The organism is Cloacibacillus sp., from assembly GCF_020860125.1.
Taxonomy (GTDB): domain Bacteria; phylum Synergistota; class Synergistia; order Synergistales; family Synergistaceae; genus Cloacibacillus.
The window spans coordinates 1-54,211 of record NZ_JAJBUX010000024.1; the positions used below are offsets into that span (position 1 = coordinate 1).

Genomic DNA, 54,211 nt, shown 5'->3' on the forward strand with positions numbered 1-54,211 from the left:
ACACGATTGAGGGGCTGGACGACTTTGAACTGGTTTGTTTTATAGCCATAAAGTGAGGTGATTGTGATGCTGGGTTTGCCGAAATCAACGAAAATAAGCAAGCAACTGCCCAAGAAGGCGATATTCGACCGCTTCAAGCCGAAGCCGGACGACCGCAGGCTGTTTGACGAGCAGATAAACCGAATGTCAATAGTCGCGGAAATCTCGCCGCAGATGGTGGCGCTAAAGGCAAGCGAGGATGTGTCGGCAGTCTACGTCGTTCTGGTGACGCTGAAAACGCCGGATTGCGACAAGAAGAACATCGCCCTCTTGTCCAAGCTGATTGACCAACGTATGCTGTTCGTGCTGATGTATGGCGACGCCGCGCGGCTTGCCGCCTACCGCGCCGACAAGGTGCTTGTGTCGGAGAGCAAGCACCTCGCTGAGTGGAAACTGCCCCTGACAGGGCTTGACCTCGAAGCGGTGTGGGAGAACGCCATCGCCCAGATAGGCGGCATCGACATCGAGGGCGGCAAAGACCTCGATGTGACGATACGCGAAGCCGACCGCCAAGAGAAGCTGCAAAAGCAAATAGCGACGCTTGAAAAGAAAGCAATGACTGAACGCCAACCCCGCAAGAAATGGGAACTTGCCGAGGAGATTCGGCGGCTGAAAATAGAATTAGGAGGACACCCCAATGACTAACTCGGAAAAACTCGAAATGCGCACCCCGTCCCTTGCGGACGCGAATTTCGCCGCTCTTGCCGCGCTGTTCCCGAACGCCATTTCTGAGACCATTGACGAAAGCGGAGCGGTCGTCCGTGCCATCGACAAAGACGTGCTGGCGCAGGAAATCAACGCCCACGTCGTCGAGGGCAGAGAGGAACGCTACCAGTTCACATGGCCGGACAAGCGCAAGAGCATCCTACTCGCCAACGCGCCCATCGCCGCCGCCCTGCGCCCCTGCCGCGAGGAAAGCTTGGACTTCGACACCACCGAGAATCTCTACATTGAGGGCGACAACCTCGACGTGCTAAAACTCCTGCGGGAAACCTATCTGAACCGCGTGAAAATGATATACATCGACCCGCCGTATAACACTTCAAACGATTTTATTTACAATGACGATTTCACGGAGGACTCGGCGACTTTCCTGAGCCGCGACGGTCAATACGACGAGCAAGGCAACCGCCTTGTCCTAAACACCGACAGCAACGGTCGATTTCATACGGATTGGCTGAATATGATTTATCCGCATCTGCGGCTTGCTAAAGACCTATTAAGAGATGATGGAGCAGTTTTCATCAGTTGTGATGACAACGAGGTGAACAATCTTCGGAAAATCTGCGATGACATTTTCGGGGCGAGCAATTTCATTTCGCAAGTCATTGTGCAGACGAACCCGAGAGGACGGACTTTTGATAGGTTTATTGCTAAGATGCACGAGTATATTATTGTCTACTCAAAGAACATCGGTTTTGATGCTTTGAGGGAAATTCCTAAAGATGATAAGGCTATGGCAGGGTATCAAAAAGAAGATTCTGTTGGCAAATACCGTCTGCTGGAGTTGAGAAATAGAAACCCCGTATTTAATCGCACCAATCGTCCGCTGATGTTCTATCCTTTTTATGCTGACCCTGACAAGTTGGATGTCTCTTTGAGTCCAACTGAGAGGCATACCGTCGAGATTTACCCCCGCAATTCTGAGGGTGTAGATGGTTGCTGGACATGGGGACTTGAAAAGGCTACCAATGAGATAAATCTACTTGTTGCCAATCTTGCTAATACTGGCAAGTGGAGTGTGTTTAGGAAGGATTATTTGGAAGGTACAAGTCTGTTTACTAAAGCTAAAGGACTATGGCTTGAAAAAGAAATGAACCATGAAAACGGAAAGGAAATGGTCAGAGAATTATTTGGGTTTACTCCGTTCGACTTTCCTAAATCGGTGGATTATATCAAGAAATGTTTGCTATTAGGAACATCTTCATACGGCGACAACATTGTTATGGACTTCTTCTCCGGCTCCGCCACGACCGCCCATGCGGTTATGCAGTTGAACGCCGAGGACGGCGGCAAGCGCAAATTTATTATGGTGCAGTTGCCGGAAGTTTGCGCCGAGGGGACGGAGGCGGGAAAGGCGGGGTACAAGACGATTTGTGAAATCGGCAAGGAGCGTATCCGCCGTGCAGGAGCGAAAATCAAGACCGACAGCCCGCTCACTACACAAGACCTTGATGTTGGCTTCCGCGTCCTCAAACTCGATTCGTCGAACATGAAAGATGTTTACTACACGCCGGAAGAGTTCCTGACAATGGCGGAGAAGCAGCATAACCTCTTCGGCTTTATGGACAACATCAAAGAAGACCGCTCCGACGAGGATTTGCTGTTTCAAGTGATGCTCGACCTCGGCATTCCGCTCTCGGCGAAAATCACGCAGGACGGCGACGTTTTCTATGTGAACGACACCTATCTCATCGCCTGCTTCAAGCGGGTGGACACCGCGCTGATTACGGAGATTGCCCAAAAGAAGCCGTACTACGCAGTGTTCCGCGACGCAAGCTTTGCCTCCGACTCCGCGATGGTTAACTTCGAGCAGGTGTTCAACACTTACAGCCCGAACACGATAAGGAGGGTGCTGTGATGGATGAGAAGCATTTGAGCAAGCCAGAAAACCGACAGTTGTCCTCCGCCGAATTTGACTCGCGAGTTTATGAATCTATCCGTGCCGCCCTCGCGGACGCGCGGACAAAAGTCGTCGTCGCCGTCAATTCGGCGATGGTCGGCGTGTACTGGGAAATCGGGCGTCAAATCGCCGAAGCGGTCGGCGAGCGTGCCGAATACGGGCGCAGTTTGCTTGCGTATCTTTCGGAGCGGCTGACCGCCGAATTTGGCAAAGGCTTTACAGAACGCAATTTGCGCGCGATGCGTCAATTTTACGAGACATTTCCAATTCGGCACACGCTGCGTGCCGAATTGAGCTGGTCGCATTATCGCTTGCTGATGCGCGTCGACGAGCCGAGTCGCCGCGAGTTTTACCTTAATGAAAGCGCGGACTCCTGTTGGACTTCGCGTCAGTTGGAACGCCAGATTAACTCATTCTTCTACGAGCGTCTGCTTGCCACGCAAAAAGAGAGCCGACCCGAAATCGCGGGCGAGATTTTCAAACTCGAACCGAAAACGGATGCGGATTATATCCTGAAAGACCCGTACATTCTGGAGTTTCTCGACCTGAAAGAAAACGCCAAATACAGCGAGAGCGAACTGGAACAAGGCCTGATTGACAAGTTGCAGGAGTTCCTTCTCGAACTTGGCAAAGGCTTCTCGTTCGTGTCGCGCCAGAAGCGGATAACCACGGAACACGGCGAGCATTATTACATCGACCTTGTCTTTTACAATTACATTTTGAAGTGCTTTGTCGTTATCGACCTCAAGGCAGGCAAGTTGACTTATCAGGACGTGGGGCAGATAGATTTCTATGTCCGCCTGTTTGACGAAAAGATAAAGCAAACCGACGATAACCCGACCATCGGAATCGTCCTTGTGACCGACCGTGACGAGAGCATCGTCAAATACTCCGTCCTCGCCGAAAATGAAAACCTTTTCGCCTCAAAATACAGGCTCTATCTGCCGTCAGAAGGAGAACTCCGTGCCGAACTGCAACGGGAGCGTGAACTTGTAGAGCGACAGATTGAAGAATCGCACGGAGGTGACACCGAATGAAATTTCAGTTTAAGATACAGCCATTTCAGACGGAAGCCGCCGAGAGCGTCGTGCGGGTATTCGCAGGGCAGCCGAATGTCGGCGCGTCCAAGTACCGCCGCGACATCGGCAGCGAGAAGCGCCTGAGCGATACCGAAAGAACGGAACGCCGGGGCTATCTCCCGCTTACTTATTCCGCGCTTTCTGAGGAAGAGAGACGTGCGGTCGAAGAAGAATATGAAACCGCCTACCGCAACGTCGGGGTGGAACTTACCAAAGAAGAACTGCTGAAAAACATCCGCTCCGTCCAGACGGCTAACAACATCAAATATTCCAACGACCTTGCCGCAGGGCTTGGCGCGGTGTCGCTTGACGTGGAGATGGAAACCGGCACGGGCAAGACCTATGTCTACATCAAGACCATGTTTGAACTCCACAAGGCTTACGGCTGGAGCAAGTTCATCGTGGTCGTGCCGTCCATCGCCATCCGTGAGGGCGTGAAAAAGTCCTTTGAAATGCTCGAAGACCATTTCATGCAGCTTTACGGGCTGAAAGCAAGGCACTTTGTCTATAACTCCGGCAACCTGCACCAATTGGACGAGTTTTCGCAGAACAGCGGAATCAACGTCATGATAATCAACACGCAAGCGTTCAACACCACGATGAATGAGGACAAGAACGTCGAGGGCAGGAGCGGCAACGAAGCGGCGCGTATTATCTACACCAAGCGCGACGAGTTTGGCTCCCGCCGACCGATTGACGTCATCAAGGCGAACCGCCCGATTATCATTCTGGACGAGCCGCAGAAGATGGGCGGTGCGGCGACGCAGAACGCTCTCAAGAAGAACTTCAACCCGCTGTTCTCCCTGAATTATTCGGCGACCCATAAGACGAGCCACAACCTCGTCTATGTCCTCGACGCTCTCGACACTTTTAAGAAGAAGCTGGTCAAGAAGATTGAGGTAAAGGGCTTTGAACTCAAAAACCTCGGCGGCACAAACCGCTATATGTACCTTGACGCCGTCGTCATTGACCGCAAGAAGCCGCCCCGCGCCCGTTTGGAGTTTGAGGTGAGCCGCGCGGCTGGCTCGCCAAAGCGTGAAACGCACCTGCTCGAAGTGGGCGACAGCCTCTACACCGCCTCCAAAGGCTTGGAGGAGTATCGGGGCATTTCCATTGCCGACATCGACCCCATTCGGGCAACGGTCACATTCAGCAATGGCGACACGCTCACGGCGGGCGAAGCCAGCGGCAATGTGAACGAGGACGATATCCGCCGCATCCAAATCCGCGAGACCATCAACTCCCACTTTGACAAAGAGGAGAAGCTGTTCGAGCAGGGCATCAAGTGCCTGTCGCTGTTCTTCATCGACGAGGTGGCAAAGTACCGTCAATACAGTGAGGACGGCGAGGAACTCCTCGGCGAGTATGGGCGAATCTTCGAAGAGGAATACAATGCCGCCCTAAACGAACGGCTCACGCTGTTCCCGACGGCGTACCGAGCCTATCTGCGCGGTATCGAAACTGCCGAGACCCACAGGGGCTATTTCTCCATAGACAAAAAAGGCCGCGCTGTAAACAGCACGGTGAAGCGCGGCTCAGATGAGTCGGACGACATTTCAGCATACGACCTCATTCTCAAGAAGAAGGAAGTCTTGCTTTCTTTTGAAGAACCTACGCGATTTATCTTCTCCCACTCCGCTCTGCGCGAGGGTTGGGACAACCCGAACGTGTTTCAGATTTGCACCCTGAAGCACTCGGACAACGCCACCGCAAAACGGCAGGAAGTCGGCCGCGGCTTGCGCCTCTGCGTCAACCAGAACGGTGAGCGGCAGGACTTAGAGGTCTGCGGCGAGTCGCTTGTGCAGAGCGTCAATATGCTGACCGTCGTTGCGAGCGAAAGCTACGCAGGCTTTGTCGCCGACTTGCAAAGTGAGATTAAGTCCGACCTCTACGAGCGTCCCACCAAGGCGAGCGTGGAATACTTCAACGGCAGGACGGTTTATCTGACCGACGACAATCCGCATACGCTTACGGTCGCGGAAGCTACGGCGGTTTACAACTACCTCGTCCGTAACGACTACGTGGATGACGACGGCGGCGTGACGGACACCTACAGAGCCGCCGCCGAAACGGGCAGCTTCGCCCCCATGAAGCCGGAAATCGCTCCGCTTGCCGAAAACGTCCACAAATTCGTGCAGGCCATATTTGACCCGACCATCCTCAAGGATATGGCGGGCAATGGCCACGAAACCAAGGTCAAGGACAACCCGCTGAACGAGAACTGGGCGGCGTTCAAAGACCTCTGGGAGCGCATCAACAAACGCTATGCGTACACCGTGGAATTTTCCGGTGACGAACTGATAAAGAACTCTGTTGCCGCTATAAACGCAGAGCTTAAGGTCGCCCGACTTTCCTACACCCTCACAAAGGGGGCGCAGGAAGGCACGGACTTCAATGTGGAGCATACCGAAACAAAGAGGCTTGAACGAGCGAGCGGAGGGCTTGCCACCTACGATATTATCGGCAAAATCGCCGATGGTACAAGCCTCACTCGCCGAACGGTCACCGCCATCCTTGAAGGCATCGGCAAGGATAAACTCTGGCTGTTCCGCGAGAATCCTGAAGAGTTCATCACCAAGGTAATCGGCATCATCAACAAGCAGAAAGCCGCTGTGGTCGTGGAGCATATCACCTATGCCCCAAGCGCCGAGGAGCCGTATTCGCAGGACATTTTCAACATGAGCCGCGCCTCAGATGAATACGCGAGGGCGTTTAAGGCGAAACACGCCATTCAGGACTATGTCTTTACGGACGGTTCGGCGACCGACAGCATTGAACGGCGTTTTGCCGAGGACTTGGATGTTGCGGATGAAGTAATCGTCTATGCAAAGCTGCCGAGAGGTCCGCGCGGCTTCTATATTCCAACACCTGTGGGTAACTACTCCCCGGACTGGGCGATTTCGTTTAAGAAAGGTGCGGTGAAACACATCTTCTTCATCGCCGAGACCAAAGGCACGATGGACAGCCTTGAACTGCGGCCGATTGAGCAGGCAAAAATATCCTGCGCCAAGAAGCTGTTCAACGAGATAAGCACGACCGGGGTAAAGTACCACGACGTGGACAGCTACCAGAGCCTGCTGACGGTGATGGAAACGCTGTAACCGGCGGCGATTTAGAATTGAATGCAGCCATCTAAGGAGTAAAGATATGAACACTACGATTATCTGCCCGCATTGCAAGAAGCCGTTTGAAATATCGGATGCCATACAGCACCAGATTAAGGACGAGCTGCTTCGGGCAAAAACCGAACAGTCGGAAACGCTCCGCAAGGAGTACGACGCAGCCGCCGAAACGAAACTTCGGCAAGCGGTTCAAGCCGCTTTGACAGAGGCAAATCAGGCGGCACAGCTTCAGCTTGACCGCGAGCGGCAAGCCGCCAAACTTGAACTGGATAAAGCCCGCCAGTCTACCGAACTGGAAACCGAGCGTCTGCGCCGCGAAGCCGCCGCGTCAAAGGAAAGCGAGAAGCAGCTCCGAGAGCAGTTAAAGGGACTCCTCGAAGAACTCTCCAAGGCAAACAAGGCGCGCGAGGATGCCGAACTCGCCGCCCGAAAAGAACTGCTCGAAAAGGAAAAGGGCATACGAGCAGAAGCCGCTCAAAAAGCCTCCGAGGATTTCAACACCAAAATCCGTGAGCAGGAGGAAACCATCAACCGTCTGCGCGAGCAGCTAACCACGGCAAAACAGGTCGCAGAGCAAGGGTCGCAGCAATTGCAGGGCGAAATCCTCGAACTGGATATCGAAGAGGCACTCCGCAGCGGGTTCCCGTTCGATACTGTCGATGAAGTCAAAAAGGGCGAGCGCGGTTCCGACATTCGGCAGGTGGTCAACGAGCAGTTTTACATGAACTGCGGTCTTATCCTTTGGGAATGTAAGAACGCCAAGATCTATCAGGCAAGTTGGCTTGGCAAACTGAAAGACGAACTAGCGGCGGAGAAAGCCCAAATCGGCGTGATAGTGTTCAATCCAACCGACGGAGGCGGCGACGACTTCAAGCAGCTTGCGGATAACATCTGGCTTGTGAAACCGCGCTATGTGATTATGCTTGCAACACTTTTGCGTGAGGCTATCGTCAAGGTCTTTGCTGCCAATCGAGCCGCCGAAGGTAAAGACGTAAAGGTCGAGTTGATATACAACTATTTAACCGGCGGCGAATTCAGCAACCGCATCAGGTACATTCTTGAGTCTTATGACGAGATGGCAAAGCAACTCGACACCGAAAAGAAACAAGCCCAGAAACGCTGGGCGGCGCAGGAAAAAATCCTGCAGAAGGTAACCAGCAGCCTCTACGGAATGAGCGGCGACCTCCAAGGCATAGCGGGCAGGGAGATAATCGCGCTGCCAGCCCTCGGAGATGGCGACGACACAAAGGCGGTGAAGCCACGCGGCATTGCCCCACCAAAGCAAATAGGAGCCGACGAAGATGAATACTAAAATGACCTCCGCAATTGAAAAAATCACACTTGACACCGCGACCTTCCACGGCGTCACGGTTGAGCCTACGCTAATAAACTTCTTCTATGGAAACAACGGCACGGGCAAGACTACAATAGCGACCGAAATCCAAACCAACAGCGGTCTTACTTGGCAACATGGCAAGTCGGCTGCCGACTACAGCGTCTTGGTTTACAATCAGGCGTTTGTCGCCGCCAACTTTCAGGACTACGACAAGCTAAAAGGCGTGTTCACCGTTGGCAAGGAAAACATCACGATTCAAAATGAGGTAGCGGAAAAGAGCGCCCAAAGAGCCGAGCAGGAAAAATTGAATACGGACAACACTACGGACAAAGAACGCAAAGAGGCGTCTCGCAATGCTCTGCTCACCTCGTTCCAAGATGACTGTTGGAGCAAGAGCAAATCGCTTCGAGATACTTTTAACTCTGCTATCGCCGGGTTTAAGACAAAGGCTAAATTTGCAGAAAAAGCCCTTCAGGTTACAAACCCGGTACAACACGATGCCGGGGAGTTGCGAACCCTGTATGAGACGGCATTTGACCCGAATGCCACTACATATCGTGAGTTTCAGCCCACCGGCGCGACCACGAGATTAAAGGGAACGCGCGGCAACGAACTACTCAGCAAGCCTATCACGAGCAGCGGTGATTCACCTTTTGCGGACTTCATCAAAGCGATTAACGCTACCGACTGGGTGCGCCAAGGGCATGAATACTACGCCGAAGCCGCCGAAGGCGTATGCCCTTATTGCCAGCGCAAACTGCCCGACGGTTTCGAAGATGACATAGCCGCTTGTTTTGACGGGCAGTACCAAGCCGACATTAATGACCTGCTTCAGTTTCAGGAAGCCTATGCAAGCGATATGCGCGGTTTCCTTGAGGTGCTTAACGGAAACCTCCAGACCGCTTTCCCGAAACTCGACCTGACAGAGTACAAAGCTAAACTCGCGCTCTTGGAGAAAACGATAGAAGTCAACATCCAGCGGATTGCGGACAAGCTGAAAGAGCCGTCAACGGTCGTAACACTTGAAAACGTGAAGACGCTGCGTGATGAGATAAATGCCTTGATTGACAGGTTTAATCAGCAAATCCAAGCCAACAATGCCATCGTCGGCTCGAAGCGGCAAAAGCAAACCGAATGCACCACGAAAGTCTGGGAGCTCATTGCTTTTACGCTGCAGAACGAGGTTTCAGCTTACAAGACCAAACGAAAAGCAGTTGACGACGAGATAACCGCCTTGATGAAGCTAATCACCGACGGAGGCAAAGCGTCGCGGGCGTTGGAACAGGATATCGCCGACCTCAATAAAAAAATCGTCAGCACCCTCCCGACCATCACGAGCATTAATATCTTGCTGCGCGATTCGGGCTTTCAGGGCTTTTCCCTGCGTGAAAAACGAGGGCATCAGAATGTTTATGAAGTGGTTCGCCACAATGGGCAAGTGGCTGAGGGGTTGAGTGAGGGCGAGCGGAATTTCATAGCCTTTCTGTACTTCTACCACCTCGTGCGCGGCGGTCACGCCGATACGGAAGTGACCAAGGACAAAATCGTGGTCATCGACGACCCGGTGTCCAGTATGGACAGCAGCGTCCTCTTTATCGTCAGCACCCTTGTGAGGGAGATGGTCGGGGTCTGCTTCAATAACGTCGAGTACCGCGAACACGAACTTGAGGTGCAGGGCGACTACATCAAGCAGATATTCATCCTAACGCACAACGTCTACTTTCATCGGGAGATAACCTACAACCAGACGAGCCGCTACCGCTGCGTGTCGTTCTTTGTGGTCAACAAGGCGAGCAACCAGTCCTCGGTCAGACTCTGCATTCGGCAAAGCCAGAAAGTGCCGACCGAGCAGGAGAACTTCAACCCCGTCCAGAATTCCTACGCCGCCCTCTGGAGCGAATACCGCAAGGTAGATACGGCGATTCCCATTCTGAACGTCGTCCGGCGCATTCTGGAATACTACTTCATGCAGCTTTGCGGGTACGACGGCGTGAACATCCGCAAGCGTGTTCTGGACGACCATAGGGATAAGTTCATCGAGCTGGTGGATGGCGGGCAGCCAGATTACACGAAATACCACCTCGCCTCGGCGATGCTGTCCTATATCAGCGCCAACTCCGTAGGCTTCTCGGACGGCTTGAACTACGTCGACGACTGTGCCGATATCAGCCTATACAAGACGGTCTTCAAGCTGATATTCGAGGCTCTGGAGCAGGAGCAGCACTACAAGATGATGATGGGCGAGGAAGAAGAAACCGCCCAATCAGTGTAAACATAAAGCAGGAGGAATATTATGGCAAACAGAACTGGAACGTACGTCGCTTTTGACGGCTTAGGCATGACTGACCCCACGAAGTCGGATTTTAGGTACTACGCAACCATCAAAGCGTGGTGCGCAAATAGCAACATCGAGTTCAACATCACGAACAGCCACGAGAAGACTTATGCTGTGAGGGATACAAGTTCAAAGGCTACGCTTTATTCGCGGATTCAAGAGAGGCTGCGGGCATCGAAGAATATGTTGGTTATTCTCACCAGTGACACGCGCTACACGGGGAGCGTACTCTCGTATGAAATTGAGCAGGCAATAGACAACTACAAGTTGCCGCTCATTATTGCGTATCCTGGATACACGTCTATCCTGGACGTCGATTCTCATAAGGACGTGTGGCCGAAGGCACTAGCAGAGCGTATCGGTAAGGCAGGAACAGAGGCGATACATATCGCATTCAACAAGGACTGCATTTTAGCCGCCGTTAAGCAGTTCTCGGTAAACGGAGAGCATTTGAGGCGGTAAGCAATATTACAGCAGAGATACATACGTGTCTTGGGGCTTGATAAAATAAGGAGGGCAGCATGGCTTACAGAAACAAGACTTATATCGCCTTTGATGGTGATACAGATATGTTCTACTATCGGACTTTGCAGATGTGGAAGTCAAATGACAATATCGACTTCGATTTTTACGATGCCCACGACTTGAGTACGGCAAAGGACACAAGCCTTACCGAATCTATAAAGAACCAACTTCGGGTTAGGTTTGACAATTCAAAAGTGTTTATGATTCTTGTGGGCGATAACACCAAGTGGAATAGAAAATTCATTCCTTGGGAGATTGAGCAGGCATTGAATCGTGATTTACCAATTATCGTTGTTTACATCAACGGTTCGCGGCAGAAAGACGACAGCAAATGCCCTACATCCCTGAGAGATGCGTTGGCAGTGCATATTCCTTTCAAGGCCAGCATTATGCAGTACGCTTTTGAACATTGTCCTGCTTCGCATGATACCTATAAAACAAAGGGTGATACAGGAGCGTACTATTATAAGGATGAACGCTATAAAAGCCTTGGGTTGTGAGGTGTATAATGAAAGTGCCGTTTTTTGACAAGAGAATTTTGCATCAGTTCTATAGAGTGCTGAGTGCGATAAGTGTTTTGACATCAATAGTATTTCTTTTCGTTGACATTGATGCGAGATACAAACTGGGTATTGGCATTGCAGTTCTGGCTTTGCTTGTCGCCCTCTATATTGGCATGTGGATTTTCGCGAATAAACGACGAGTCATTACTCTGAAAATCAACACATCAGAAGTAGAGGTGAAATTTGGCGATATTTTTGAAGAGCAGGCAGACCTTAAAGCCATCGGCTTCAATGAGTATTTTGATACGCAAGTTGATAACAACATCATTTCAGCGACTTCCTTGCATGGGCAATACATTGAGAAGTTTTACAAGGATAAGGTTAGCGAGCTGGATTCCATGATTTCAGCCGACACCCATCTGCCCGACGCATATATTGGCGAGAATAGCGGTCGAATCCAAGAAAAAAAAGGAAAATACAAACTCGGTACTATCTGTGTTGCAAATGACTACTTGCTCACGGCTCTGAGCCGTTTCGATGAGAATAATAAAGCCTATCTTGAAATAAACGACTACATCAATTGCCTTCTAAATTTTTGGAACGAAGTTGACAGGGTCTATGCAGGGAGAACAGTTGCCTTGCCCATATTAGGCTCTGGTATCACTCGTTTTAAAGGGTATGAAAGTATCACCGACCAAGAATTGCTCGAACTCATTATTTGGACTTTTAAGGTTAGCCGTATCAAGTTCACTTATCCATCCAAAGCAAAAATAGTTGTGTACGAAAAGAAAAGCGAACGCATTAACCTGTTGCGGCTGAAAGATTTGGAAACATGAAGATAACAAAAAAAGCCCGTGGACACCGATAAAATCGGCATCCACGGGCTTTGGATAAAAAATCCCTATCTCACCCCGCCTTTCGCAGCGGGGGTGTTTTTCTCTTGAAGATAGCAAACCGCGATTTAGCTTCTAGCCCTGATAGCCTCCCTCTCCGAGGGAGGTGGATCGCCGTCGCTTTTGCGGCGAGACGGAAGGAGTGTTGCTCTGTATGGCGCGGTTTCCGCGCCATACAGAGCCCGCGGCGGGAGCCGCGGGAGAACCTAAGGTCAACTCTCCCTCAGTCTCGGCGAAAAACATCGCCGAGCCAGCTCCCTCACAGAGGGCGCCAAAAACCTGTGCTAAACCGCAATTTATCTTTTTCCCAACCAAAGGTAAATCGGCGTTTAGAAGTGCGAGTTGCTAAATAAAATGGTGGTTCCGATACCGGAGCCGTATCTTCATACGGCGAGGATTCGGAGCCACCGTTTTATGACGCAAATCGTGCTTATAAACGCCGATTTACGGTGAGTTACATGGAGATACCCAGTACTTTCTGAGCTCCCCATCCTATCAGGAACGATAGAGCCGCGACCCCGAAGCTGATGCAGATCATCTCCCTGAATGCGGGGGTAAACGGCTCTTTGCGCACCACCGATACATAGAAGGTAAAGAGCATGATGACGATGGCCGCGTTGACGAGACAGCCGGCGAGCGCGGCGAGCGGCGAGCTGATAAAGGCATAGGGCACAAGCAGCATGCAGACCGCGAACATATAGGCGATGCCCGTATAGACGGCGGCCTTCAGCGGATGATGCTCGCCGGGATCGTTCTTTTTCGCGAGATACTCGGAGGCCGCCATCGACAGCGTCGCGGCGCTGCCGGTGATGAAACCTGCCATACAGATAACCGTGGAGTTGCCGAGCGCGAAGGTGAACCCCGCAAGCGCCCCCGTCAGTTCGACAAGCGCGTCGTTGATCCCGAGCACCATCGAGCTGATATACTTGAGCCGCTCGTCGTCGACCATCGCGATGAGCTCGCGCTCGTGTTCCTCTTCCTCCGCATATATCTTGAGCGCTTCCGGCACATCCTCGGCAATCCGCGCGTATTCGACCTGCGCCTTCTCCTCCCCCGTCTCCATGAGGTTGATTACGAAGGTAAGGCCAAAGAGCAGGCCGCAGATACGGTAAAAGAGGATCTTGATCCCGTTGGGTTTCGGCATACAGCCGGTGTAACGGCTCCAGATCTCGGCGTGCCTTCCCTCCTCCGCGGAGATCTTTGCTAACACCTGAGCGTTCTCCTTCCCCGCGTGACGCGCCATGTGCGCGTATATGACATGTTCCGTAACTTCGTTCAGCTGCATAGTTTTGATCGTTTCAAGCACATCTTTGTTCATCATAAAGGCACCGCCGTATCCTATTTTTAACAGAAATTTTAACAAGCAGCTATTGACCTCATAATAAAAACCTCCCTATAATGCGGCAATTACACCTTAAGGAGGCCAATTAATGAATAAAATAGCCCTTTTCATCTGCCTTGTCTATTATATAGCGATATCGTCCCTTTCTCCAGCGGAGGCGGCGACGGCTAAAGAATTCGCCGCCGCGCACGGATGCCGCATAGACGCGGACGCCCTCGCGCTGATGGAGTCGCTCGGGGAGCTGACCTACCTTGACTCGGCCTTTATCCTGCGTATCGCGCCTCTGCCGTCGGAGAGACAGCGCACACTAACGCTGCTGCTCGCCTCCGACGGACACATGACCGTCGAGAAGCTCAAGCGCACGCCTCTTGCCGTCGTCGTGCCGGAAGACCCCGGCGACATCATTCCTCTGTTATATGAACTATTGAGGGAGGATTACTGGCGCGGCTGGCTGAGGCGCCATTCCTTTATGGCTGAGGTAAAGATGAAGGAATGGCGCGGCACCGCGAAGAGGCGCTTTACCGACCCGGAGCTCGCGGTAAGACTGATAGATATCTTTTTTCAGAAGAAAGAGGGGCAATATGACGGCGCCTCCGTAATTTATACGAGTGAAATAAAAAAATAACAGTTTGTTAGAAATTATCAATAGCAAATTATTAAAAATTATTGACAGATAGTTATAAAAATGCGAGAATACCCTCAATGTTAGCTGGTTGTTAATATCAATATTGGGAAAAAACTTAGGGAGGAATTTCCAGATGAAAAAGTTATTAGTTCTCGTCTATGTATGTGCAGTGCTTGTATTGTCGTCGTCAGCCGCAATGGCGGAAGACGCGGGACACGGCGGCCATGTAGCGCCGGAGCCGCCGGACGCCTCAAAGTTCGTCGATGTAAAGATAGCTTCGTCTGATATTAAAATCGCCACCCCTGATACAGGGTCGATAGAGGTGCAGAGTGTAACTCCGATTCTGGAGACAGGTATCACCACGATAACGACATCCGGTAAATTCTACGTCAGCGATGCCGGCAAAAAGCCTTCGCTGCTGGGCGGTTTCACCCTCGATATAAAGCACAAGGAAGAAGATAAAAATGCTGCGATCGATATAGCGCTTCCTTCAGTACAAGAAATGGGACTGAAAGAGGTCCCCGCTTTCGCCTGGATACAGGATAAGGATCAGACCACCGGCGAAGCAACCGACAGCTATTCAAGATATTCTATTGAGAGCACTACCGGCGGCCTTACTGTAAAAGGCGTAGTGCTGAGCAAACACTTCTCGGAGGCGAACGTGCTCGTCGGCAATGAGACCAACACCAGTACACACGGCGGCGGTTCCAGCGGCTGCAACGCGGCGGCCCTTCCGATCGTTGTCCTCCTAACGGCTCTTCCGCTTCTCTGCTTCCGCAGGAAGTAACGCGCCAGGAGCACTGATCAAAACATATAGAAATATGCCCCTTCGCGGTGAAGGGGCATATTTTTCAGCCGTTCGCGGTCATCCCTATAAGGCGGAGAGTAGAAAAATTTGCGAAAACTTTTATATAGTCTTTTTATCATATTTATCAGCGCGGCGGCGGCAGCGGCCGCCAGCCCCTCTAATACCGGCTTCACCGGGCTATGGGAATATCCTACGGCGGAGGTCCCCGGAGACGGCGCCGGATGGATACATTACAGCCGTTACTCCCCATACCGAACGTACGCGGCGGATCTCGGCCTCTTTCCCTGGCTGGAATTCAATCTGCGCCTTACGGAATACGAGAACGATGCCGCGAAGGTTTCCGACGCCTTCGGATATTACAAGGACAAGGGACTTGATCTAAAGCTGCTGCTGGCGGAGCAGGAGGGCTTTCGTCCAGCGCTGGCCGCCGGAGTTATCGACATTATGGGTACGGAGCTCCGCAAGGGATATTTCGGGGCGGCTACTTGGAGATACAAAAACGCCGCCGTCACGGTGGGATACGGCAGCGATATGTACAACGGCTTTTACGGCGGCCTCTCCTGGAGTCCGCTGGAATGGCTTGAGTTCAAAGCGGAATACAGCCCTATGGACTACACAAGGGAGCGCGTGAGCGGCGTATTGATACACCCGAAGGAGGCAAACTCAAAATTTAACTACGGCGTCGTGCTGAAGGCAAAATGCGGGCTGATGGGAAGCCTCAGCTATCAGCGCGGCGAGGAGCTCTGTTTCGGCGTCAGCTACGCCTACGACCTCAGCCGTCCCATTTTCGGCGGGAAGCACCCGCCAAAACCGGGCGAGGCCAACAGCAAAGACTGGGACAGCTGCGATATCAGGAAATTGACCGCCGATCTCCAGGAGACGCTGGGGGCACGTGGCTTTGGACTGCGTAACGTCGTCGTCTTAGCCGGCGACAAGACGATACACGCAGCCTTCGAAAATATCGGTTACGCCTCGCAGACGCAGGCCGTCGCGCGCGCGATAATCACCGCCTCACGCAATATCCCGTGGGACACGGAGTCATTCACCTGCGCGGTCATGGTGCGCGGAGCGCCGGTCTCCTGCGTAAGTCTGAATCAGGAACAAATGTCCCTGATAAGAATGGATAAATTCCGCGCGTTCGACATAGAACGACGCTCCTTCAGCTGGGCAGAGAAGACAAAATACGGAACGCCTCCCGGAACGAAGTGGGATGTGATGGCCGGCCCCGGCGAGAGCCGCAGAAACGGCTGGGGTGAGATCCGCGCCGCGCTTGCCTTTGAACCGCGCATAGACAAACAGCTCGACAAAATGCCCTTTATGGCGCGCACTGACATCGACTGGATCGCGCAGCTGCGTTCATCGCAGGGCTGGTCCGCATACTTAAAGGTACGCCAGCCGCTGCACAATAATGTGGAGATCTGGTGGGAACCGGAGATGAACGACACGACGCGCATCTGGAAGGGAGTCCTGAGTTATCTCTATAAATTCGATAAAAACATCTGGGCGCTCGGGGAATTCGGATACCTTGATGAAAACTATTTCGGCGGAAACCTCTGGGGCCGGTATTACATTCCGCAGACAAACCTCTGGGCTGGAGGCCGCCTCTCCGCGACCAAAGAACGCGAATATGACTCCTTCGGCGGCATCCCAGAATATAAGAGAAATTATTACTATGATTATTCAAAGAGGGAATATGTAACGCTCTACCTGCCGCAGAACGGCGATAACGGCTGGAACCTCTCATGGTGGATCGAGGGCGGCTATCACGACTCAACCTATAACGCCGACCTTACGGCCCGCTACGGGAAATTCGTCGACGGAGACAAAGGATACCGGCTTGACGCCGTGAGAAACTGGGACTCGGCGCGCGTCGGATTTTATTACACCGATACGGACAGAAAGACGACAGGCAAAAGCTTTACAGACGCCGGAATGATACTGCATCTGCCGCTGTCGGCCTGGTATGACGGCCACGCGAGCAATACCTACTGGGATGAGGAATTTACCATGCTGTCGACATTCAGGCTATTCGCCGGCAAGATGCCGGGAGCCTGGCAGACGCCGGAGGCACTCGTCGGAGAGCTTCAGCCGGAGAGGCTGTATCAGGAGGTCGGCGATCAGATTGAAAGGCTTTGCCTCCAGATGAAGGGAGACGAGGCTTTGCAGGAAGAACCGGCTAAGGCATACGGCTTCGTTGATTACCTCACCGGGAAATGGCGCAGGGATATAGCTATAACTGACGAGTGATTTTTTAATCGCCGGCATCAATATTACGCCGAATTTTAACACACAGTTAAAACATTTATAACAAAACCGTGTCGATTTTATATATAGAAATACGAATTATACGCTCTGGAGGAATGACATGTTGAAAAAACGTACAATAGCAGCTTTGGTTCTCATCTTTTACCTCTTCACCCTCGCCGCCCCGGCGGCTTCCGTTGCTGCGGATGCCGGCGCAGTCGCAGCTGCGGCTGCCGCCCTGACAGGACATGGTTTGGGAGGAGCGGCGGACAGCCCAGGAGACACAACCGCCTCCGAAGGAGCTTCGGATAGCGGGATATTTAACGGCGATACAGGTGCGAAAACCTCCGCAACTCCCCAAACGACAGATTTCCCCGCCACAATAGACCCTTCTGCATCGGAACCGCAGACAACCGTCGTCAATGAAAAACTGGAGGAGGAAAGGCTGCATAATCCCGCTACAACGTCAGCACCGGCCGCCACTACGTCAATCTCCTCGCCCATCGATCCGAGAGAGGCCAGTGGCAGCACCATGTACGACAACCTGCGTGGCAGGCTCGCCCGCTTCGGCACGGACTTCTTCGCCTCACGCCGGGCCAATACGCTGACATACGCCCCCGTTGGCCCAAACTACGTTGTCGCGCCGGGAGACGAGGTGCGGATAACCCTATGGGGATACGACGATATCAGGGCTAACCTGGTCGTCGACAGGGACGGCGTTTTGACGCTTCCCAAGGCCGGGCCGCTCAACGCGGCGGGGATGACCTTCGCGGAGCTCGAAAAGGCGGTCAATAACGCCTACGGGAGAATATTCAACGACTTTGAAATCAACGTCTCTATGGGTAAGCTGCATACGATCAACATATATGTAACGGGACACGCGCTGCGCCCTGGGGCCTATGCCGTATCCTCAATGGCTACGCTTATCGATATCCTATCGCAGGCAGGAGGCCCGGCGCCTTCCGGCTCTATGCGCGCGATAGAGGTAAAACGCGGCAATAAGAAAATCGCCACGCTCGATATTTACGAGCTTCTGCTGCATGGCAGCCGTAAGGGCGACGCGCGGCTGTGCGACGGCGACGTGATCTTTATACCGACCGTAGGCAATCTCGTTTCGGTTGCGGGAAACGTCAAGCGTCCGGCGGTCTACGAGCTGACGAAAAATGAAAAACATCTTGCCGATATAATCAAGCTCGCGGGCGGCCTCACATCCGGCGCATACAAAGGGCGGGTACAGATCGTACGCGTCAAGGATAATACGATACGGACCGCCTTTGAATCGGAGCTCACGCAGAAAAACGCCGCGTCACAGAAACTGCAGGACGGAGACCTCGTGAAGATCTTCACCGTGCCGGGCGGCTCGATCAACATACGCATCGCGGGAGCCGTCATCCAGCCCGGCGTATACGCGATAGAGCCTGGAACGACGACGCTGGGTGACGTCCTTAAACGCGCGGGCGGTCTGCTCTACACCGCCGCTACCGAAGGCGAATTGACGCGCATTCAGGTCAGCGAACAGGGTCCCGTGACGACGCGCACGATGGTCAACCTGAGAGAGGCCATCGACGGCAAAGGGTGTTTTCTGCTCCAGCGCGACGACTACATCTTCGTCCGCACCGTGCCGGACTGGAACCTATACCGCAGCGCGCGGATAACGGGGCGCATCCTCTACCCAGGCAGCTATGCCGTCAAACAGGGGGAGCGGCTGTCGTCGCTCATCGAGCGTGCCGGCGGCTTCACCGAAGACGCCTTCCCGCGCGGCGCGGTCTTCATCCGTGACAGCGTAAGGGTCCAGCAGCAGAAAAGTATCGACGACATGATCCTGCGTCTGGAACGTGAAATGGCCGCCGCCGCAAACCAGGCCGTATCCACCGCGACAACAACCAAAGACGTGACCTTCGCCCAGGCGGAGGTTACGCAAAAGGACCGGCTGATGACGGCGCTTCGCAACCTGAAAGCGACCGGGCGCGTCATTATGCAGATACCGCCTGACTACAAGCTGATAAAGGGCAGCCCCTACGATATTGTCCTGCAGGACGGCGACCGTCTCCATATACCGGTCACGCCAGGCACCGTACAGGTCATCGGTTCCGTTACCACACAGTCCACCTTCGTATTCCGCACCGGACAGCCGATCAGCGAATACATCAGAATGGCGGGCGGCTATTCAGCCTCGGCCAACGCCAAACGTACCTACATAATGAAGGTGGACGGCTCTACCGTCAGGGCCTTCGCCGGGAAACGTGCGCAAAAGGTCGAGGACGGAGACTTTATCGTCGTTCCGGAAAAACTGATGTTCCAGCCGGCGATGCGCAATACCACGGACATCATCGACATCGTCTACAAGCTGGTGCTCGGCGTGGCGGCGGTAGACTATATCTTTAAATAAAGGAGGAAAGACGATGACGGACAGCCAAAAGACTTTAAACGACGATTATGAATACGAACTGTCCCTGCTAGATCTGCTGGTGATACTTGTACAGCAAAGATGGCTCATTATAAAAATAACCGCGGCCTTCGCCATTATCGCGGTGATATACGCGCTTACGGGCACGCCGATCTATCGAAGTACCATGCAGATCATCTCGCCAAACAGCGGAGCGAAATCAGGAGCGGCGGCGATGCTCGCGGCTACAGGCATGGGCGACATGCTCGGCGCCCAGCTGACGACGCAGAGCGACACCGTCGTCGGCGTCATCAAAAGTCCGCTGGTGCTGGACAGGGTCATCGATAAAAACAGCCTCCTTACAAGGGAAAGTGAAAATTTCAGCATAACTCGCCTGATCGGCGCATTGTTCTCCAAAGGCAAACCTAAACCTAAGATGAGGACGATGGTAAGAAAATCGCTTTCTGAAAGCGTACAGGCAATTTCAGACAAGAAGAGTGGAATTATCACTCTCTCGGTGAAAGACACCTCTCCCGATATGGCTGTAAAGCTTGTAAAATCCATATTCGCGGAGACGCTCTGCGTCATGCAGGATGTAGCCATCTCTCCGTCGGCGCAGCAAAGGGTATTTCTGGAATCTCAGCTGAAAGAGAACAACGGGGAACTTTCAAAGGCGGAGGGCGCTCTTATATCATTCCAAAAGAGAACGGGGATGATCGGTACGGGAGGCGCGCCCAGCGACATCTCCGCGCTGGCGGTATTGCAGGCACAGATGGTGGCCAAAGAGATAGAGCTGCGATCCGCGCGCTCTTTCGCAAAAGAGGCCAATCCGCAGATAAAAAAGCTTGAGGCGGAATATGCGGCGATAAAAAAGCAGTTCGAAGCGGACAACGCTAAGGTAGGAACTTTTCCTCTTTCCGGTGTCGGCCTGAAGAACCTGCCGGTCGCCTCGCTGGAATACGCCGCGCTGGTACGGGAATACAAGTTCAGGGAAAATCTCGGGCAAATATTGCTGCGCCAATACGAAACGGCCAGAATGAATGAACTTAACGATCCGCTGGTCTTTCAGGCCCTTGGCGAACCAACCTACCCTGAGCTCAAGGAATCCCCTAAGAGAGCAAAAATTGTAATTCTCGCGACTTTTCTCGGCGGCTTTCTCGGCGTCTTGGCCGCTTTTATCTGCCACTTTCTCTCAATATCAAGCTCCGATCCAGAAGAGGCACCCAAGATAGAATTTGTTAAGGCAGCCCTGCGCTCAGATCTGAAAAAACTAAAATTTTTAAAGAAAAAAAGCTCATAAGGATAACGCCGGATAAAAGCCCTCTTTTCTTTCCGGAAAAGAGGGCTTTTTCATACTGTTTTTATATGTTTACAGGTCGCGGCCTGCGGCTGTTTCGTCAAGAAGCAGCTTGGCAGATATTTTTTTGCAGGAATTCAGCAGTTCATCAATGATATGTATATCGTCAATGTCGGGCTTTCCACAGAGAGAATCCAACATATATCTGACCTCCGAAAGCTTCAAAATTATCGGAGATGTCTCTTTGAGATGCTGTTCTTCGTTAGACATAGGCATTATCGGACCTTTCACGACTAACGCTCTCCCCGTATCCTCGTTCTCCTCCAGCAGGAAGGCAACTGTCGTATCGAGAACCCGCGCAATGTTTTTCAAGTTCTCGCCTTCGGGGAGGCAGCGCTTACCCTCCCAGGCTATGACCGTCGAACGGGCTACCTTTAAAGATTCCGCCAACATGGCCTGGGTCAGCCTTTTCTCTTTACGCAGCATTTTTATCTTCTCAGAAATATTCATCGGCATCCCCCATGTTGTGTATAGACTACAAATAATAGAGGAATGGGTCAAGATTGATTTGGCCTACATATATGTTGTGTAAACTTGACTATATTCAAAGATATTTTTATAATAAGTCTTATATAGCGGACTTATTTAATTATGGCGGTGACAATCAATGTTTGGGAAAGTAATCAGAAAGAGAAGGGTCGCCCTAAAACTCACCCAGAACGACCTGGCAGTGCTGGTTGGCGTCAACCGCACCACCGTCGTGGCCTGGGAACATGAGAAGTTTCAGCCGACAAAGAAGATCGCGGCTCTCGAAGACGCTTTGAATATTGGGCGCGGAGAGCTCTATTTTATAATCCAGGAAAACCGGCTGCGGTGATGCGTAAAAATGTTTGGTTCAAATCAAACGCGCGGGATATCTATATTTTTATCGCGCTCTGCGTCTTTATATCCTCTGTGGCGCTGATATATCGCCACGAGACCGGACCGGGGCTCTCGTACAGCTCTGTCTTTTATTGTCCCGCTAAGAAAGATGACGTTCTGTCGGTACAGGCACAGCCGCCGCGCCCATCCTATAATGACGCTGACATGCACGTATCCGTGGCGGCGGCAAAGAGAACCGCGGCACAGGCCGTTCACAGGTCTTTGGCGAAGGTATCCGACGTCGCAGTCCTTCTTTATATCGTCTACCTGCTTCTATTTCTGCGCAAAGGCAAAAAGACCTCATCTCTCTTTATGAAGACGGATGGGAAGAACTATTCCAAAGATCCGCTGACAGGGCTGCTTGACAGAAGCGTGCTCTACGGGTCGGTCTCCGAAACTATTCGTCTCTACCCAGAGAGATGCCACGCCGTTTTTATGATGGACCTGGACAATTTCAAAAAAGTAAACGACACCTTCGGACATCTCAAGGGGGATACGGTTCTGCGTTCAGTAGCTGAACACATTTTATCCAGCGTCGAAAAGGGCGATATTGTGGGACGGATCGGCGGCGACGAGTTTATCGTCCTGGCCAGGAACGTCGCCGGCAGGACCGAGGCGGAGAGCAAGGCTAAGACGCTGCAAAAGGCGGTCTCAGGCATGGAGGATGTCACCGTAAGCATCGGCATAGCCCTCTATCCTTACGACGGCGCTGTGTTTGAGGAGCTGTATGATCACGCCGATATTGCGATGTACAGGGCGAAGGATAAAGGCCGCGACCGCTGCGAGTTTTACTGCGGCGGCCGCTGAGAGAACAGCGGGACTGGCGGCGCTAAACGCCGTTTCTTTCTCTTTCTATCCAGCCCAGATATCCCTTCACCGACTGGCCAATGAAGAATTCCTCCCTCTTTCGTACCGCCTCCGGCATCTTTTCAAGGTTTGCGAGCACCGGATCGTTTGCCAGCAGCGCAAGGACCGCATCCTCCGGCGAGGTTCCGGCGGGAAGCGCCGAGAGCACCGCGAGCCAAAGCTTCATCTGCTCCGCGGCCCTGTCGAAAACTTCGCTGGCGTCTTCGAGATATCCCGAGTGAGGGAAGCAGACGACGTCTATATCTTCGAGCGCCCTCAGCCTGTTGAGAGAGGCGACGGCCCTGTCATAGAAAAATTTATGCGGTGTCGCCGGGCGCATGAAGCAGCTGCCGTCGTCACACCTGAACCAGCAGCCGGCAGCTTCGCCGGCAAAGAGTATCCGCCTTCCGGCAAGTTCATAGATGTAGGAGCTGTGATGCGGCGCGTGTCCTGGCGTGTCGATTACGGTAAGGTTAGGTATACCGCCGTCGATAAGGTTCTCCGCCGGGAGCGGTATGGGGGTACCGTACACGTCGCAGAGGCTGCCAAGGCTGGTCCGGCTTCCTGCGATCAGCTTAGAGGGGTCGACAAGGTGCGGACGCCCCTTTTCCGGAGCCAGAACTTTGGTCTCCGAGTGCGCGGCGATAAACTGCCCCGCGCCACCAGAATGGTCGAGATGTATATGCGTATATATCAGATAATCGATCTTATTTTTTCCTTTGGCCTCAAGCAGGCGCAGAAGCTCCGGAACCGCGGAGGCCGGTCCCGTCTCCACAAGTATCCTCCGCCCGCCCGCCTTGTCTTCGATGAGCCAGCCGTCAAGAAATGATTCAAAGCCGCCGCGCGGTATCGGCAGGTTTATCCGGTAAAAATTGGGGAATATCTCCGTCATCGCCATTTGCATACGCTCCTTTTATTCTCCGTCGCCGATGGCCCCGAGAACCTCGTCTATGAGGCCCTGAAAGACAGGCGTGCTTCGTGGCCGCGGATACGGCAGATCGACGGGAAGTTCGCGCGTCACGCGCCCCTCTCCGAGGATTACCACCCGCGTACCGAGGCGCAGCGCCTCACCGACGTCGTGTGTCACCATTATAAAGCTCTTTTTTTCTTCAAGGTATAACCGTATCAGCTCGCGCTGCATCGTGCGGCGGGTGAAATAATCAAGGGCTCCGAGCGGTTCGTCGAGCAATATCACAGGCGGGTTTTTCACGAGCGCGCGCCCGAGGGCGACGCGCTGCGCCATGCCGCCGGAGAGCTGGGCCGGCAGCGCCCTCTCGTAGCCTTTTAGTCCGACCGTCTCTATCATTTTAAGCGCCCTTTCTCTCAGCCCCTCGTCCCGTTCACGCGGCGGATAGGCAAAGAGGATATTGTCGATAGCCGAAAGCCACGGCATAAGCCGCGCCTCCTGAAAGACCATACCCGCGGGCAGCGGCTCTTCCTGCGAACAGGAGCGCCCCCTGAATTTCACGGAACCTGCCGTGGGAGGTTCAAGAGAAGCGAGGATGCGCAGCAGAGTGGTCTTGCCGGAGCCGCTCCTGCCGACGACGGTGACGAACTCGTTCTCTCCGATTTCAAGAGAGACGTCCTGCAGCGCCTCCACACGCCGCCCCTCTATGCTGTAGCACTTTGAGACGTTTTCTACCGAAAGGAAGGACATCAGCGCACCCTCCCCGCGGCCTTAGAAATAATTACGAAGAGATAATCCAGCGCCGCGCCAAGCGCGCCGATCACAAGTATCCCCATCAGCACGACGTCCGAGCGCGAAAGCTGTTCCGCGTCAAGGATCATATATCCCAGCCCGGAAGAGGCGGCGACAAGTTCCGCCGCCACAAGCGAACGCCAGCTGTAGCCGAGCCCCAGCTGCAGACCGGTAAGAATGGCAGGCAGCGCCGACGGCAGGATCACATGGCGGCAGCGCTCCCAGCGACTGTAGCCAAAGACCCGCGCGACCTCGATGAGCCCGGAATCGCAGCCCCTGACGCCCTGCAGCGTATTGAGAAAGACGGGAAAGAAGGTGGCGAGGATGATAAGGATGATCTTGGGGCTCTCCCCGATCCCGAACCAGAGGATGAGCATCGGAATCACCGCCATTGGCGGGATATGGCGCAAAAACTCCAGAGTCGGGTCCAGCTGCGCGAGAAGCGGCGGAAAAGAGCCGCACAAAAACGCAAGCGAGACGGCAAGCGCCGCGGAGAGGCCGAAGCCGACGGCGATACGGCCGAGGCTGGCGCACATATTCTCCGCCAGCGTTCCGTCTGCGGCGGCGGTCGTAAAGGCGCGCCACACCGCTCCCGGCGAGGGCAGCAAAAAGGTGTTCCACCAGCCGGCCGAGGCCCCGTACCACCATAAAAGGAGGACTGACAGCGGGAATAAGGCGCCGCTCATAAGTATTTTCCAGGCAGTATCTTTCATCTCACGCGTAAATTCCCATCAATAAAATTCCGCTAGTATTGTACCTCTAAAAAGGCGAAAGACACTATAATATTAACGGATGAAAAATATTACGCGACAAGGGAGTGTACAGTTTGAGCAAAGTAACATGGAAGGCGGGGACGATGCTCTACCCCCTGCCGCCGGTGATGGTCTCCTGCGGTACGATGGAAAGGGCGAATATCATCACGGTGGCCTGGACGGGCATAGTAAACTCGGAACCGCCGATGACATACATCTCCGTGCGCCCCGAGCGCTTTTCGCACGGCCTGATCAAGGAGACGGGAGAGTTCGTCATCAACCTTACTACCGACAGGCTGGTATGGAACGCCGACTTCTGCGGCGTGAAATCCGGCCGCGACACAAATAAATTCGCCCTGCCGGGACTCACGGCGGTCAAAGCCAGCGCGGTGAGTGCTCCGATGATAGAGGAGAGCCCCGTCAACATCGAATGCCGCGTCGAGAGAAGCATTCTGCTGGGAAGCCACGAAATGTTCATCTCCAAAATAATCGCCGTCAACGTCAATGAAAAGCTGCTGGACGCGAAGGGCGTGCTGCACCTGGAAAAGGCCGGCCTTGCGGCGACGGCGCACGGAAAGTACTTCACGCTTGGCCGCCAGGTAGGAAGTTTCGGATATTCGGTAAGAAAGAGATAAAGGAGAAATCAGCAATGCTTAGATGCGAAATATGCCATAAACCTTTAAAGGAGTGCTGCGACCTCTTCCACGAGGCCGAGGACGAAAACGGAAATAGCGTCGTGATCTGTTACGAATGCGCGGAGGAGCATAAGATCCCCTTCGAAGATGAGAAAGATAATTTATAAACCGGCGCCTTAATTATTTTGCGCGGCGGTAACGGGCGGAGAGGCGAATCATCTATTTCGTGCGGTCCGCCCTGTTTATCCGCCACAGGCGCCGCAAACGTCACGAAGCCGCCCCGGGGCCCAACCTAAGATAGGTTCGGTTGCCGGGGCGGCACAGTTATGTCTATAATCAGCGGAATTTATACGCTGTAAAGCAGCTCTCCGTATGTCGGATAGGGCCAGTATTTTTCTCCGACGAAGCGTTCGATCTCGTCCGCCGCGGAACGCAGCTCACCCATCACCGGCAGGACCTTGTCTCGGTAATAGAGGGCGGCCTCATTCGCGCTCCCGCACGCTTCCGCCTCCGTCAGGATTTCCTCGAGCCTGTTGATATTCACATAGAGCGAATCGGTCAGTGTGCGCAGGTGCTTGAGCATATTGATCTCCATCGCGCAGTCCAGCTCGGGGCAGGCCGTCTTGACCGCCACCGCCGTCTCGCTGAGGCGCTTGAGATAGGTGTAAGCGGCGGGGATGATGTCCTTCCGCACCATCTCGGCCATCGTCAGGGCCTCTATCCTGATCACCTTGCAGTAATTCTCAAGATGTACCTCGCAGCGCGAACGCATCTCTACCTCCGTGAAGACCTTATGCTTGGTAAAGAGCGCAACGTTCTTTGCGTCGACATAATGCGGCATGGCGTCGGGGGTCGTCCGGTAGTTGGAAAGGCCGCGGCGCGCCGCCTCCTCAAGCCAGGCGTCCTCGTAGCCGTTGCCGTTGAAGATGATGCGCTTATGTTCGGATATCGTCTTCCTGATAAGGCCGTTGAGCGTCTCTTTAAAATCACCGCCCCCCTCCAGGGCGTCGGCGAACTGCTCAAGTTCCTCGGCGACGATCGTGTTGAGCACAATGTTCGGCCCCGCGATGGACTGGCTTGAGCCGAGCATACGAAACTCAAACTTATTGCCCGTAAAGGCGAAGGGAGAGGTCCGGTTGCGGTCGGTGGTATCCTTGCGGAAGAGCGGCAGCGTGTCCACGCCGATCTCCATATGGCTCGCGACCCGGTCCTTATAGGCGGTACCCTTCTCTATCGACTCCAGGATATCCATCAATTCCTCGCCGATAAACATCGAGATGACCGCAGGCGGCGCTTCGTTCGCGCCGAGCCGGTGGTCGTTGCCCGCCGTCGCAACGACTGCGCGGAGCATATCCTGATATTCGTCCACGCCCTTTATCACCGCGCAGAGAAAGAGAAGGAACTGGGCGTTCTCCGAAGGTGTCCTGCCGGGATCGAGCAGGTTAAGGCCGTTGTCCGTCGCGAGCGACCAGTTGATATGCTTACCGGAGCCGTTGACCTCGGCAAAGGGCTTTTCATGCAGGAGGCAGACGAGCCCGTGGCGGTCGGCAACCTTTTTCATCAGCTCCATCGTCAGCTGGTTATGGTCACAGCTCATATTGGTGTTGGTAAATATCGGCGCCAGCTCATGCTGCGCGGGAGCAACCTCGTTGTGCTCGGTCTTCGCCAAGATGCCGAGCTTCCAGAGCTCCTCGTCGAGATCGGCCATAAACTCCATCACGCGCGGGCGTATCGCTCCGAAATAGTGGTCGTCCAGCTCCTGTCCCTTCGGCGGCTTGGCGCCGAAGAGCGTGCGCCCCGTAAAGCGCAGGTCCTTGCGTTTTTTATAAAGCTCTTTGTCGACGAGAAAATATTCCTGTTCCGGCCCCACCGTAGTGGTGACGCGGGTGACGTCGTTGTTGCCGAAGAGCCGCAAAATGCGCAGAGCCTGAACGTTGATGACGTCCATCGAGCGCAGGAGCGGAGTCTTCTTGTCAAGCACCTCGCCGCCGTAAGAGCAGAAGACGGTGGGGATGCAGAGGGTGTTCTCCTTTATAAAGGCGTATGACGTTGGGTCCCAGGCGGTATAGCCCCGCGCCTCGAAGGTGGCGCGCAGGCCGCCGGAGGGAAATGAGGAGGCGTCCGGCTCGCCCTTTATCAGCTCCTTGCCGGAAAATTCCATTATCACCCTACCGTTGTCGAGCGGCGAAATGAAGCTGTCGTGCTTCTCCGCCGTTATCCCCGTCATCGGCTGGAACCAGTGGGTGAAATGCGTCGCGCCCTTCTCCACCGCCCAGTCCTTCATCGCGTTGGCGACGACGTTGGCGATATCGCGCGCGACCGGCTTTCCCTCGCTGACAGACTTCTTGAACGCCTTGAAGGTCTCCTTAGGGAGGCGCTGCTTCATCGTAAAGTCGTTAAATACCATCGTGCCGAATATCTCTTCTACCTTTGCCATCATAACCACTCCTTTTCAAAGGACTTTCTCCTTAACGCGGACATAATAGCTTTATTTACAGTAAATGTCAATATTTAAGCAGATATTTAGGTAATTTTTATGCTTAATTTTATATATAATCTGCATATAATATATATTTTCTCAAAATAAGCATAGAGTAGTTAGACCTTAAGCAGCTTTGTTATATCGCTGGGCTTCCTTCCGTTGAAGTATGTATAGGGCGGGAACCGCCGTCAGGTCACGGAAACGGCAAAAGCCCCGCCTGAGCGTCAAATGCTCAGGCGGGGCTTTTGTAAACGCTAGATGCGGGGAAGCTAGCCTATTCCCCCGGCTCGCGTATCTTGGCCGCGTTTAGTGCGAATCCGGGGTAAATTTACTCATATCTACGACCTTTATCTTTATACCGTCAACGGTTTTCTCTTTCACAGGGGCATTTCCCTTCACTGTAGTACCAGTCGCGGTATCGTACTTGGTAATCGAAACCAACGTCCCGTTACTTAAACCGCTGATATTCTGCGTTGTCCAGGAAATAGAATAATTGTAATTACCCTCATTATCCGTCTTTAAGCTCGTCCGCTGCACCTGCCAAGGGTAGCTGCTCAAATCGATGCCTGTGACGCGGCTGAGATATTCCACAAAATACTTTCCGTAGTTAAGTCCGGTAGAATCCAGCGTTGCGTTGATGTCATCCTTAAGGTTCGACACGTAGTTAAAGTATGATTTTAAGTCAGTTACGTACTTATCGCCTATCTTGATTTTTACGATCTCTTCCTTGTTCAGAAGATGGCTTAGCTGCACAAACAGAGTGTCGTCCAGAGTATCGCTGTGCACTGTACAGGCCACCGTAACACGCGAGGTGTCCGTAATATCCGGCAGGGCGAATACCACCACGCCGTGAGAGGGACATACGCCGCTTATCGAATAGAAGGTCGGCGACGAAGATTTTTTTTCGCCCTTCGTCTGGTCCTTTAATACATCATCCATTATGGGCTCAAAATTAGTTAAAGCTCCCTCTGCCCTTCTTATACCGTATTCTTTTTGAAGTATCTTCCTGTTGTTGAGGCAGGCGGTCTCCTCCGCCTTATCGGTGGCGCTGCCGCTTGAAATCATCATCAGTCCGGCAAGTATACCTATCACGATTACCACAATCAGAACCTCCACTAAGGTGAAAGCCCCGCTCTTTCCAGTCGGCATTTTACCCCCTCCTTGTTACCCCAAAAGCAAGTCATTCTCTTACTTTTTATTATACAACTGCCGCGCGGATTTTCCATCGCCGTCTCAATAAAAAACACTCCGCGTCACGCATATCCACTCGCGGCGGCAGCCGGTCCCCGAAAAGAAACGGCGCCCGCCGGAGCGGACGCCGTTTCTTTTCGATAGGGGGGTGAGAAGACAGCTGTTTTATATCTTTCCGACAAGGTCGAGGCCGGGTTTCAGCGTTTCTTTGCCGGGGGTCCACTTCGCCGGGCAGACGCGGTCGCCGTACTGGGCGACGAACTGAAGGGCCAAAATCTTTCTGAAGAGTTCGTCCGCGTTACGGCCGACGTTGCCCGCGTTCACCTCGTAGGCGCATATCCTGCCCTCTGGGTTAACGATAAATGTTCCGCGCTCCGCGATTCCCTTATCCTCGATCATCACGTCAAAGTCGCGCGCGAGTTTCCCGGTGGGGTCCGCAAGCATCGGAAATTTTATCGCCTTGATCGTATCGGAGGCGTCCTGCCATGCTTTGTGGACAAAATGGGTATCACAGGAGACGGAATAGACCTCGCAGCCTACCTCTTTAAGCTCCTCGTATTTGTCGGCAAGGTCTTTAAGCTCCGTAGGGCAGACGAAGGTGAAGTCCGCCGGATAGAAAAAGAAAACCGACCATTTGCCGAGAATGTCGGCCTTTGACACTGTCTTGAATTCAAAATCATGATAGGCGTCTACTGTAAAGTCACTGACTTCTTTTCCGATAAGAGACATCTTTAGATCCTCCTGAATTTTTATTTTATGTTAGCCTTAACTAACTGGACTAAATTTATCATTATTGAGAGGATTTGTCAATAACTTAAAATAGTTATTTTTTATTTCTTTGAATGCTCATCAAAAATTATATACTATGTGCCTCGGCCACTTATCGAATCTTGAACAGGCACAGCCCCGGAGGCCGATAAATTATTGTACTTTTGCCGCCGCTTGCGATAAACTGATATCCGTCTCGTCCATCATATGTGATACGCTATTTAATCGGAGGCTGATAGCGATGCGGCCGTCAGTAAGAAGAGATAAGCTGTTACCTGTTATATTTATAATGCTGCAGAGCGTCATCTACGGCTTCGGAAATCCGCTGACAAAGATTGCCTATTACAGCATCACGCCGCTGTGGTGTCTTACGCTGCGCTTCTCGCTCGCATTCGTGCTCTTCGCCGCCCTCTTCGGCAAAGAGGCCTGCCAACGACTGCGCGGCGTGAGGGCGTCGGACTACCTTCCCGCCGGGATCAGCGCGGCGTTGGTCTTTATCCTCAATAATATCGCCCTCAACATGACCAGCGCTACCAACGTCGGCTTTATCATGTCGCTGCCGGTGGTGATCGCGCCGATAATGGCCGTCCCGATCTTAAAGCGCCGCTATGATATCCGCCACCTGCCGGTACAGCTTGGCGCGCTGGCCGGCATCTATCTGCTATGCTGCCGCGGCGGCGGGCTGCGGTTGAACGCAGGCGACCTGATCGTCCTGCTCTCCACCGTCTGCTGGGCCGCTTCGCTGGCTTACAGCGAACGCTCTCTCACAAATATCGACGCCGCTTCGGTCACGCTGGTCCAGATAACGACTACGGCGCTGCTGAGCTTCGCCTGCGCCGTCATCTTTGAACGGAACGCCTCTCTATCCGCCGTCAAACCGGCGGCGTGGATGGTGGTCGTCTATCTGGCCGTCACCTGCAGCTGCCTCGGCTTCATGCTGCAAAACCTCGCGCTGCGCCGCACCTCCTCCGCCGCCGTCGCCCTGCTGCAGACTATGCAGCCGATAATGACGACCGCCGCCGCCTGGATGCTGCTCGGCGAAAGGCTGGATCTCGTCGGGATGGCCGGCGCCGCCGTCATAATCATCTGCATCGTGGCGGAGGTCTATGTGAGCGGCAAAACCGCGTAAAGTAAAAGATAAGAGAGAAAGAGACCGGGCCTCCAGGGGTACGCTGAGGCCCGGTCTCCGTTTAACTATAAACTAAAACGCCTCTTTATAGAGGGCGAGGATATCTTCCTTCGTCGCCCTGCGCGGGTTGCCGGGGGTGCAGACGTCGGCGAAGGCTGATTCCGTGAGCGCCTCCAGGTCGGCCTCTTTCACGTTAAGCTCGGAAAGCTTTTGCGGAATGTGGACGTCCATTGAGAGCTGGCGCACAGCGTTGACGGCGGCTTTGCGGTACTCGGCGGGGCTCATCTTGTCGACTCCCGCGACGCCGAAAACTCTCGCGATCTCGCGGTATTTCTCGCCGGTATAGTCGGCGTTATATTCCATGATATAGGGCAGCAGCAGGGCGTTCGCTACACCGTGCGGCATGTCATAGAAGGCTCCGAGCGGATGGGCCATGCCGTGGACCAGGCCGAGACCGACATTTGAGTAAGCCATGCCCGTCACATACTGTCCGAGCGCCATGTTCTCCCTGGCCTGACGGCAGCCGTCGTTGACGGCGGCGCGCAGATTGTCTGCTATGAGCTGGATCGACTTAAGGCTGAACATATCCGAAAGTTCCCACGCCCCGGGCGTTATATATCCCTCTATCGCGTGGGTGAGGGCGTCCATACCGGTGGCGGCGGCAAGGCCCTTCGGCATCGAACTCATCATATCGGAGTCCACAACCGCAATCTGCGGGATGTCATGCGGATCGACACAGACAAACTTACGCCGCTTTTCCTCGTCGGTGATGACATAGTTGATCGTCGTCTCCGCGGCGGTACCGGCGGTCGTCGGCACCGCGAAGGTCGGCACCGCGGGGTGTTTCGTCGGGGCTACGCCTTCGAGCGAACGAACGTCGGCATATTCTGGGTTGTTGACGATGATACCCGTCCCCTTCGCGGTATCCATTGAGGAGCCGCCGCCGATGGCGATCATGTAGTCGGCGCCCGCGGCCTTAAAGGCGGCCACGCAGTCCTGCACGTTTTTTATCGTCGGGTTCTGCTTGAGGCTGTCGAATACCGCATAGGCAAGTCCGGCCTCTTCTAGAACGTCAAATACTTTCTTCGCCACGCCAAATTTGATAAGGTCCTTATCCGTTACGATGAGCGCCTTTTTAAATCCGCGGCGCGCCACCTCTTCAGGGATGTTTTTGATCGCGCCCGCGCCAAAATACGCCGTTCCATTCCAGACCATACGGTTTGCCATCTTTTACGTCTCTCCTTTTAACCTTTTATTGTTTTATATCCCCATATTTATCGGAGATTACGGCCCGCGGCCTTTCGGCCTCCTCCTCCGTCTCCCACGGAAGTTTGTCGCCCGGTTCTTTCAGGTAGTTGAGTATCTGCCATATTCCCTCGCCGGTGTAGGAGCTGACGTGGAAGATCGGACGGCATCCCGCCAGATCAAGCCAGTTGTGCGCCCGTTCCACATGGGCCCCCTCGTGATCGGTCTGCGTGACGATCCCGATGACCGGACGGTTGCAGCAGGCCGTCACGCAGGGCGGATAGAGGGAATATTCTTCCGTGGCGCTCAGCAGCAGCCCTACGACGTCGGCCTCGTAGGTATAGAGGGCGAGCGCCTTTGACAGCGTGCTGTTTTCGGCATACTCGCCGGGAGTGTCGATGACGACGTCATAGTGGTTGATATACTGCGTCTTATGATACTTGATAACATTGCCGCGGAGCGCCTGTATTAAGGTAGTTTTACCACATTCGCTGCGCCCCATCAATATCAGTTTTTTCATGTGCGCGTTATTTCGCAGATCGTGAAGCCCAGCTTGTTTTTAAGGTACGTTAATATGCTGTTCACTGCCGACTGCACATTCGATATCTTTCCCGTAAATATGCAGGTCCCGCTGAAACGGTCGATGAAACCGATCTCTATCGCGGATGTCTTGATAGCGATGTCGCCTGCAATAACAGAAATTTCCGATGGGGTCATGCTCAATATGGCGATGGCCGACTGCCTGTAGTCGAGATCAGGGTTGAGCCCCAGCTTTTTGTAGATGATCTCGTCCGGACTGGCGATGATGTGGGCTAAGGTAACCTGTTTGCCGGGCACCATCTCCTGAACGAGGCGCAGTTTGCCGGAATCTATTCTGCCAAAATCGCTCAGATCCATCTTTTACACTCCGTTTCTCTTACAGCTAAAGTCCCAGTACCTTCTTTATCTCCGATATCTCGGCTCCCATTATCTCTTTGTCTCCGATAACGGTCACCGGAGCGCTGATGTAGCCGTGCGACTCCATGAAGTGCTGGGCCTCTTTGTTCGAGGGGATGCTGACCTCCTCAAATTCTATACCGCGCGCCTTGAGGAAATCCATGACCATGCGGCAGAAACCGCATTCGGGCATCGTATAGATGACGACTTTGCCGTCCTTTTCCTCCTCAGCCGCGGCTTCGGCCTCCTGCTCCTTGATGGCCGCCGCGTCATAGAAGCACTGGGAACACTCTTCGGGTTCCGGCTCCGGTTTCGTCTCATAGTAACACTGAGAGCAGTCGGCGTCCTCCTCCATCTTCTTATCCGCCGCGTTTGGCTCGTAGAAGCACTGCGGGCATTCTTCTTTTTCTTCTTTTTTCTTATGTGCCGGTGTGTAATGGCACTGCGGGCAATCCTGGGCCATTTTCATGCCTCCTTTCAACAATTTGAAAGCAGCTTCTCCACAAATTCCGGATGCGGCGACGAGATGACGCAGCTGCCGGTGATCTCGCCGCTCTCCTTCAGCTGGTTCAGGCAGGAATTCATCGCCGACTTCACCGCGGAGAGCTCGCCTGTGAAGACAAGGAATCCCTTACCCCCCAGACCTCTCGCTATCCTTATCTCCATGAGCCTTATATTCGAGGCCTTCGCCGCTATGTCTCCCGCCATGACGGCCGTGAGGGCCGATATCGTTTCTATAACGCCGACGGAGAGTATCTTATCTACCTCGGAGGTGCCGGTGATCGCCGCCGGAATTGACTCATGTACATTGTTTATTATATAACTTGAAACGATGGATGAATCAGCCAACTGGACGCCGGTCTCCATAGAACTCTTTACTGCGCCGACATTCCCGTATACGGCGATCATATACTTACCGGGGCATATCGGCGTAGAGATAAGCGCCTTTACGTCGGCGGCCTTGAGCATCTCGTCCGTGGCAAGCATACCGACAGGGATACTCTTTACCTCCAGTAGTCCAATTGAATTTATCATTTAAAGACCTTCTTAAACTTAAAGTTTTTACTGAACTACCGCAAGCCTGATGAGATTCACCAGTATCGTCATGATGAATATCGTCACCGCCGGCGGGTCTATGTGCGAATCATTGTAGCTGTTGAAGGCGTTGGCCGCGAAGTCTCCGCAAAGGCTGCTAAGGATGCCTATAAGCACTCCGAGGATCGCTCCGCAGGGGCCCCAGGCCGCCATTCCCGCCAGCGCTCCGATGGCCGAGGGAAGGGTTATGTGGTGCGTCGTGGGGATCGCGAAACCGGTCTGCGCAAAGATGAGCGATATCGCGGAGAAACCGAAGCAGGCTACGGGATATACTCCAAGCGCCGCCGCGGGCACGCCGGCATTCATCATCGAAGCTGCCACATAGCTAACCGCGATGCCCACCACGGCGCCGAGCATCACGTTATAGACGAATCCCTTGCCGCCCGTTATCCAGACCCTTGGCTCGCTGCCGGTATATTTTCCCATAAGGCCGGTCTTGCCGAAGGCCAGCCTCGCGATGCAGCCAGAGATCGCGACGGTCATCGCTACGGCGTCCGTGAGAGGTCCGAGGGGGGTCATCATAAGAATATTGAAGATAACGAAACCAATGACGCCAAAGAGTCCTCCCACGCAGATCACGTCAGCCTCGCCAAGCCCGTTGAGCGACGTCAGTATGTCGTTGCCCGCCTTGAGCTTGCCTCTGCTGCCCGCGTACGCCGCGGCCGCCACTCCGCCGGCAAACGCCACATGGGGCCCCATAAATGAACCGAACGACATGAATCCTACGCCGATGTCCGCGCCGCCGCCGGCCGCTACCAGAGCTCCGGCCAGGGCAATGCAGCCCGTCATAATAAACGCGGGAAGCGCGCCGAGCAGCGCGCCGAAAGCTCCGCCGCCAAAAGCCGCTACTAAAGCAAACATATCCATAATATTGCCTCCTCTATATTTGTTATAGCTGGTTCTCAGTATGGATCATTACAAAAATCTCCGTAACGGCTTTCACCGTGCCGGATATGGACGCATGAAGGTTGGTGCCGAGTTTACCCTGCGGCGCCCGCGCAATGAGGCCGCCGCGTATTACCTGGTCGTTTACCTTTACCACCGGCTCCGAGGCAGCGCCCGCGCCCTGCCGGAGCGGCAGCGTAACCTCGGTGAAGCTGTGATCGCCGTATTCCATCGGCGCTGGTCTGTCGTACTGTGAGAGGCCCAGCTGGCGGATGAGTTTTCCGACAGGATAGCGTTTATATTCCCGAAAGCTGTCGCACCGCTCAGGAGCCAGATGCAGGCTGTTCTTCACGCCGCTGCGCATGAGGGTATTTTTGATGGAGGCGTTGAACTTCCACGGCTGGAGCCCCATCACGCAGGCGTATTCGCAGAGGCGGCAGCCACAGCAGAGATAGGCGTTCATCGGGCTCTGCTTTTCGTCGCAGACGCTGCCATAGGCCGCGATACGCATCATCTTATGCGGTTCGATGCGATGCCCAAGGAGGCGGCGGGGACAGACCTCAGTGCAGAGGGAACACTGCATGCAGGCGATCGACGCGTCGCGGATGCTTTTGTCTAGGGGCTTTTTCAGGCTCGTCAGAAGGCTGTGTTCCACAGGCAGGACGATCAGCCCCTTAGTAGTCTTCGTTACCCAGCTCTTGGGAGAGACGGTCACGCCCATCATCGGACCGCCGTTGACCACGACGTAGTCGGATACGGTTGCGCCGCCCGCAAGTTCGACAGCCTCTCTCACCGTGATGCCAAGCGGCACCCGCACGCTCTTCGGGTTATGCACCGCGCCGGTGACCGTGAGGTATTTATCCGTCACCGGCGTGCCGTTCTCGTAAGCGGCAAGGATGTTGAGCGCCGTCTCAACGTTGACGACGATTACGCCGACGTTAAGAGGGATGCCGCCCTCGGGGACGATCTTTCCCGTCACCTCATAGACGATCACCTGCTCGTCGCCCGCGGGATAAAAACCTCCGAGAAGATGGAGCGAGAGCTTTGGATGTTTGGGAAGCTCGCAGGAGAGGGCCGCCGCCGCGCCGTGGTAGTGCTCCTTCAGGGCTACGACGCCGCGCGCGGCTCCCGAGCTCTCGACGATGAGGTCAAGGGCCGTCAGCAGTCCCGCCGCCTCCCTCTCCATCAGCTGCTGGTCCACGCGAAGCAGCGGCTCGCATTCCGCGCCGTTGATGATTACGGTGCCGGCCTGGGCCCCCAGCTTGACGTGGGTCGGAAAGCCGGCGCCGCCGGCTCCCACTATCCCCGCCTCTAAAACTGAACTTATCAGTTTATCGTTCATAACTATTTCATCCTAACGGATGTCCATGCCTCCGACCAGTACGCACCTTCTCCTGCGCGCGAAGGTCTTAGCCGATGTAAGTCCCTCTCCCGTGGGGCCGGCGATCGTGAAGGTCGTATGGCCCATGCCGCCGACGCCGATACCGGCGTACGAGGGGCCGTTTTTGACAAAAATCGTCGTCTGAATTAGCTTGGCCATTTTTGTAAGACTGTCAACGTTCCGCGAGTGCATCATCGCAGTGTGGCGGTTGCCGTGTTCGACGCGCACCGCCATCGCAATGGCCTCGTTGACATCGTCAACACGCACAATGGGAAGAATGGGCATCATCAGCTCAACCTGCACGAAGGGATGCTCCTCCTTGGCCTCCATGATAATGACCCGTGTGTCCTCCGGCGCTTCGACGCCGGCCTTTTCGAGAATGTACTTCGCGCTCTTGCCGACAAATTCCGTCTTCGGAGATTTCCCTTCCTTTGTGACAAGTCCGACAAGACGTTCGATCACCGCGGGGTCCTTCACCTCGAAGGCGCCGTTTTTCTTCATATTGAAGATAAGGTAATCGGCCGCTGAATCGACGACGATGACCTCCTTCTCAGCGATGCATGGAAGGTTGTTGTCGAACGCGCAGCCGTCGACGATGTCCTTGGCCGCCTTTTCAATGTTCGCGCTCTCGTCGACGACCGCGGGAGGATTCCCCGCGCCCGCGCCGATCGCCTTCTTTCCGCTGGAGAGGACGGTCTTGACAATCGCCGGCCCGCCGGTGGCAACAAGCATCCTCACCTTCGGATGGGCCATCATAAGGTTAGTGTTCTCGATCGAAGGCTCGGAAATGGTGACGATAAGGTTCGCCGGCGCGCCAGCCGCGGCGAGTGCCCTGTTCAGTTCGCTTACTAGCCAGAGCGAGACCTTTTTCGCCCTTGGATGGGGGCTGAAAACGACCGTATTACCGGCGGCGAGCATCCCTATTGAATTGCATATGATCGTCTCCGTGGGGTTGGTCGTCGGGGTGATCGCGCCGATGACGCCAAAGGGCGAATACTCAACGATCGTCAGACCGTCGTCACCCGTCAGGGCTTCAGTCGTAAGATCCTCGATGCCGGGCGATTTCGTCGCCGCTAAGCGGTTCTTGACGAGCTTGTGCTCATAATTTCCCATGCCAGTCTCCTCTATCGTGGAGCGCGACATAAATTTCAGGTTCTCTTCGTTAAGCACGGTTTCGCGGACGGCCTCGACGAAGCGGGCCCTGTCGGCCATTGAGCAGTCGAGGTATCTGCGCTGCGCCGCCGCGGCCGCCTCGATGGCGTCGTTCATGTCGGCGAATATTCCGCAGTTGTCGGCGGCGTTATTCTCGCTTTCGTCGATCTTCCGCATGACTCCCTTTACTATACCCTCAATAAGAGCGGCGTCTATGTTCATTGGTCAATACCCCCAATTCTGTAGTTCATCGCGCACAGCGCTATCTCCATATCTTCTTCAACCGTGCCGCCGGAAACGCCGATGGCCCCGACGACGCGGCCGTCGTATTTATAAGGAAACCCTCCGCCGAAGATGACTATTCTGTTTTTATTCGTGTTCTGCACCCCGTAGAGGAACTTCCCGGGCTGCGATACCTCGCCGAGCTCATGGGTAGCCATTTTCAGGGAGGCCGCCGTGTAGGCCTTGTTGAGCGCGATATCGATGCTGGCGAGCAGGGAGTCTTCCATTCTGTGCAGCAACACCGGATGGCCGCCCATATCCACCGCGGCGAATACGATGGGTACCCCCATCTCCTTCGCCCTTTTTTCCGCCGCCGCGGCCATACGCTTCATATTTTCCAGAGTGAAGGGCGCGTCGGTATTATTCACCGCCGTCCGCAGCTCTTCTTTTACCATTTTTTCCACCTTCGCGCGGAGCTCGCACTCCGCCGCGACGGTCTCTTCATAGCGCGCAAGCGCGTAGACGGCGTCCGAAAGGCGGTTTACGTAACGTATGATCTCTTCGCGGAAGAATCTCTTTCCCGGCTGCAGCGCTTCATTGCACCTCGTCATCGCGCGCTCGGCGCGTCTGACGATGGTGCGGGCCACATGGAGCGCCGCCGAGGCGGGGTTCACTCCCGGGATAACGAAAGAGCGCTGTACGCCGGCAACTTCCGTGCACCTGTCGACAACATTCTCGAGAAACTTGATGTCGGCCTCGCCGATCAGGTCTCTGAGTTTTTCCAAACCCTTCTCATCGCTCGCGAGCTCCGCTCCAAGCGCAAAGAGGCGTCCCTGTATCGCGTGTACGGTCTCTCTCACGTAATCAAGTTTGCTCTGGGAATAGGCCAGCCCCAGCATCGAACCGGCCTCGTCGATCGTCCCGTAGCATTCCACCCGGCCGTCCGCTTTGCTGACGCGGCTGCCGCCGACGAGGCTCGTCGTTCCCTTATCGCCCGTCTTAGTGTAAAGGTTCGCCATCTTTAGCCCACCTCTACAGTGTCGACGATACCGACGATGGCCTTATCCACGGGAGCGTTTTCGCTGAACACGCGCCGCGCGGAGCTGCCCTCGAGGACCAGCACAAGTTCGCCCGTACCGGCCCCGACCGAGTCCACCGCCACCTCGCATTTGCCTTCGCATTCGAGATATTCGTTGACCCTTTCAACTATCAGCAGCTTCATTCCGATCAGAGCCGCGTTTTTGCTGGTGGAAACGACCGTTCCGATAACTCTTGCCAGATACATGGCTACACCTCTTTTTCTATCCTGACGCCGCGCTGGAAGGCCGCGTCGTAGGCAAGCTGCGTCACAAGCGCATTTTTTGAGACCCTCAGCAGCGAACCAGCGGGAAGCGAGACGACCTCTCTTCTGCCGATCACCCTTTTTACGCTGAAAAAGTCTTCCACACTCGCCCGCGGAGCCGCCTCTGGAGCCTGCGGTTCGATGAGCTTGATCGTCTTGAAGGCCAGCGTATCGCAGCCGCAGAGCGCCGCGCCAAAATCCCTCAGTGTTTCGAGGTTGGCCGAGAGCTTAGCCTTAAGGGCCGGCGTCATGTTATAGCCCTTCGCGGCCCGCTCGGCGTTTTCCGGACAGCAGCCGTCCCTGGCGATGACGACGTTTTTGCCGCGCATCATGGAATTCGATATTATCCGCGCGGCCGGCGTGTCGGCAATACAGGCGGCGATCTTCGCCGCCGTGTTCACCGTCAGCGCAGGCACGATCACCGTGTAATAGAGCGCGGCCAGCAATTCGGGCGCGCAGTCCAGCTGCTCCTCCTGGTAAAACGCGCCAGGGGCCAGAACTGTGCGCAGCGTATCCACATTAAGCAGCTTCGATGCGCTCTTTGAGAGAAAAAGGTCAAAGGTGAAACCCGCCTGCTGAAGCTGCTGCAGGCTGACGAGCGCGGGGACGAACCCGATCAGCGAGCCGGTGTAAACGACGAGCGCCTTCTTCTGGACGCTTATCAGCTTTTTCACGACCCGGCGCACCACCTCGGCGACCAGAGCCTCTTCGGCGTTTTCAAGCAGTTTTTCTTCTCTCACAGTATCACCCGCCTTTATGCGTTCATCGCTATCCCGAGCGGCGTCACCAGCAGCGGGGCCGCCGGTTTCACCGTGGGGATGCCGATCCGTTTTTCAAAAATTCCTTCAAATTCCTTAAAACAGCAGGCTCCGCCGACGACATAGATCGTCTCCACCTGATGTCCCCTTATGGCTCCCGCCACGATCGAGGCCATCTTTTCGACGACGGGCTTGATGACCGGAAATACGCTGGACTCCTGGGCGGGGTCCTTCTTGAGGCATTCGGCCTCTTCGGTCGTCGTCCGGTGGAAGCCTGCGAGCACCAGCGTCATGTGCGTTCCGCCGGTCGGTTCGTCGGCGGTTAGCACGACCTCGCCATTCCGGATGACGCTGATGCCCGTCGTGCCTCCGCCGACGTCCACCACCGCGCCCTCTTTTATTCCCAGCACGGTGGCGGCCGCCGTCGGTTCGTCGATTATCGCCGTAAGCTCGAAATCAGCCGCCTCCACCACGTTGCCGATGGCCTTGGTGTTGCCCGGTGATATCCCGGGAGGGATTGCGCAGGCCGCTTTGGTCAGCCGGACTCCGAGCTTCTCCTCAAGTCTCGCCTTCATTGAGCGCACGATCCGGATGGCTCCCACGTAATCAACCACGATGCCGTCGCGTACTACGCATGACGGCGTGCTGACGCCGGCCACCGGACGGCCCGCGGAATCAGTGACGGATACGAGGATGTTCGCCGTGCCAAGGTCCACTCCGACCTTGAGCTCGCCCTTCCACGGATTTACCGCTTCCTCTTCCACAAGACGCGCAAATTCACGCAGCGTCTCATTGGGGATCGTGAGGTCCGCCGCCATCACTGCCGGGCCCGCCCTACTATCCTGACAAGGTCGCCGTTTTTAGCGCCGACGGCGTTTGCCTCGTCCGTGTCAATGTGCATCTCCAGCGCGTATTTGTCGCTGACGCGCAGCAGAACGTTGTGTAATACCGCCGAACGCTCCGGCGAACCCACCTCTACGTCCACGATCTCTTTGTCCTTAAAGCCGTAAAAGGCGGCCTCCTTATCAGACATATGGATATGTCTAAGGGCGGCGATGACGCTGCCATCTTTCATGACGGAGCCGCGCGGGCCGATTATCTCGATCCCCGGCGTACCGGCGATTTTACCCGATTCGCGTACCGGCGGTCTGAGCCCCAGCGTGAAACCGTCTGAAAGCGATATTTCGACCTGCGTCTCGGGGCGCAGAGGACCGAGCACGCGGACTTTGTCGATCTGCCCCTTCGGACCCCTGATGGTTACGGTCTCCTCCGAGGCATACTGCCCCGGCTGTCCGAGATCTTTTTTATGCGTCAGCTCGCAGCCTTTGCCGAAGAGGGCGTCCATATCCCCACGGTCAAGATGTATGTGGCGGTTTGAGACGCCCAAGGGTATTCCCGGCCCCTTTGCAAGTTCCTCCAAAACCAGCCGCGTGACCAGTTTTATCAGATTTTCTCTGCTTTCTGCGTTCTCGGCTGCCATAACGGTATCTTCTTAAAGAGCCTTCGGAAGAATCTTCTCGACGTCCGCATGAGGACGCGGAATGACGTGCTGGGAGATAATCTCTCCGACCTTCTCCGCCGCGCAGGCGCCCGCGTCCACCGCCGCCTTGACAGCGCCCACGTCGCCGCGGACCATGACGGTCACGAGTCCCGAACCTATCTTTTCATATCCGATGAGCACGACGTTTGCCGATTTTGTCATCGCGTCGGCCGCCTCGATGGCGCCGACCAGTCCTTTTGTTTCGATCATTCCCAGTGCTTCACTCATTTGGAAAAACCTCCTGTTCGCTTTTACTGCTTTTTAGTATTGTTCTGCCTTCTGCCTTTCGGCTGCGCGGCCTTTTTCTCTTCGTTCGGCGTCTCGCCCGCGGAAGCTTCGGGCGCTGCCGGCGGCTCCTCGGCGGATTCCGCCTCGGGCTCTTCCGCCTGCGCCGGGATACCCGCGCCTACCGTATCGGCGTTGCGCACCATCGTCTCCAGATATGAGCTCGGACGCGCTATCACCCTTGTGCCGACCACCCTGCCTACCTTGGCCGCCGCGGCTTTGGCGGCGGAGACGGCGGCGTTTACCGCGCCGACATCTCCCTCGACCTTGACGGTCGCCATACCGCTGCCCCTCGCAAGTTCGTAACCGACAAGGGTCACGTTTGCGGACTTTACGGCGGCGTCGGCTGCCTCAACGGCGGCTACAAGCCCCACGGTCTCGATCAGCCCTAAACTCATCAGGTGTGCCATTACTTCACCACCTTATCTGCAATGCTTTCCGTAATTTTCAGCGGAAGCTTTTTCACAAGCCGTCCCGCGTTCGTTCCGATTACACGAATCTCTTCGCCGTCGGAAGCGGCAGCGGTCTTAAAGAGCGGCCTCTCCCTATCAAGTTTCGCATAGTGCAGAGCCACAGTTCCGACGTCTATGCCGATGCCGACCTCCATCTGCGATGCGCGCGCCGCGTTCCAGGCAAGGCCGCAGGCCTCATCTTCCGAAGAATCGGCGACCGCCTCGTAGGGTATCCCCTCCTCTTCAAGGCCAAAGCCTATCTGACGGAGCAGAGCGGCGCTGCGCGGCCCTTCGCGGAAGAATATCTTCACCGTGGGACGCTCCTGCTCGATGTACATCGCGCTACCCCTCCTGCGCCGCGGAGAGAACCAGCCCCGTGGCGACAGCGTTGCGCGGTCCGCAGCAGCCGCGGATGTTTCCGCGCCCCGCGACTACCCGGTATTGAGAGAGCGCGTCGGTGACGAGCTGCGGCACCTCGAAGTCAAGCGCCGAGCCGCCAACAAGCACGACGAACTGGATGTCGCGCACGTTTCCGGTCGGACTGACCTTTTCCAGCGCGCGCAGGGCGTTAGTCACAAATACCTTCTCTTTAGCCTGGCGGCGAATGAGGCGGATCTTCTCTATCGACTGTTCACCCTCTAGCGGCAGCATTTCGCCGTTCTTGAGAATGACGACCTTCGCGAAGATGTGCGGCGGCAGCGATTCGTTGAAAAATTCGGCCGTGCCATTTTCATGGCGGATGTGGAAGAGGCTCTCGACCTTCGCAAGAGAATATTTCTTTACGTCCTCCGCCGTTTCGAAGCTGTCAAGCCCCATCTCGGACTGGATCAGAAGCGTTACCATGTTGCCGGCGCCCGCGAGGTGTATCGAATGTATCACGCCCTCTTTGCTGATTATCGAGGCGTCCGTCGAACCGGCCCCCATGTCGAGTATCGCCAGGGGCTTCGACGACCCGGGGGTGGTCAAAGCGCCGAGAATCGCCATATCGGCCTCAACGCCGCCGACCCTCACGGGTACGCCGATCTTCTCGGAGAACTCGCGGGCGATCGCCTCCATCTGCAGACGGTCGGCCTTGACCATCGCCGCGATGCCGACGGCGTTTTCCTGCGAAAATTCATTAGCAAGGCCGCCGCGCACCCTCTGCGGCGTAAAGGTATCGACGGCGAGGAGGTCCTGTATCTTGATCTCGCGAGTGTGCTGCCCGGTAAGGTTCGCCATTACGAGGCGCACCTTCTCAAGCATGCCGCCGGCGTTCGTTCCCGGCTCTCCGCGTACATCCTCCACCACGGGTATCGCGCGGACTCCATTCATGATCTTTTCGGCTCCGTCGTCCACGTCGACCTTGACGGTCTTGCCGCCGCCGGTGATCTCGATGAATCCGGCGGGGATACGGCGCTCTTTTACATCGCCCTCCGGCGTTTTGATGACCACCGCTGAGCGGTTGCCGATGAGGGCGCGGGCGATCGGGACGACCTGCCGCGTCTCGTCGGGAGTGAGGTCGAAGAGCGTCGCGATCCCATATGGGTTGGATAATACCTCTACGACGCCGCCGGTGGCCGCCACCTCCACCGCCGCGGGCATACCGAGGGGGACCTTGTCTATCAGCCCAACCTCGTCGACAATAGGCATCTTCGTCTCAAGGCGGTTGTTTATCAGCACTCCGTCGTCACGCTGCGCGATCGCGGCGCTGATCCTGCCTCCGCGGCGGCGGTAGTCGTTGAGCGCCTTCGCCGCGTATTCAAAATCGACCGACGCCGGGATGACCGCTATATAAGTATCCTCCGAGGCGCTCTTGGAAATGAGTTCCTCTATATTTACGGTGATCCCCTTCCCCACGCCGAGGCCTCCCGGCGTCGCGGGGTTGTGTCCGATCATCGTCGATTCCGTGATGATCGTTTCGGTGATCGTCTCCATCGCGACATCCCCTATGACAGGCGCCGCCTCGTTGAGGCGTACCTCTGTCAGATCCTCTATGGAAACACCGGCCTCTTCCAAAGCGCAGGTCAGAGAATGAAAGACGCCGTTGATGTTCTGGCGGGTACCCTTAATACCGGTCGTCGGCACTGTCGCGCCGCCGAGGAACTCTGCCTTTCCATCCGCTATCTTTGCTAACGCCGTCTCTGTCGTTGCGTTGCCGATGTCTATACCTGCGACTATTTTCATAGGGGGCTCCTTTCAGAAATACCTTTAATCCTTCTTGAGACGTCCTCTTGCCTCGTAGACCGCGGCGGCCTCTCTCACAAGTCCGCCGGATATCTTCGCGTTGTATTTCGTCTCAAGTTCCTCGGCGATAGCAAGCAGCTCCGCCTTCGTCGAACGGTAGGGACGGAGCGCGTTGTATATTTCGAGAAGCCGGTCGTCTCCGACTGCGATGAGTTCCGCGGCACGGCGCATGTTGTTCGCAAATGCCCCGCGGCCTACGGATTCGGCAACCTGGGCCTGCATCTCAAGGGTCTCGGGGGAGATGCGCATATCGTCCGAAGAGATGTTTCCGGCAAGCAGCCCGCCCTTCGTCATTTCGGTGAATTTCTTGCCTGTCGGGCTCTGAAGCTTATCCGCGGATTTCTCACTGAGCGGATAATTCGCGGCGGTCATTTTGCCTCCGAAGGAGACGGCAGCCGCAGGCTGCCCCTCGGCCTTCATGGCCTCCATGACCTTCTCAACTATCAGTTTCATCATAAGTTCCTGATCCATTACTCTGCCTCCTTACTTAAACGAAACAGCAACGCTCTGCGGCTTCTTGTTGTTATCGACGTGCTCCGTCTCCTTGATATGGAGAAGGGCGGCGATAGCCTGGTAGGCTGGGCGCGCCATCTGGTCGTTTCTTACGGGAACAGGAGTCGGCGCCTCGCCCTTCGCATACTTCGCGGCGTTTTTACCTATCTGGCGATAGGTCGCGAGGTCGATAAGCGGAGCCTGAGAGAAGAGCTCAAGGTTGCTGAGCGGAGGAAGGTTTTTCTGATGGATGACGGTAGTCCCCTTCGACTGGATGCCGATACCGATGCCGGAGCCGCTGTACTCGGCAGCGTCATGGGCGATGAAGGAGACGTCCGATGTGCGGTAGACTTTGATCACACGCCACTTCATCCCCTCTTCCTCGATGCCAGCGAGTATCTCGCGCAGCACCTTGTCATGGGGGATGCCAAGGATAGTCTTCGTCTGGTAGACTCCGAACGCGGGAGCCAGACCGACGACAACTTCATCGGAGGCTAGCCCCTTCGGCGCTTCGCCCGTCTCGCGGAGCTCCAGTTTGCTTACCTCGTCGCTGATAACGGGCTTATTTTCAACAGCCGCCTTTTTCTCTTCCTGTGCCGTAACTTCGGCAATTACCTCTTCTATAAAGGAGCGCAGTACCTTTTCGTCAAAAGTCATCTCGTATCACCTCTTTTAGATATCTTCTGGCCTAATTGCCTGGCTGATATTTTTGATCTCGTCCCAGCGTTCCTCCGAGATCTGGTATCCGGTCATCGGGCCGTGGTAATCGTTAGGTTCATTGACTGCGCTTATGACGTGGAAGTTTTCGTCAAGAATCGCGGAGGTGTGGAGATAGTCGCCTGCGACACGCTGTTTGAGCATTCCGAACACGCCGTCGGCGACGTCCGGGAAGCCAGCCTTTTCAAGAGCCTTAACAAAGTCGATACCAGTGACCTTGCGCGCCATCATCTCTTCGATAGCCTTGAGGTCTTCGTTGACATTGCGGTCCGGCATGTCCTTGCTTCCGTTGGCGTATGTCGCGGCCTCGACCTCTTCGTCGGTGATCGCGGGGAGTCCGAGTTCGCGGAACACTCCCTGCAGGGCGCGGGCGGCCTTGTTGCGGATACGGATAACGTCGTCTTCCTTAACGGGCTGGAGTCCGCCGTCGATCCTCATGTCGCGCTGGATGATGTTCCAGTCGTCGAAGTCCTCGGCGTCCCAGTTCGAACCGGCGAACATATTGTCGTAGTTCGGCGTCGCGCTGTAGCCGGAGCAGACGAAGTCCGTGCCGGAGAAGAACTGCGGAACCGAGCGGGCGACGCGGCGGAGGTCCGAATGTGTGAAGGTCTGGTCGTTCGACGAGGTGCACTCGAGGTCGAGCAGCATCGCGATGAGGTTCTCCGCGGCTACCGCGCGGATGCCTCCCGGCACACCGGCGGGAACGCCGATGCAGGAAACGGAGCCATTCTGGGTCCCCTGCACGCCTGCGCCCTTGGTGATCGCGAGACAGCGTGCCTCAAGGTAAAGCATTGACTTGCCCTCGGCGTATCCCATCTGTACCTCTGATCCGGTACCCGAGGTGAAGCGCATCTTGAGCCCGCGCGAGGCGTAGCAGGAGGCCAGGAAGGCCTTCGAATAGGGGGTGTCGTCGCCGTCCATAAAGACGGGTTCCGTACCGTAGACGGAGATCGTCTCAGCGTACGTCGTAAAGCCGCGCATACCGAGCTGAAGCTCCGTGGCCTCTTCCAGCGCGCACTGGGTAAGTATCCCCTGGCGTCCGGTCTGGGCGCCGATGAGCAACGACATCGCGTTGAAGGGGGCGTATCTGGCGATACCGACCGTCGTCTCCATCTCGTCGAATCCGCGGATAGCCGCCTCAGCGGCGTCGGCTGCGATCTGTATCGGGTTGTCTTTGACATTCGTCACATGGCACTGGTTGCTCGGCATTTTGCGGGCGCGCATCTTCGTCATCGCCATCATGATCTCCACGATGGTCAGTTTGTTGACGACGTCGACGAGCTTCGCGGGCGTAATACAAAGGGTCATGTCGAGTATCTCTTTGCGGGAGACGTTTATATCTATCAGTTTTCTGGCTATTTCAAGCGAATCCATCGCCATCACGCGCTCGGCGCCGTCGAGCCGGATCGCGTGGTCGGCGATAAAGGTGTCGAGCATGTCGAACTCCGCTCTTGATTTTCCGTCCAGCTCCGTGACCACGCCGTTCTCTATCTTGATACTCGGCTTCGGGTCAAAGGGGCTGTTCATGGCGATCAATCCGACTTCCGGCCACTCCTGTACAAATCCGTCTTTATTTACAGGACGCGCCGCAAGGGCTTCAAAGCGTTTTGATTTCATAAGTCACCATCTCCTTCTTTAGATGATATAGGGCTGGGTAGTTGATTTGAGCTCCGTCGCGGGGTCCAGAGTGACCAGTACCTGCTTGCCTACTTCGCGGGCGGCGATGATCGCCTGCTTGACGGCGCCGGAATCGCCGCTGAAGGTGAGAATGACTTCGTTAGAGAAGCTCGTCCCGCCGTTTGCCGGTGAAGAGTATCCGATGACGTCTACCGTCGCAGCCTTGACGGCCGTATCGCCGAGAAGGACGCCGATCGCCGCGGGAGCACCGACGGTAATGCCGAAGGCCTTACCTATCGGAGCGCCGAAGGCCTTGTTGAGGGCGTAGCTCGCGCGCGCCGTATACTGGAACTCAAGGTGTCCGGCGTTGTTGCCGTAGACGTCGCCAAAGGTGCGGTCAAGCTCTCTGAGGGCAACCTCTACCGCTCTTCTCACATCAGAAACATCTTCGGCTCCGAAAATAATGAGGGAGCCGTGACCGGCCCCGCCCTCTGTATCGCGGGGGAGTTCAATCTTAAGTATTTCGCTGTTCGTAGCCTTAACCGCCTCGTCGGCCGCGAAGATATGCGGCCCGGCTCCGGTACGGCCGCCGAGGATGCCGATCGAACGAAACTTCTTGTCGATGCCCATCTTCTCGTGCATCTGGTGGTCCACGTTGGCGATCACTAGGCCGATCGTGTGGCCGATCGCCGTGCCTACAAATTCCGTGAGGCCGCATCCGGCTTCGCAGCAGCAGTCCTCAACCGCTTTGGCCGCGGTTTCCGGTTTGGCCGTCTCAATATTTCCGAGCTTTTTCGTAAGTTCGTCCATGATCTTGTTGACCAGTTCGTCTTTCATATTCTCGTTACCTCCGTTATCTTCTCTTAATTAATTGTGATGGAGCTGCAGCTATTCCTGCGCGGGAAGGATCTTTTCCACATCCGTGTGAGGGCGCGGAATGACATGCTGGGATACAATCTCTCCGACCTTCTCCGCCGCGCATGCGCCAGCGTCCACCGCGGCCTTCACCGCGCCCACGTCACCTCTGACCATCACCGTTACAAGGCCGGAGCCGATCTTTTCGTATCCGACCAGGGATACGTTCGCGGATTTCACCATCGCGTCCGCCGCTTCGATGGCGCCAACGAGCCCGCGGGTTTCAACCATACCAAGAGCTTCTTTCTGCATCTTTGTCCTCCTCATCGTATTGAAGATCTATTGAGTTTCATGCCTGTAATCCTCATTATTAGATATGGAGGTTTTTTATGCTCAGCGCTTTTTTATGCTTCTAGGGGATTTTTTTATGGAATTTTCAGAATAAATACGGGGGTCCATGCTATGTATTATCGCATGGACCCCCGTATTTAAAAATGTGTACCATAAATTTTTGACTGCCAGCTTAACAGGCTAAAGCGAAGATATATCAGAATGACAAAAATCTACCCGCCGCTCTTCTTATCGGCGATGAAACGCTGCCGGTACTCCGTCGGGGAGAGGCCGACCTTCTTTTTAAAGACCTTGCTGAAGTAGTTCGTCTCGTTGTACGAAAGCTCACAGGCGATGTTTATCACCGGCATATCCGTGTTCTGAAGCATATCTTTCGCGATCTCGATCCGCCTGTCGGTGACATAGACGATAAAATTAATCCCCATCGCCTTTTTGAAAACCTTACTGAAATAGCTGGGGCTCATGTTGATATGCTCAGCCGCAGAATTGAGGGTGATGCCGTTCTTGATGTTGAGCTCTATATAATTGAGCACTTTTTTGAGTTCGTCGCCGGTGTTGAGCTGGAACTTTTCCAGCTCAACAAAGATGAAATCTATCATCTCTTCGATGATCTCCGAGGATTCAAAGCGCCGGACCTGGATATTGTAATTCGTAAAGAAGCGCTCAAGACAGCTCTCCAGCTTCTTTTGCAGCTCCTCATTACCGTACCACCGCCCAATCTCCGAGACGCCGCGCGCAAAATTTATGATGCCGCTTCTGATGTTCTTCGCGCTATGGTCGGAATAGATGAGTCCAAGATATTCCTTGACGATATTTTTAGATTTTTTATAGTCGCATTCGTGAATGCAGTTTTCCAATAACTTGAGGTAGCGGACGAAGTCCTCCTCATCCGCTGCGGCAGCCTCTTTTTTCGCGGGAGCGCCCTTGCGGCTCTGCGCTATGACGTTCTCCACAAGAGATATAAGCTGCTCGCGGCGATAGGGCTTCAAAAGGTAGCCGTCGGCATTGAAGCGGGTCGCCATCCGCGCGATACGCTCCTCCCTCTTTACGGAGGTAAGTATCAGCGAAATGCTCCCGTTAACGTTGCGCGCGCTGTGGACCAGCACCTCGGCGAAATCGGAATAGATCGAATAATAAGGGATGTTGACGATCAGGAGGTCTATATCGCCCTTCTTGACGAGCTCAGAGGCCTCGGGACCCTCTGCCGCAGAAAGCAGCTCAACAGACGACGAAAACTTTTTTTCAAGTACGTCACGCATCATCCGTCTATCGATCGCGCTGCTGTCAACCACGAGAATCCTGTACATTTCAGCACCTCCGCCTCTGCGCCCGGTAACCTGCTCCTCCTTTTATTTTACCATGCCTCCGCTTGAAAGCGGCAGCCGCACATGGAGACTGCCGCCGACGTAATCGCCGTCGGTCTTTTGAAGAAATATGCCGTAAGTCTCGCCGAAAAGGCTTTTGATACGGCGGTTGAGCGTCGAAAGGACGACCTTTCCGCTCTCCGTCTCCTCAACCTCTTCAAGGGAAATGGCGAGCTTCATCTGCTCATCGTCAAAGGGGACGCCTCGGCTCTCTATCTCAAGCAAAAATGCGCCCTCCGACTCCTTGCCGGTGACAGTTATTTTGACCTGGTCTTTGACGTCCGGGTTATATTTAAAGACATTTTCCAATACCGCGTGGAGCAGCATAAAGGGGCAGGGAACGCTGTAATATTTCGTGGGCACGGAGACGTCACAGTCAAAGTTACCGTCCAGCCTGCGCCGCTGTATCGCGGCGAAACAGCTGAGATACTTGAGCTCCTCCTCAAGAGAGACAAAACGGTTATGGCTGTTATCGGAGAGATAGCGCATCATATCGGAGAAATCACAGACGGTATTTTCCGTCTCCACAGCATTCTCCTTATAGGCGAGTTTAGAGATTACGTTAAGAATATAAAAGATAAAATCGAGGCCGTAGCGGTTCTGGAAGTCCAGGAAACGCCGCACCTTAAGCGCCTCCTCAAGCGAAATACGCCTGTTCTTCTCCTTGTCGAGCTCCTGCTGTTTTTTGTCGAGCTCCTCCGTCATAATATTTTTATATTCCTCGTCGATCATATACTGCAGCATCTTCTGCATCAGCGTCGCGACAGATTTTATTTTGCTGAATGGCACGACGTTTATCTTTTCGTAATCGGCGACGGTCTCCGGGTCGTCATGCCACTCTGTCGTTGGTTTTGTTATCTCTTCAAGGGCCGCCTCCACCTCATCCGAAGGAGGTATCTTCACCTGGCCGCAGAGAACCGCCCCATGAAGCTGCCCTTCAAATAAAAGAGGAACGGCGAAATCGACAAGCGACGAATGGCAGTGATAAAAATAGGGTTTGCCGGTGATCGTGGCGTTCAGCCCCCCGTGGGCGTCACAGCGGAAACAGCGCTGGCGGAAGGTCTCGTCGGAACGCATCCTCTTGCAAAAGTCTGTGAAGCCGCTCATGCTGGTGATTGGATGCCCACGGTAATCGACGGAGACAAAAGATATGCCTGTAGCCTCGGCAAACTCATCCTGGATACTTTGAAGAACCTCTATCTTGATGATGTTTCTGATATCTCTTATCCCATCCATATTGGCAGTCTCCTCAGACTTTAATTCCAGACGCCAGGCGGCGTTTCCCGCATAAAATCATCCGTGCCTTAGACGAGCAGCTTGCCGCTGTACGCAGTCCTGAATATCGACTTTATCTCGTCAGGGCGAAGTGGGACAGGTGCCGTCGCCATACAGCCGTCAGCCATCGCGGCCTCTGTCATGGCGTCAAGCTCCCCCTCGAATATTTTCTTATCCACTCCGGCCTCATGAAATGAGGCCGGGATGTTAAGCTTTCTGATCAAATTCCTGGTGGCGCGTATCGCGGCGAGCGCACTCTGGCGCACGCCGTTGGAATCAAGACTCAGCACCGCCGCCATCTGCGCGTAACGCGTCGCGGCCGGCGTGAGCGACGTGTGGCAGCCGGCGGTAAAGCTCATGACGTAGGGCAGCAGGATCGCGTTAGCCCTGCCGTGCGGCAGATGGAGCTTAGCGCCCGCCGCGTGCGCGAGAGAATGGTTCGCCCCTAGCCCCGCGTTGCTGAAGGCCACTCCCGCCATCGTAGCGGCGTTATGCACCGCCTGGCGGGCCTCAATATTATGCGGCTCCGAATAGGCGGTCGGCAGATTCTTAAAGATCAGCTTCATCGCCTTCTCCGCCATCGCGTCCGAAAAATCGTTCGCCTCCGTTGAGAGAAAGGCCTCTATCGCGTGCGTCAGCGCGTCCACGCCCGTATCGGCGGTGACCGACGGCGGAACGCTCTCCACCAGAGCGACGTCCAAAACGGCAAAATCCGGCAACAGGCTGTCGTCAGCCAAAGGGTACTTCATATTCCTCTCTCTGTCGGTAATAACCGCGTAGCGGCTCACCTCGGAACCGGTGCCGCTCGTTGTCGGGATCACGACAAATACAGCCCTATTGTCAACAATACCGCCTGAAATATGCGAGATCGACTTCGCGGCGTCTATAGCAGAGCCGCCGCCAAAGGCGACGATCGTATCGGCCCCAAAGGCAGCCAGCCTCTTTATACCTTCGGCTACCGTCTCCATATCGGGGTCGGGACTGACATCGGAAAATACCTCGTATTCCGCTCCAATTTTATCAAAAAAACCGCTTACATAGGAGACTTTTCCGCTCTTGTGCATAAACTTGTCCGTAACTATAAACGCCTTTTTCGTCCCTGAAAGGACCTCTTCCAAGGAAGAGGCTCCCATGTATATCGTCGGCCCTAAACAAAACTTACGCATCAATGTTCTCCTTGCCTGATAAAAGTTTACAAATAGCGCCGATAATACGGCTGTTTTTATTATAGGCAAATCGAATTGATTTTTCGGGTCATTGTTTGTCCAAATTATGACAAAAAATTATAGTATTATTTTATCCTACGGTTATTTTAAAGGCAATATCTAGAAGTTAAGATTTATTAAACATACGTTAAGATAATTATTGGAATATAGAGAATTTTAATGGCAAGTTATGAATATCTCGAAATGACCTCCGAGCTCCAGGAGATCAGCAGCTCAGAAGCGGCCCGGAACTCTGCCGCGCCCTGACCACCGGATTGAAGAGACGTCCATAATTCAAGTACGGCAAGGTCGCCGCCTTCCAGCAGACCGGCAAGTTCGGCCCGCTTTTTAACATAATGGCCGCTCTCGCAGAAATACTTCGCGCGCAGTACAAAGAAGGCGGATTTATAGAGTGAGACGAGAATATCGGCGCTCTTTTCATAGAGATAGTTGTGGCAGCCGCCGTGATATATCGCACAGGCACCGTCGCGCACCGCCCTGACCGCCGCCGCCTCGTCAAAAAGACGGCTGAGCGGCCCCAGGGAGCCATATAAAGGCACCGTATCAAAATAGAGGATGAACAGCTCGGAGGGCGTCCAGGAGAGCAGCTCACGCTCTCCGGAGATAAAACCGCAGGCCAGTTCGCCATGCGGCATCTCGTCCAGCACCGCACGGTAGCTGTCAAGGTCAGAAACTGAGAGAGACTTTAAAATCACCACGATGTCGATGTCGCTGTCCGGTGCAGCCTCTCCGCGGGCATAGCTGCCCTGAAGGCCCACAAAGAGAAGCTTTTCTCCATAAACGCCGCGCAGTCTTTCCGTCAAATCAGAACTCCACTTTTCAATATCAATGGTCATCCGGTCGCCCCTCCCTCCTGACAAATCTGCGATATTTACAGCCACAAAAAACGCAGTTGCCCCTAAAGGTAACTGCGTTATGCCTTAAAAAATTGGCAGTCCCAAGGGGATTCGAACCCCTGCCGTCGCCGTGAAAGGGCGATGTCCTAGACCTCTAGACGATGGGACCGTCAAAGTGGTGAGCCGTCCGGGACTTGAACCCGGGACACCCGGATTAAAAGTCCGGTGCTCTGCCAACTGAGCTAACGGCTCAATCAAGTATCACAAAAAAATATTATACAGCATTTTAGGATTTCGTCAATATATCTCCCGAAAAAAGTTCCTGCCTTGTCAATTGCAAAAGTAAAAGCGCCCCCAAAGAGAAATGAGTGTCGCGTTAACT

The 54,211-nt window shown here is 54.7% G+C and carries 53 protein-coding genes, 2 tRNA genes and 1 pseudogene; 19 read left to right on the plus strand and 37 right to left on the minus strand.

Features of this window, described 5'->3' with window-relative positions; translation table 11 throughout:
* Nucleotides 1–66: 66 nt before the first annotated feature.
* Genes LIO98_RS03225 through LIO98_RS03265 form a run of 9 tightly spaced genes read left to right on the plus strand, consistent with a single transcriptional unit; the run spans nucleotide 67 to nucleotide 12,398 of the window.
* Nucleotides 67–684, plus strand: a complete 618-nt coding sequence (locus tag LIO98_RS03225) for a DUF4391 domain-containing protein (RefSeq protein ID WP_291953298.1) — start codon at nucleotides 67–69, stop codon at nucleotides 682–684.
* Nucleotides 677–2,620 carry a site-specific DNA-methyltransferase gene (locus LIO98_RS03230; protein ID WP_291953299.1) on the plus strand — a complete coding sequence of 648 codons (1,944 nt, stop codon included), beginning with the start codon at nucleotides 677–679 and terminating at the stop codon, nucleotides 2,618–2,620. Before LIO98_RS03225 ends, LIO98_RS03230 begins: the two co-directional genes overlap by 8 nt.
* A complete protein-coding gene (locus LIO98_RS03235) occupies nucleotides 2,620–3,699 on the plus strand; it encodes a PDDEXK nuclease domain-containing protein (protein WP_291953301.1) in 1,080 nt (359 codons plus the stop codon). Before LIO98_RS03230 ends, LIO98_RS03235 begins: the two co-directional genes overlap by 1 nt.
* Nucleotides 3,696–6,842, plus strand: coding sequence for a DEAD/DEAH box helicase family protein (locus LIO98_RS03240; RefSeq protein WP_291953303.1), 3,147 nt, complete (start codon nucleotides 3,696–3,698; stop codon nucleotides 6,840–6,842). Before LIO98_RS03235 ends, LIO98_RS03240 begins: the two co-directional genes overlap by 4 nt.
* Before the next feature lie 46 nt (nucleotides 6,843–6,888).
* The gene (locus tag LIO98_RS03245) at nucleotides 6,889–8,175 is read left to right on the plus strand and encodes a DUF2130 domain-containing protein (RefSeq protein WP_291953306.1); all 1,287 of its coding nucleotides are present in this window, start codon (nucleotides 6,889–6,891) and stop codon (nucleotides 8,173–8,175) included.
* Nucleotides 8,165–10,471, plus strand: coding sequence for an AAA family ATPase (locus LIO98_RS03250; RefSeq protein ID WP_291953307.1), 2,307 nt, complete (start codon nucleotides 8,165–8,167; stop codon nucleotides 10,469–10,471). Before LIO98_RS03245 ends, LIO98_RS03250 begins: the two co-directional genes overlap by 11 nt.
* A 21-nt stretch (nucleotides 10,472–10,492) precedes the next feature.
* A complete protein-coding gene (locus LIO98_RS03255) occupies nucleotides 10,493–10,996 on the plus strand; it encodes a TIR domain-containing protein (protein WP_291953309.1) in 504 nt (167 codons plus the stop codon).
* Nucleotides 10,997–11,055: 59 nt separating this feature from the next.
* Entirely contained in the window at nucleotides 11,056–11,559 is a 504-nt protein-coding gene (locus LIO98_RS03260; RefSeq protein ID WP_291953314.1) for a TIR domain-containing protein, read from the plus strand.
* 8 nt (nucleotides 11,560–11,567) lie between these two features.
* Nucleotides 11,568–12,398 (plus strand): macro domain-containing protein, encoded by an 831-nt coding sequence (locus tag LIO98_RS03265; protein WP_291953315.1) that lies wholly within the window; start codon nucleotides 11,568–11,570, stop codon nucleotides 12,396–12,398.
* Nucleotides 12,399–12,530: 132 nt separating this feature from the next.
* Here the strand turns inward: LIO98_RS03265 and LIO98_RS03270 are convergent, their stop codons facing one another.
* Entirely contained in the window at nucleotides 12,531–12,698 is a 168-nt protein-coding gene (locus tag LIO98_RS03270; RefSeq protein ID WP_291953316.1) for a hypothetical protein, read from the minus strand.
* A 211-nt stretch (nucleotides 12,699–12,909) separates the two neighbouring features.
* Entirely contained in the window at nucleotides 12,910–13,776 is an 867-nt protein-coding gene (locus LIO98_RS03275) for a VIT1/CCC1 family protein (protein ID WP_291953317.1), read from the minus strand.
* Nucleotides 13,777–13,885: 109 nt separating this feature from the next.
* Between LIO98_RS03275 and LIO98_RS03280 the strand changes: the two genes are divergently transcribed.
* The 5 genes from LIO98_RS03280 to LIO98_RS03300 all read left to right on the plus strand — a co-directional run bounded on the left by LIO98_RS03280 (nucleotide 13,886) and on the right by LIO98_RS03300 (nucleotide 21,160).
* Complete coding sequence (locus LIO98_RS03280) at nucleotides 13,886–14,422, plus strand: hypothetical protein (RefSeq protein WP_291953318.1); 537 nt, start codon at nucleotides 13,886–13,888, stop codon at nucleotides 14,420–14,422.
* A 133-nt stretch (nucleotides 14,423–14,555) separates the two neighbouring features.
* Nucleotides 14,556–15,209 (plus strand): hypothetical protein, encoded by a 654-nt coding sequence (locus tag LIO98_RS03285; protein ID WP_291953320.1) that lies wholly within the window; start codon nucleotides 14,556–14,558, stop codon nucleotides 15,207–15,209.
* A gap of 108 nt (nucleotides 15,210–15,317) precedes the next feature.
* Complete coding sequence (locus LIO98_RS03290) at nucleotides 15,318–17,477, plus strand: YjbH domain-containing protein (RefSeq protein ID WP_291953322.1); 2,160 nt, start codon at nucleotides 15,318–15,320, stop codon at nucleotides 17,475–17,477.
* A gap of 121 nt (nucleotides 17,478–17,598) precedes the next feature.
* Nucleotides 17,599–19,863 carry an SLBB domain-containing protein gene (locus LIO98_RS03295; protein ID WP_291953325.1) on the plus strand — a complete coding sequence of 755 codons (2,265 nt, stop codon included), beginning with the start codon at nucleotides 17,599–17,601 and terminating at the stop codon, nucleotides 19,861–19,863.
* 13 nt (nucleotides 19,864–19,876) lie between these two features.
* Nucleotides 19,877–21,160: a Wzz/FepE/Etk N-terminal domain-containing protein gene (locus tag LIO98_RS03300; protein WP_291953327.1), complete on the plus strand. Its 1,284-nt coding sequence runs from the start codon at nucleotides 19,877–19,879 to the stop codon at nucleotides 21,158–21,160.
* Between the two features lie 69 nt (nucleotides 21,161–21,229).
* Here the strand turns inward: LIO98_RS03300 and LIO98_RS03305 are convergent, their stop codons facing one another.
* Entirely contained in the window at nucleotides 21,230–21,643 is a 414-nt protein-coding gene (locus tag LIO98_RS03305) for a helix-turn-helix transcriptional regulator (protein WP_291953329.1), read from the minus strand.
* Between the two features lie 181 nt (nucleotides 21,644–21,824).
* Here LIO98_RS03305 and LIO98_RS03310 point away from each other — a divergent pair, with 181 nt between their 5' ends.
* Nucleotides 21,825–22,034 carry a helix-turn-helix transcriptional regulator gene (locus LIO98_RS03310; RefSeq protein ID WP_168951201.1) on the plus strand — a complete coding sequence of 70 codons (210 nt, stop codon included), beginning with the start codon at nucleotides 21,825–21,827 and terminating at the stop codon, nucleotides 22,032–22,034.
* On the plus strand, nucleotides 22,034–22,885 hold the full coding sequence (locus tag LIO98_RS03315; RefSeq protein ID WP_291953395.1) for a GGDEF domain-containing protein: 852 nt from the start codon (nucleotides 22,034–22,036) through the stop codon (nucleotides 22,883–22,885). Before LIO98_RS03310 ends, LIO98_RS03315 begins: the two co-directional genes overlap by 1 nt.
* A gap of 22 nt (nucleotides 22,886–22,907) precedes the next feature.
* Here the strand turns inward: LIO98_RS03315 and LIO98_RS03320 are convergent, their stop codons facing one another.
* The 3 genes from LIO98_RS03320 to LIO98_RS03330 are packed head-to-tail and all read right to left on the minus strand — an operon-like array spanning nucleotide 22,908 to nucleotide 25,336.
* Nucleotides 22,908–23,822 carry an MBL fold metallo-hydrolase gene (locus LIO98_RS03320; RefSeq protein WP_291953333.1) on the minus strand — a complete coding sequence of 305 codons (915 nt, stop codon included), beginning with the start codon at nucleotides 23,820–23,822 and terminating at the stop codon, nucleotides 22,908–22,910.
* Between the two features lie 15 nt (nucleotides 23,823–23,837).
* Nucleotides 23,838–24,581, minus strand: a complete 744-nt coding sequence (locus tag LIO98_RS03325) for an ABC transporter ATP-binding protein (protein WP_291953335.1) — start codon at nucleotides 24,579–24,581, stop codon at nucleotides 23,838–23,840.
* A complete protein-coding gene (locus LIO98_RS03330) occupies nucleotides 24,581–25,336 on the minus strand; it encodes an ABC transporter permease (RefSeq protein WP_291953337.1) in 756 nt (251 codons plus the stop codon). Before LIO98_RS03330 ends, LIO98_RS03325 begins: the two co-directional genes overlap by 1 nt.
* 104 nt (nucleotides 25,337–25,440) lie before the next feature.
* Here LIO98_RS03330 and LIO98_RS03335 point away from each other — a divergent pair, with 104 nt between their 5' ends.
* A complete protein-coding gene (locus LIO98_RS03335) occupies nucleotides 25,441–26,010 on the plus strand; it encodes a flavin reductase family protein (RefSeq protein WP_291953339.1) in 570 nt (189 codons plus the stop codon).
* 14 nt (nucleotides 26,011–26,024) lie between these two features.
* On the plus strand, nucleotides 26,025–26,177 hold the full coding sequence (locus LIO98_RS03340) for a hypothetical protein (RefSeq protein WP_291953342.1): 153 nt from the start codon (nucleotides 26,025–26,027) through the stop codon (nucleotides 26,175–26,177).
* A 179-nt stretch (nucleotides 26,178–26,356) separates the two neighbouring features.
* Here LIO98_RS03340 and LIO98_RS03345 read toward each other — a convergent pair whose 3' ends face one another.
* From LIO98_RS03345 to ahpC, 3 genes are all read right to left on the minus strand, one after another.
* The gene (locus LIO98_RS03345) at nucleotides 26,357–28,447 is read right to left on the minus strand and encodes a glutamine synthetase III (protein ID WP_291953344.1); all 2,091 of its coding nucleotides are present in this window, start codon (nucleotides 28,445–28,447) and stop codon (nucleotides 26,357–26,359) included.
* Nucleotides 28,448–28,798: 351 nt separating this feature from the next.
* Nucleotides 28,799–29,641 (minus strand): prepilin-type N-terminal cleavage/methylation domain-containing protein, encoded by an 843-nt coding sequence (locus LIO98_RS03350; protein WP_291953346.1) that lies wholly within the window; start codon nucleotides 29,639–29,641, stop codon nucleotides 28,799–28,801.
* Nucleotides 29,642–29,848: 207 nt separating this feature from the next.
* Entirely contained in the window at nucleotides 29,849–30,412 is a 564-nt protein-coding gene (ahpC, locus tag LIO98_RS03355) for an alkyl hydroperoxide reductase subunit C (protein WP_291953348.1), read from the minus strand.
* A 280-nt stretch (nucleotides 30,413–30,692) separates the two neighbouring features.
* On the opposite strand from ahpC, the gene LIO98_RS03360 reads away from it, so the two are divergent.
* The gene (locus LIO98_RS03360) at nucleotides 30,693–31,580 is read left to right on the plus strand and encodes a DMT family transporter (RefSeq protein WP_291953350.1); all 888 of its coding nucleotides are present in this window, start codon (nucleotides 30,693–30,695) and stop codon (nucleotides 31,578–31,580) included.
* Nucleotides 31,581–31,652: 72 nt separating this feature from the next.
* On the opposite strand, the gene fucO is transcribed toward LIO98_RS03360, so the two are convergent.
* The 28 genes and pseudogenes from fucO to LIO98_RS03500 form a co-directional block, all read right to left on the minus strand.
* Nucleotides 31,653–32,807, minus strand: coding sequence for a lactaldehyde reductase (fucO, locus tag LIO98_RS03365; protein WP_291953352.1), 1,155 nt, complete (start codon nucleotides 32,805–32,807; stop codon nucleotides 31,653–31,655).
* A gap of 25 nt (nucleotides 32,808–32,832) precedes the next feature.
* On the minus strand, nucleotides 32,833–33,345 hold the full coding sequence (locus tag LIO98_RS03370; protein ID WP_066745004.1) for a EutP/PduV family microcompartment system protein: 513 nt from the start codon (nucleotides 33,343–33,345) through the stop codon (nucleotides 32,833–32,835).
* Nucleotides 33,342–33,722 (minus strand): BMC domain-containing protein, encoded by a 381-nt coding sequence (locus tag LIO98_RS03375; RefSeq protein ID WP_066745006.1) that lies wholly within the window; start codon nucleotides 33,720–33,722, stop codon nucleotides 33,342–33,344. The genes LIO98_RS03370 and LIO98_RS03375 overlap by 4 nt, the downstream gene beginning before the upstream one ends.
* 25 nt (nucleotides 33,723–33,747) lie before the next feature.
* Nucleotides 33,748–34,224 carry a glutaredoxin family protein gene (locus tag LIO98_RS03380; protein ID WP_291953356.1) on the minus strand — a complete coding sequence of 159 codons (477 nt, stop codon included), beginning with the start codon at nucleotides 34,222–34,224 and terminating at the stop codon, nucleotides 33,748–33,750.
* Nucleotides 34,225–34,238: 14 nt separating this feature from the next.
* A complete protein-coding gene (locus LIO98_RS03385; RefSeq protein ID WP_291953358.1) occupies nucleotides 34,239–34,796 on the minus strand; it encodes a BMC domain-containing protein in 558 nt (185 codons plus the stop codon).
* A 27-nt stretch (nucleotides 34,797–34,823) separates the two neighbouring features.
* Nucleotides 34,824–35,723 carry a hypothetical protein gene (locus tag LIO98_RS03390; protein ID WP_291953361.1) on the minus strand — a complete coding sequence of 300 codons (900 nt, stop codon included), beginning with the start codon at nucleotides 35,721–35,723 and terminating at the stop codon, nucleotides 34,824–34,826.
* 22 nt (nucleotides 35,724–35,745) lie between these two features.
* On the minus strand, nucleotides 35,746–37,083 hold the full coding sequence (locus LIO98_RS03395) for a 4Fe-4S dicluster domain-containing protein (RefSeq protein ID WP_291953363.1): 1,338 nt from the start codon (nucleotides 37,081–37,083) through the stop codon (nucleotides 35,746–35,748).
* Between the two features lie 12 nt (nucleotides 37,084–37,095).
* Nucleotides 37,096–38,496, minus strand: coding sequence for an aldehyde dehydrogenase family protein (locus tag LIO98_RS03400; protein WP_291953365.1), 1,401 nt, complete (start codon nucleotides 38,494–38,496; stop codon nucleotides 37,096–37,098).
* Nucleotides 38,493–39,515: a cob(I)yrinic acid a,c-diamide adenosyltransferase gene (locus LIO98_RS03405; RefSeq protein WP_291953367.1), complete on the minus strand. Its 1,023-nt coding sequence runs from the start codon at nucleotides 39,513–39,515 to the stop codon at nucleotides 38,493–38,495. The genes LIO98_RS03400 and LIO98_RS03405 overlap by 4 nt, the downstream gene beginning before the upstream one ends.
* A gap of 2 nt (nucleotides 39,516–39,517) precedes the next feature.
* A complete protein-coding gene (locus tag LIO98_RS03410) occupies nucleotides 39,518–39,781 on the minus strand; it encodes a EutN/CcmL family microcompartment protein (protein WP_291953370.1) in 264 nt (87 codons plus the stop codon).
* 2 nt (nucleotides 39,782–39,783) lie between these two features.
* On the minus strand, nucleotides 39,784–40,578 hold the full coding sequence (locus LIO98_RS03415) for a flavoprotein (protein WP_291953372.1): 795 nt from the start codon (nucleotides 40,576–40,578) through the stop codon (nucleotides 39,784–39,786).
* 14 nt (nucleotides 40,579–40,592) lie between these two features.
* On the minus strand, nucleotides 40,593–41,414 hold the full coding sequence (eutJ, locus tag LIO98_RS03420) for an ethanolamine utilization protein EutJ (RefSeq protein WP_291953397.1): 822 nt from the start codon (nucleotides 41,412–41,414) through the stop codon (nucleotides 40,593–40,595).
* Nucleotides 41,414–42,076: a phosphate propanoyltransferase gene (locus LIO98_RS03425; RefSeq protein ID WP_291953374.1), complete on the minus strand. Its 663-nt coding sequence runs from the start codon at nucleotides 42,074–42,076 to the stop codon at nucleotides 41,414–41,416. Before LIO98_RS03425 ends, eutJ begins: the two co-directional genes overlap by 1 nt.
* Nucleotides 42,077–42,088: 12 nt before the next feature.
* Nucleotides 42,089–42,364: a BMC domain-containing protein gene (locus LIO98_RS03430; RefSeq protein WP_273309770.1), complete on the minus strand. Its 276-nt coding sequence runs from the start codon at nucleotides 42,362–42,364 to the stop codon at nucleotides 42,089–42,091.
* 200 nt (nucleotides 42,365–42,564) lie between these two features.
* A pseudogene (locus LIO98_RS03435) lies at nucleotides 42,565–42,819 on the minus strand (BMC domain-containing protein); the annotation flags it as partial.
* An 11-nt stretch (nucleotides 42,820–42,830) separates the two neighbouring features.
* Nucleotides 42,831–43,211 carry a glycerol dehydratase reactivase beta/small subunit family protein gene (locus LIO98_RS03440; protein ID WP_291953378.1) on the minus strand — a complete coding sequence of 127 codons (381 nt, stop codon included), beginning with the start codon at nucleotides 43,209–43,211 and terminating at the stop codon, nucleotides 42,831–42,833.
* Between the two features lie 4 nt (nucleotides 43,212–43,215).
* Nucleotides 43,216–45,036 carry a diol dehydratase reactivase subunit alpha gene (locus tag LIO98_RS03445; RefSeq protein ID WP_291953381.1) on the minus strand — a complete coding sequence of 607 codons (1,821 nt, stop codon included), beginning with the start codon at nucleotides 45,034–45,036 and terminating at the stop codon, nucleotides 43,216–43,218.
* Between the two features lie 24 nt (nucleotides 45,037–45,060).
* Nucleotides 45,061–45,567, minus strand: a complete 507-nt coding sequence (locus tag LIO98_RS03450) for a diol dehydratase small subunit (protein ID WP_291953383.1) — start codon at nucleotides 45,565–45,567, stop codon at nucleotides 45,061–45,063.
* A 12-nt stretch (nucleotides 45,568–45,579) separates the two neighbouring features.
* A complete protein-coding gene (locus LIO98_RS03455) occupies nucleotides 45,580–46,245 on the minus strand; it encodes a propanediol/glycerol family dehydratase medium subunit (RefSeq protein ID WP_291953385.1) in 666 nt (221 codons plus the stop codon).
* 15 nt (nucleotides 46,246–46,260) lie between these two features.
* A complete protein-coding gene (locus tag LIO98_RS03460) occupies nucleotides 46,261–47,922 on the minus strand; it encodes a propanediol/glycerol family dehydratase large subunit (protein ID WP_291953387.1) in 1,662 nt (553 codons plus the stop codon).
* A gap of 18 nt (nucleotides 47,923–47,940) precedes the next feature.
* On the minus strand, nucleotides 47,941–48,759 hold the full coding sequence (gene pduB, locus LIO98_RS03465; protein ID WP_291953389.1) for a propanediol utilization microcompartment protein PduB: 819 nt from the start codon (nucleotides 48,757–48,759) through the stop codon (nucleotides 47,941–47,943).
* A gap of 51 nt (nucleotides 48,760–48,810) precedes the next feature.
* Nucleotides 48,811–49,089 carry a propanediol utilization microcompartment protein PduA gene (pduA, locus tag LIO98_RS03470; RefSeq protein WP_066745039.1) on the minus strand — a complete coding sequence of 93 codons (279 nt, stop codon included), beginning with the start codon at nucleotides 49,087–49,089 and terminating at the stop codon, nucleotides 48,811–48,813.
* A 251-nt stretch (nucleotides 49,090–49,340) separates the two neighbouring features.
* Nucleotides 49,341–50,435: a response regulator transcription factor gene (locus LIO98_RS03475; RefSeq protein ID WP_291953391.1), complete on the minus strand. Its 1,095-nt coding sequence runs from the start codon at nucleotides 50,433–50,435 to the stop codon at nucleotides 49,341–49,343.
* 42 nt (nucleotides 50,436–50,477) lie between these two features.
* Nucleotides 50,478–51,728, minus strand: a complete 1,251-nt coding sequence (locus LIO98_RS03480) for a PocR ligand-binding domain-containing protein (RefSeq protein WP_291953392.1) — start codon at nucleotides 51,726–51,728, stop codon at nucleotides 50,478–50,480.
* 68 nt (nucleotides 51,729–51,796) lie between these two features.
* A complete protein-coding gene (locus LIO98_RS03485) occupies nucleotides 51,797–52,933 on the minus strand; it encodes a 1-propanol dehydrogenase PduQ (RefSeq protein ID WP_291953393.1) in 1,137 nt (378 codons plus the stop codon).
* Between the two features lie 227 nt (nucleotides 52,934–53,160).
* Nucleotides 53,161–53,829 carry a nucleotidyltransferase domain-containing protein gene (locus LIO98_RS03490; protein WP_291953394.1) on the minus strand — a complete coding sequence of 223 codons (669 nt, stop codon included), beginning with the start codon at nucleotides 53,827–53,829 and terminating at the stop codon, nucleotides 53,161–53,163.
* A 93-nt stretch (nucleotides 53,830–53,922) separates the two neighbouring features.
* Nucleotides 53,923–53,998: transfer RNA gene (locus tag LIO98_RS03495), tRNA-Glu, on the minus strand.
* A 7-nt stretch (nucleotides 53,999–54,005) separates the two neighbouring features.
* A tRNA-Lys gene (locus tag LIO98_RS03500) sits at nucleotides 54,006–54,081 on the minus strand.
* Between the last annotated feature and the right edge of the window lie 130 nt (nucleotides 54,082–54,211).

Bases quoted from the DNA above. Each gene is read 5' to 3' on its own strand.
- LIO98_RS03225 (WP_291953298.1), top strand. From the start codon at position 67: ATGCTGGGTTTGCCGAAATCAACGAAAATAAGCAAGCAACTGCCCAAG.
- LIO98_RS03230 (WP_291953299.1), top strand. From the start codon at position 677: ATGACTAACTCGGAAAAACTCGAAATGCGCACCCCGTCCCTTGCGGAC.
- LIO98_RS03235 (WP_291953301.1), top strand. From the start codon at position 2,620: ATGGATGAGAAGCATTTGAGCAAGCCAGAAAACCGACAGTTGTCCTCC.
- LIO98_RS03240 (WP_291953303.1), top strand. From the start codon at position 3,696: ATGAAATTTCAGTTTAAGATACAGCCATTTCAGACGGAAGCCGCCGAG.
- LIO98_RS03245 (WP_291953306.1), top strand. From the start codon at position 6,889: ATGAACACTACGATTATCTGCCCGCATTGCAAGAAGCCGTTTGAAATA.
- LIO98_RS03250 (WP_291953307.1), top strand. From the start codon at position 8,165: ATGAATACTAAAATGACCTCCGCAATTGAAAAAATCACACTTGACACC.
- LIO98_RS03255 (WP_291953309.1), top strand. From the start codon at position 10,493: ATGGCAAACAGAACTGGAACGTACGTCGCTTTTGACGGCTTAGGCATG.
- LIO98_RS03260 (WP_291953314.1), top strand. From the start codon at position 11,056: ATGGCTTACAGAAACAAGACTTATATCGCCTTTGATGGTGATACAGAT.
- LIO98_RS03265 (WP_291953315.1), top strand. From the start codon at position 11,568: ATGAAAGTGCCGTTTTTTGACAAGAGAATTTTGCATCAGTTCTATAGA.
- LIO98_RS03270 (WP_291953316.1), bottom strand. From the start codon at position 12,698: ATGTTTTTCGCCGAGACTGAGGGAGAGTTGACCTTAGGTTCTCCCGCG.
- LIO98_RS03275 (WP_291953317.1), bottom strand. From the start codon at position 13,776: ATGATGAACAAAGATGTGCTTGAAACGATCAAAACTATGCAGCTGAAC.
- LIO98_RS03280 (WP_291953318.1), top strand. From the start codon at position 13,886: ATGAATAAAATAGCCCTTTTCATCTGCCTTGTCTATTATATAGCGATA.
- LIO98_RS03285 (WP_291953320.1), top strand. From the start codon at position 14,556: ATGAAAAAGTTATTAGTTCTCGTCTATGTATGTGCAGTGCTTGTATTG.
- LIO98_RS03300 (WP_291953327.1), top strand. From the start codon at position 19,877: ATGACGGACAGCCAAAAGACTTTAAACGACGATTATGAATACGAACTG.
- LIO98_RS03305 (WP_291953329.1), bottom strand. From the start codon at position 21,643: ATGCTGCGTAAAGAGAAAAGGCTGACCCAGGCCATGTTGGCGGAATCT.
- LIO98_RS03310 (WP_168951201.1), top strand. From the start codon at position 21,825: ATGTTTGGGAAAGTAATCAGAAAGAGAAGGGTCGCCCTAAAACTCACC.
- LIO98_RS03315 (WP_291953395.1), top strand. From the start codon at position 22,034: ATGCGTAAAAATGTTTGGTTCAAATCAAACGCGCGGGATATCTATATT.
- LIO98_RS03320 (WP_291953333.1), bottom strand. From the start codon at position 23,822: ATGGCGATGACGGAGATATTCCCCAATTTTTACCGGATAAACCTGCCG.
- LIO98_RS03325 (WP_291953335.1), bottom strand. From the start codon at position 24,581: ATGTCCTTCCTTTCGGTAGAAAACGTCTCAAAGTGCTACAGCATAGAG.
- LIO98_RS03330 (WP_291953337.1), bottom strand. From the start codon at position 25,336: ATGAAAGATACTGCCTGGAAAATACTTATGAGCGGCGCCTTATTCCCG.
- LIO98_RS03340 (WP_291953342.1), top strand. From the start codon at position 26,025: ATGCTTAGATGCGAAATATGCCATAAACCTTTAAAGGAGTGCTGCGAC.
- LIO98_RS03345 (WP_291953344.1), bottom strand. From the start codon at position 28,447: ATGGCAAAGGTAGAAGAGATATTCGGCACGATGGTATTTAACGACTTT.
- LIO98_RS03350 (WP_291953346.1), bottom strand. From the start codon at position 29,641: ATGCCGACTGGAAAGAGCGGGGCTTTCACCTTAGTGGAGGTTCTGATT.
- ahpC (WP_291953348.1), bottom strand. From the start codon at position 30,412: ATGTCTCTTATCGGAAAAGAAGTCAGTGACTTTACAGTAGACGCCTAT.
- LIO98_RS03360 (WP_291953350.1), top strand. From the start codon at position 30,693: ATGCGGCCGTCAGTAAGAAGAGATAAGCTGTTACCTGTTATATTTATA.
- fucO (WP_291953352.1), bottom strand. From the start codon at position 32,807: ATGGCAAACCGTATGGTCTGGAATGGAACGGCGTATTTTGGCGCGGGC.
- LIO98_RS03370 (WP_066745004.1), bottom strand. From the start codon at position 33,345: ATGAAAAAACTGATATTGATGGGGCGCAGCGAATGTGGTAAAACTACC.
- LIO98_RS03375 (WP_066745006.1), bottom strand. From the start codon at position 33,722: ATGGATCTGAGCGATTTTGGCAGAATAGATTCCGGCAAACTGCGCCTC.
- LIO98_RS03380 (WP_291953356.1), bottom strand. From the start codon at position 34,224: ATGGCCCAGGATTGCCCGCAGTGCCATTACACACCGGCACATAAGAAA.
- LIO98_RS03385 (WP_291953358.1), bottom strand. From the start codon at position 34,796: ATGATAAATTCAATTGGACTACTGGAGGTAAAGAGTATCCCTGTCGGT.
- LIO98_RS03390 (WP_291953361.1), bottom strand. From the start codon at position 35,723: ATGGATATGTTTGCTTTAGTAGCGGCTTTTGGCGGCGGAGCTTTCGGC.
- LIO98_RS03395 (WP_291953363.1), bottom strand. From the start codon at position 37,083: ATGAACGATAAACTGATAAGTTCAGTTTTAGAGGCGGGGATAGTGGGA.
- LIO98_RS03400 (WP_291953365.1), bottom strand. From the start codon at position 38,496: ATGAACATAGACGCCGCTCTTATTGAGGGTATAGTAAAGGGAGTCATG.
- LIO98_RS03405 (WP_291953367.1), bottom strand. From the start codon at position 39,515: ATGGCGAACCTTTACACTAAGACGGGCGATAAGGGAACGACGAGCCTC.
- LIO98_RS03410 (WP_291953370.1), bottom strand. From the start codon at position 39,781: ATGTATCTGGCAAGAGTTATCGGAACGGTCGTTTCCACCAGCAAAAAC.
- eutJ (WP_291953397.1), bottom strand. From the start codon at position 41,414: ATGGCGGCGGACCTCACGATCCCCAATGAGACGCTGCGTGAATTTGCG.
- LIO98_RS03425 (WP_291953374.1), bottom strand. From the start codon at position 42,076: ATGGCAGCCGAGAACGCAGAAAGCAGAGAAAATCTGATAAAACTGGTC.
- LIO98_RS03430 (WP_273309770.1), bottom strand. From the start codon at position 42,364: ATGAGTGAAGCACTGGGAATGATCGAAACAAAAGGACTGGTCGGCGCC.
- LIO98_RS03440 (WP_291953378.1), bottom strand. From the start codon at position 43,211: ATGTACATCGAGCAGGAGCGTCCCACGGTGAAGATATTCTTCCGCGAA.
- LIO98_RS03445 (WP_291953381.1), bottom strand. From the start codon at position 45,036: ATGAAAATAGTCGCAGGTATAGACATCGGCAACGCAACGACAGAGACG.
- LIO98_RS03450 (WP_291953383.1), bottom strand. From the start codon at position 45,567: ATGGATCAGGAACTTATGATGAAACTGATAGTTGAGAAGGTCATGGAG.
- LIO98_RS03455 (WP_291953385.1), bottom strand. From the start codon at position 46,245: ATGACTTTTGACGAAAAGGTACTGCGCTCCTTTATAGAAGAGGTAATT.
- LIO98_RS03460 (WP_291953387.1), bottom strand. From the start codon at position 47,922: ATGAAATCAAAACGCTTTGAAGCCCTTGCGGCGCGTCCTGTAAATAAA.
- pduB (WP_291953389.1), bottom strand. From the start codon at position 48,759: ATGAAAGACGAACTGGTCAACAAGATCATGGACGAACTTACGAAAAAG.
- pduA (WP_066745039.1), bottom strand. From the start codon at position 49,089: ATGCAGAAAGAAGCTCTTGGTATGGTTGAAACCCGCGGGCTCGTTGGC.
- LIO98_RS03475 (WP_291953391.1), bottom strand. From the start codon at position 50,435: ATGTACAGGATTCTCGTGGTTGACAGCAGCGCGATCGATAGACGGATG.
- LIO98_RS03480 (WP_291953392.1), bottom strand. From the start codon at position 51,728: ATGGATGGGATAAGAGATATCAGAAACATCATCAAGATAGAGGTTCTT.
- LIO98_RS03485 (WP_291953393.1), bottom strand. From the start codon at position 52,933: ATGCGTAAGTTTTGTTTAGGGCCGACGATATACATGGGAGCCTCTTCC.
- LIO98_RS03490 (WP_291953394.1), bottom strand. From the start codon at position 53,829: ATGACCATTGATATTGAAAAGTGGAGTTCTGATTTGACGGAAAGACTG.